General features: G+C 71.3%; 48 protein-coding genes. 21 read left to right on the forward strand and 27 right to left on the reverse strand.

Features of this window, described 5'->3' with window-relative positions; translation table 11 throughout:
- Positions 1–254 precede the first annotated feature (254 nt).
- Together ACFVH5_RS01740 and ACFVH5_RS01745 are read right to left on the reverse strand one after the other, a co-directional pair.
- Positions 255–2,708 carry an FtsX-like permease family protein gene (locus tag ACFVH5_RS01740; RefSeq protein WP_385831206.1) on the reverse strand — a complete coding sequence of 818 codons (2,454 nt, stop codon included), beginning with the start codon at positions 2,706–2,708 and terminating at the stop codon, positions 255–257.
- Positions 2,705–3,559 carry an ABC transporter ATP-binding protein gene (locus ACFVH5_RS01745; RefSeq protein WP_385831208.1) on the reverse strand — a complete coding sequence of 285 codons (855 nt, stop codon included), beginning with the start codon at positions 3,557–3,559 and terminating at the stop codon, positions 2,705–2,707. Before ACFVH5_RS01745 ends, ACFVH5_RS01740 begins: the two co-directional genes overlap by 4 nt.
- Positions 3,560–3,770: 211 nt before the next feature.
- Here ACFVH5_RS01745 and ACFVH5_RS01750 point away from each other — a divergent pair, with 211 nt between their 5' ends.
- The gene (locus ACFVH5_RS01750) at positions 3,771–5,183 is read left to right on the forward strand and encodes a sensor histidine kinase (RefSeq protein ID WP_385831210.1); all 1,413 of its coding nucleotides are present in this window, start codon (positions 3,771–3,773) and stop codon (positions 5,181–5,183) included.
- Entirely contained in the window at positions 5,180–5,980 is an 801-nt protein-coding gene (locus ACFVH5_RS01755; RefSeq protein ID WP_385831297.1) for a response regulator, read from the forward strand. Before ACFVH5_RS01750 ends, ACFVH5_RS01755 begins: the two co-directional genes overlap by 4 nt.
- Here the strand turns inward: ACFVH5_RS01755 and rox are convergent.
- Positions 5,944–7,383: a rifampin monooxygenase gene (gene rox / locus ACFVH5_RS01760; protein WP_385831212.1), complete on the reverse strand. Its 1,440-nt coding sequence runs from the start codon at positions 7,381–7,383 to the stop codon at positions 5,944–5,946. The genes ACFVH5_RS01755 and rox overlap by 37 nt on opposite strands.
- 216 nt (positions 7,384–7,599) lie before the next feature.
- Positions 7,600–9,675 (reverse strand): MMPL family transporter, encoded by a 2,076-nt coding sequence (locus ACFVH5_RS01765; RefSeq protein ID WP_385831214.1) that lies wholly within the window; start codon positions 9,673–9,675, stop codon positions 7,600–7,602.
- A gap of 120 nt (positions 9,676–9,795) precedes the next feature.
- Between ACFVH5_RS01765 and ACFVH5_RS01770 the strand changes: the two genes are divergently transcribed.
- A complete protein-coding gene (locus tag ACFVH5_RS01770; protein WP_384804293.1) occupies positions 9,796–10,275 on the forward strand; it encodes a MarR family winged helix-turn-helix transcriptional regulator in 480 nt (159 codons plus the stop codon).
- 16 nt (positions 10,276–10,291) lie between these two features.
- Here ACFVH5_RS01770 and ACFVH5_RS01775 read toward each other — a convergent pair whose 3' ends face one another.
- Together ACFVH5_RS01775 and ACFVH5_RS01780 are read right to left on the reverse strand one after the other, a co-directional pair.
- Positions 10,292–12,316, reverse strand: coding sequence for a hypothetical protein (locus ACFVH5_RS01775; protein WP_385831217.1), 2,025 nt, complete (start codon positions 12,314–12,316; stop codon positions 10,292–10,294).
- Between the two features lie 135 nt (positions 12,317–12,451).
- Positions 12,452–13,696 (reverse strand): DUF418 domain-containing protein, encoded by a 1,245-nt coding sequence (locus ACFVH5_RS01780; RefSeq protein WP_385831218.1) that lies wholly within the window; start codon positions 13,694–13,696, stop codon positions 12,452–12,454.
- Between the two features lie 176 nt (positions 13,697–13,872).
- On the opposite strand from ACFVH5_RS01780, the gene ACFVH5_RS01785 reads away from it, so the two are divergent.
- The gene (locus tag ACFVH5_RS01785) at positions 13,873–14,538 is read left to right on the forward strand and encodes a response regulator (RefSeq protein WP_385831220.1); all 666 of its coding nucleotides are present in this window, start codon (positions 13,873–13,875) and stop codon (positions 14,536–14,538) included.
- Positions 14,539–14,651: 113 nt separating this feature from the next.
- The gene (locus ACFVH5_RS01790) at positions 14,652–15,737 is read left to right on the forward strand and encodes a sensor histidine kinase (protein ID WP_385831299.1); all 1,086 of its coding nucleotides are present in this window, start codon (positions 14,652–14,654) and stop codon (positions 15,735–15,737) included.
- 18 nt (positions 15,738–15,755) lie between these two features.
- Here ACFVH5_RS01790 and ACFVH5_RS01795 read toward each other — a convergent pair whose 3' ends face one another.
- Entirely contained in the window at positions 15,756–16,421 is a 666-nt protein-coding gene (locus ACFVH5_RS01795) for a lytic polysaccharide monooxygenase (protein WP_385831222.1), read from the reverse strand.
- A 145-nt stretch (positions 16,422–16,566) separates the two neighbouring features.
- Entirely contained in the window at positions 16,567–17,157 is a 591-nt protein-coding gene (locus tag ACFVH5_RS01800; RefSeq protein WP_385831223.1) for a TetR family transcriptional regulator, read from the reverse strand.
- A gap of 138 nt (positions 17,158–17,295) precedes the next feature.
- On the opposite strand from ACFVH5_RS01800, the gene ACFVH5_RS01805 reads away from it, so the two are divergent.
- Positions 17,296–18,051: a dienelactone hydrolase family protein gene (locus ACFVH5_RS01805; protein ID WP_385831225.1), complete on the forward strand. Its 756-nt coding sequence runs from the start codon at positions 17,296–17,298 to the stop codon at positions 18,049–18,051.
- 53 nt (positions 18,052–18,104) lie between these two features.
- On the opposite strand, the gene ACFVH5_RS01810 is transcribed toward ACFVH5_RS01805, so the two are convergent.
- Both ACFVH5_RS01810 and otnK read right to left on the reverse strand, forming a co-directional pair.
- Positions 18,105–18,776, reverse strand: coding sequence for a class II aldolase/adducin family protein (locus ACFVH5_RS01810; protein WP_385831227.1), 672 nt, complete (start codon positions 18,774–18,776; stop codon positions 18,105–18,107).
- Complete coding sequence (otnK, locus tag ACFVH5_RS01815) at positions 18,773–20,092, reverse strand: 3-oxo-tetronate kinase (RefSeq protein ID WP_385831229.1); 1,320 nt, start codon at positions 20,090–20,092, stop codon at positions 18,773–18,775. Before otnK ends, ACFVH5_RS01810 begins: the two co-directional genes overlap by 4 nt.
- A 157-nt stretch (positions 20,093–20,249) precedes the next feature.
- On the opposite strand from otnK, the gene ACFVH5_RS01820 reads away from it, so the two are divergent.
- From ACFVH5_RS01820 to ACFVH5_RS01830, 3 genes are read left to right on the forward strand one after another with little or no spacing between them, the layout of a single operon-like run.
- Complete coding sequence (locus tag ACFVH5_RS01820) at positions 20,250–21,686, forward strand: homoserine dehydrogenase (RefSeq protein WP_385831231.1); 1,437 nt, start codon at positions 20,250–20,252, stop codon at positions 21,684–21,686.
- Positions 21,686–23,044 (forward strand): gluconate:H+ symporter, encoded by a 1,359-nt coding sequence (locus tag ACFVH5_RS01825; RefSeq protein ID WP_107017198.1) that lies wholly within the window; start codon positions 21,686–21,688, stop codon positions 23,042–23,044. Before ACFVH5_RS01820 ends, ACFVH5_RS01825 begins: the two co-directional genes overlap by 1 nt.
- 52 nt (positions 23,045–23,096) lie before the next feature.
- The gene (locus tag ACFVH5_RS01830) at positions 23,097–23,891 is read left to right on the forward strand and encodes a DeoR/GlpR family DNA-binding transcription regulator (RefSeq protein ID WP_385831233.1); all 795 of its coding nucleotides are present in this window, start codon (positions 23,097–23,099) and stop codon (positions 23,889–23,891) included.
- 60 nt (positions 23,892–23,951) lie between these two features.
- Here ACFVH5_RS01830 and ACFVH5_RS01835 read toward each other — a convergent pair whose 3' ends face one another.
- Complete coding sequence (locus ACFVH5_RS01835; protein ID WP_385831235.1) at positions 23,952–24,695, reverse strand: class I SAM-dependent DNA methyltransferase; 744 nt, start codon at positions 24,693–24,695, stop codon at positions 23,952–23,954.
- Between the two features lie 126 nt (positions 24,696–24,821).
- Between ACFVH5_RS01835 and ACFVH5_RS01840 the strand changes: the two genes are divergently transcribed.
- Positions 24,822–26,009, forward strand: coding sequence for an FAD-dependent monooxygenase (locus ACFVH5_RS01840; RefSeq protein ID WP_385831237.1), 1,188 nt, complete (start codon positions 24,822–24,824; stop codon positions 26,007–26,009).
- Here the strand turns inward: ACFVH5_RS01840 and ACFVH5_RS01845 are convergent.
- The 5 genes from ACFVH5_RS01845 to ACFVH5_RS01865 all read right to left on the reverse strand — a co-directional run bounded on the left by ACFVH5_RS01845 (position 25,998) and on the right by ACFVH5_RS01865 (position 29,040).
- Positions 25,998–26,900: an alpha/beta hydrolase fold domain-containing protein gene (locus ACFVH5_RS01845; protein ID WP_385831239.1), complete on the reverse strand. Its 903-nt coding sequence runs from the start codon at positions 26,898–26,900 to the stop codon at positions 25,998–26,000. The two genes, ACFVH5_RS01840 and ACFVH5_RS01845, sit on opposite strands and share 12 nt — an antisense overlap.
- Positions 26,901–26,995: 95 nt before the next feature.
- Positions 26,996–27,988, reverse strand: coding sequence for an amidohydrolase family protein (locus ACFVH5_RS01850; protein WP_385831241.1), 993 nt, complete (start codon positions 27,986–27,988; stop codon positions 26,996–26,998).
- Positions 27,975–28,331: a XapX domain-containing protein gene (locus tag ACFVH5_RS01855; RefSeq protein WP_385831243.1), complete on the reverse strand. Its 357-nt coding sequence runs from the start codon at positions 28,329–28,331 to the stop codon at positions 27,975–27,977. Before ACFVH5_RS01855 ends, ACFVH5_RS01850 begins: the two co-directional genes overlap by 14 nt.
- The gene (locus tag ACFVH5_RS01860; RefSeq protein WP_385831245.1) at positions 28,328–28,483 is read right to left on the reverse strand and encodes a DUF1427 family protein; all 156 of its coding nucleotides are present in this window, start codon (positions 28,481–28,483) and stop codon (positions 28,328–28,330) included. The genes ACFVH5_RS01855 and ACFVH5_RS01860 overlap by 4 nt, the downstream gene beginning before the upstream one ends.
- Entirely contained in the window at positions 28,480–29,040 is a 561-nt protein-coding gene (locus tag ACFVH5_RS01865; protein ID WP_384804257.1) for a quercetin 2,3-dioxygenase, read from the reverse strand. Before ACFVH5_RS01865 ends, ACFVH5_RS01860 begins: the two co-directional genes overlap by 4 nt.
- Before the next feature lie 130 nt (positions 29,041–29,170).
- Between ACFVH5_RS01865 and ACFVH5_RS01870 the strand changes: the two genes are divergently transcribed.
- Positions 29,171–29,650, forward strand: coding sequence for a MarR family winged helix-turn-helix transcriptional regulator (locus tag ACFVH5_RS01870; RefSeq protein ID WP_385831247.1), 480 nt, complete (start codon positions 29,171–29,173; stop codon positions 29,648–29,650).
- A 60-nt stretch (positions 29,651–29,710) separates the two neighbouring features.
- On the opposite strand, the gene ACFVH5_RS01875 is transcribed toward ACFVH5_RS01870, so the two are convergent.
- From ACFVH5_RS01875 to ACFVH5_RS01885, 3 genes are all read right to left on the reverse strand, one after another.
- Positions 29,711–30,469 (reverse strand): hypothetical protein, encoded by a 759-nt coding sequence (locus ACFVH5_RS01875; RefSeq protein WP_385831301.1) that lies wholly within the window; start codon positions 30,467–30,469, stop codon positions 29,711–29,713.
- A gap of 555 nt (positions 30,470–31,024) precedes the next feature.
- Complete coding sequence (locus tag ACFVH5_RS01880; RefSeq protein ID WP_385831249.1) at positions 31,025–31,645, reverse strand: hypothetical protein; 621 nt, start codon at positions 31,643–31,645, stop codon at positions 31,025–31,027.
- Positions 31,646–31,796: 151 nt separating this feature from the next.
- Positions 31,797–34,226, reverse strand: coding sequence for a beta-L-arabinofuranosidase domain-containing protein (locus tag ACFVH5_RS01885; RefSeq protein WP_385831251.1), 2,430 nt, complete (start codon positions 34,224–34,226; stop codon positions 31,797–31,799).
- Between the two features lie 298 nt (positions 34,227–34,524).
- On the opposite strand from ACFVH5_RS01885, the gene ACFVH5_RS01890 reads away from it, so the two are divergent.
- Positions 34,525–34,971, forward strand: a complete 447-nt coding sequence (locus ACFVH5_RS01890; RefSeq protein ID WP_385831253.1) for an SRPBCC family protein — start codon at positions 34,525–34,527, stop codon at positions 34,969–34,971.
- A gap of 73 nt (positions 34,972–35,044) precedes the next feature.
- Positions 35,045–35,404 (forward strand): DUF6204 family protein, encoded by a 360-nt coding sequence (locus ACFVH5_RS01895; protein ID WP_385831255.1) that lies wholly within the window; start codon positions 35,045–35,047, stop codon positions 35,402–35,404.
- A 20-nt stretch (positions 35,405–35,424) separates the two neighbouring features.
- Here the strand turns inward: ACFVH5_RS01895 and ACFVH5_RS01900 are convergent, their stop codons facing one another.
- Positions 35,425–35,979, reverse strand: coding sequence for a hypothetical protein (locus ACFVH5_RS01900; protein WP_385831257.1), 555 nt, complete (start codon positions 35,977–35,979; stop codon positions 35,425–35,427).
- A gap of 444 nt (positions 35,980–36,423) precedes the next feature.
- On the opposite strand from ACFVH5_RS01900, the gene ACFVH5_RS01905 reads away from it, so the two are divergent.
- Positions 36,424–36,651, forward strand: coding sequence for a DUF397 domain-containing protein (locus tag ACFVH5_RS01905; protein ID WP_107017185.1), 228 nt, complete (start codon positions 36,424–36,426; stop codon positions 36,649–36,651).
- 108 nt (positions 36,652–36,759) lie between these two features.
- The gene (locus ACFVH5_RS01910) at positions 36,760–37,680 is read left to right on the forward strand and encodes a helix-turn-helix domain-containing protein (protein ID WP_385831258.1); all 921 of its coding nucleotides are present in this window, start codon (positions 36,760–36,762) and stop codon (positions 37,678–37,680) included.
- Positions 37,681–37,922: 242 nt separating this feature from the next.
- Here ACFVH5_RS01910 and ACFVH5_RS01915 read toward each other — a convergent pair whose 3' ends face one another.
- Positions 37,923–38,741, reverse strand: coding sequence for an SAM-dependent methyltransferase (locus ACFVH5_RS01915; RefSeq protein WP_385831259.1), 819 nt, complete (start codon positions 38,739–38,741; stop codon positions 37,923–37,925).
- A gap of 259 nt (positions 38,742–39,000) precedes the next feature.
- On the opposite strand from ACFVH5_RS01915, the gene ACFVH5_RS01920 reads away from it, so the two are divergent.
- Positions 39,001–39,276 carry a hypothetical protein gene (locus tag ACFVH5_RS01920; protein ID WP_385831261.1) on the forward strand — a complete coding sequence of 92 codons (276 nt, stop codon included), beginning with the start codon at positions 39,001–39,003 and terminating at the stop codon, positions 39,274–39,276.
- A complete protein-coding gene (locus ACFVH5_RS01925; protein ID WP_385831262.1) occupies positions 39,270–39,773 on the forward strand; it encodes a helix-turn-helix domain-containing protein in 504 nt (167 codons plus the stop codon). Before ACFVH5_RS01920 ends, ACFVH5_RS01925 begins: the two co-directional genes overlap by 7 nt.
- Here the strand turns inward: ACFVH5_RS01925 and ACFVH5_RS01930 are convergent.
- Positions 39,674–40,618 (reverse strand): MerR family transcriptional regulator, encoded by a 945-nt coding sequence (locus tag ACFVH5_RS01930; RefSeq protein ID WP_385831264.1) that lies wholly within the window; start codon positions 40,616–40,618, stop codon positions 39,674–39,676. The two genes, ACFVH5_RS01925 and ACFVH5_RS01930, sit on opposite strands and share 100 nt — an antisense overlap.
- A gap of 95 nt (positions 40,619–40,713) precedes the next feature.
- Here ACFVH5_RS01930 and ACFVH5_RS01935 point away from each other — a divergent pair, with 95 nt between their 5' ends.
- Complete coding sequence (locus ACFVH5_RS01935; protein WP_385831266.1) at positions 40,714–42,237, forward strand: alpha/beta hydrolase; 1,524 nt, start codon at positions 40,714–40,716, stop codon at positions 42,235–42,237.
- Between the two features lie 13 nt (positions 42,238–42,250).
- Here the strand turns inward: ACFVH5_RS01935 and ACFVH5_RS01940 are convergent, their stop codons facing one another.
- Positions 42,251–43,021, reverse strand: a complete 771-nt coding sequence (locus ACFVH5_RS01940; protein WP_385831267.1) for a response regulator — start codon at positions 43,019–43,021, stop codon at positions 42,251–42,253.
- 108 nt (positions 43,022–43,129) lie between these two features.
- On the opposite strand from ACFVH5_RS01940, the gene ACFVH5_RS01945 reads away from it, so the two are divergent.
- The 3 genes from ACFVH5_RS01945 to ACFVH5_RS01955 all read left to right on the forward strand — a co-directional run bounded on the left by ACFVH5_RS01945 (position 43,130) and on the right by ACFVH5_RS01955 (position 46,825).
- A complete protein-coding gene (locus ACFVH5_RS01945) occupies positions 43,130–44,737 on the forward strand; it encodes an ATP-binding protein (RefSeq protein WP_385831269.1) in 1,608 nt (535 codons plus the stop codon).
- Complete coding sequence (locus ACFVH5_RS01950) at positions 44,734–45,939, forward strand: PP2C family protein-serine/threonine phosphatase (RefSeq protein ID WP_385831271.1); 1,206 nt, start codon at positions 44,734–44,736, stop codon at positions 45,937–45,939. The genes ACFVH5_RS01945 and ACFVH5_RS01950 overlap by 4 nt, the downstream gene beginning before the upstream one ends.
- A 187-nt stretch (positions 45,940–46,126) precedes the next feature.
- The gene (locus ACFVH5_RS01955; RefSeq protein ID WP_385831273.1) at positions 46,127–46,825 is read left to right on the forward strand and encodes a beta-glucanase; all 699 of its coding nucleotides are present in this window, start codon (positions 46,127–46,129) and stop codon (positions 46,823–46,825) included.
- Between the two features lie 61 nt (positions 46,826–46,886).
- On the opposite strand, the gene ACFVH5_RS01960 is transcribed toward ACFVH5_RS01955, so the two are convergent.
- The 4 genes from ACFVH5_RS01960 to glpK form a co-directional block, all read right to left on the reverse strand.
- A complete protein-coding gene (locus tag ACFVH5_RS01960; protein WP_385831274.1) occupies positions 46,887–49,253 on the reverse strand; it encodes an AbfB domain-containing protein in 2,367 nt (788 codons plus the stop codon).
- Between the two features lie 260 nt (positions 49,254–49,513).
- A complete protein-coding gene (locus ACFVH5_RS01965; RefSeq protein ID WP_385831276.1) occupies positions 49,514–50,455 on the reverse strand; it encodes a TauD/TfdA dioxygenase family protein in 942 nt (313 codons plus the stop codon).
- Positions 50,456–50,747: 292 nt separating this feature from the next.
- Positions 50,748–53,861 (reverse strand): tetratricopeptide repeat protein, encoded by a 3,114-nt coding sequence (locus ACFVH5_RS01970; protein WP_385831277.1) that lies wholly within the window; start codon positions 53,859–53,861, stop codon positions 50,748–50,750.
- A gap of 366 nt (positions 53,862–54,227) precedes the next feature.
- The gene (glpK, locus tag ACFVH5_RS01975) at positions 54,228–55,745 is read right to left on the reverse strand and encodes a glycerol kinase GlpK (RefSeq protein WP_385831279.1); all 1,518 of its coding nucleotides are present in this window, start codon (positions 55,743–55,745) and stop codon (positions 54,228–54,230) included.
- Positions 55,746–55,759 lie beyond the last annotated feature (14 nt).

A 55,759-nucleotide genomic window follows, 5' to 3' on the forward strand; every position in this document is an offset into this window, starting at 1 on the left:
CCCCACAGGATGCCCCGGCTGACCGAGCTGCGCCGCGCGCTGCCGGGAGCCCGTGCCCTGCCGGAAGTGCCGAGGCGATCCCGCTGCCCGCCGTATCCGTCGATGCCGTGCCGACGGGCAACGCCATGCACTGGTTCGACATGGCTGTCGCGGGACCCGAGATCGCCCGGGTCGGCGATTCACGCTCCCCATGCTGGCCGGCGTACTGCGCGTCCGGCGGTTGTGAGGGCCTCTCCTCGCAACGCGCCTCACGCCTATTCGGTGCGCAGGGCCGTGGCCGTTCGCGCCCTGGCGGCCCAGCCGGCCGGCAGCAGCGCGCCCAGGGCTGCGATGAGCAGGCCGCCCAGTACGAGGGGGATCAGTTCGGTCCCGTGGTAGACGGCGATGACGGAACCGGGGAGGCGGAGCCCCACGCTGTCGCCCATCGCGGGGAGGACCCAGCCGTGCAGGGCCACGCCGAGCGGCACGCCCAGGGCGCCCGCGACCAGTCCGGTCAGGACGACCGACGTGAGGACCATCGCGACGGTCTGCCGGGGCGTCATACCGAGCGCCTTGTGGACCCCGATCTCCCGGACGCGCTCGCGGGTGTCGAGCAGGACGCCGTTGAGCACGCCGAGCGCGGCGACGGCGACCAGCATCAGCGTGAGGATCGCGGACAGCGCGTTGAGCGTGACGACCATGTCGCCGCCGGCGCCGAGCCCGCCCGCCCGAGCGGTGACGCCGAGTGGCGCCAGGTCCTTGTTCAGCGCATCGACGTAGCCGGTCACCTCCGTACCCGACGCGACCGCGATGTGATGGCTCGTCTCCGTCAGGTCGGGATGGGCGCCCGCGAGTGTCGACACGTCGGTGAAGACCTGCATGCCGTCGTTGCGGGGGTCGAGAACCTCACCGACGATCCGGACCGTGACCGGCTCGGCCAGCCCGTCCAGGGTGACGGTGTCGCCGATACGGGTGCCGGTGGCGGCCAGTAAGGGGGTCGGTACCACGGCCTCACCGGGCTTGCCGGTACCGCGCCCGTCGCTACCGCGGCCGTCGGTTTCGGACCTGTTGAACCAACGGCCCGAGACCATCGTGTAGCCGCCCCAGGAAGCGTCTCCGGTGAAGGCGATCACGTCGACGGTGCCGGTCAGCCCGGAAACGGCCGCCCGTACCGTCGCCGCGCTGTAGTACTTCCCGGTTCCGGCGGCGGCCTCGACGGCGGTGGCGACCGCGGCGGGATCGGCCTTGGCCTCGGGCTGCTTCCCGGCGCCGGAGTCCCGAGGGTCTCGGGAGCCTTGCGGATCCTGCGCACCTGGCGGGCCCTGGGGTCCCTGAGGGCCGATGTCCGGCATGGGCGCGGGCACGACCACATCGGCGACGTCGTGCGCCTTCGCCTTCATCACCTGGCCGAGCGAGGCGCCCATCCCCACGGTGAACGTGACGGCGACGGTGCCGAACAGGATCGCCGTGCCCATGGCCAGCGCGCGGACGGGTCGTGCGAAGGGCCGGGCCAGGCCCAGGGCGACCGGCCGCGGCAACGGCAGCCGTCCGGCGACGCGGACCGCCCACCGGCCGCGTCCCGCCGAAGTCGTACGGCCCGTCGCGAGCGCGTCGACCGTACGCAGCCGGCCGGCACGCCACGCACTCGCCCACGCGGTCGCCGCCACCAGGCCGAGCACCCCGGCGATCACCGTGACGTCGACCCAGGGGGCGACGGCCAGGGACGAGGTGCCGTACACCTCCCCGGTCTCGGCCATGACGGGGACGGCGAGCAGATGGCCGACGACGACACCGAGGCCCGTACCGCCGACGGCCGGGATCAGCGCCTGACCCACGTACGCCCGCACGACCTGGGCCGGAGTGAAACCCACGGCCTTGAGGATGCCGATGCGGCGCGTTGCCGTGCCGACGGCCGACGCGACGATGTTGCCGACGATCAGCACCGACATGACCAGCCCCAGGGCTCCGAACGCCATGAGGAACGGCACGTAGACGGCGGTCTCGCGCTCGGCGGACTCCTTGACGGCGAGCCAGGACTGCTTGCCGAGGCTCGCTCCGGACGGCAGGGATCGGGTCACGGCCCTGCCGCCCGCGGTGATCTGCGCGGCGGTGTCCGCGTCGGTGAAGCGGTAGAGCATCTGGTAACCGCCGCTGCCGGGTGCCGTGAGCGCCGGCAGCTGGGACGGGACCACCCAGGCGTCGGCGCTCCGTGTGACCGAGCGGGCGACGCCGACCACCGTCAGTTCCGTACCGCCGGGCAGGTCGGGGAAGGTGATCTTCATGCCCAGGGTCGGGAAGAGCGGGGAGTCGGCGGACAGCGCGATCTCCCCGGAACGGGCGGGCCACCGCCCGTCGAGCAGCGTCACCTCGTCCACGTCCCGGCCGGGATCGCCCCGGCCTGCCACGGTCAACGGCCCGCCGGGGCCGGCTCCGTCCGACCGCGGGGTGACCGTTGTCGTACGGAACGGGCCTGCCGCGCTGCTCACTGCTTCGGCGCCCTTGGACTTCGACAACTGCCCGGCACTCACCCTGCCCGCGTCGAACCGCACGGACAGATGTGCGCCGTGCTGCTTGGCGAAGGCGTCGTCGAAGGGTGCGCCGGACACCACGAGCAGCGATCCGCCGAGGACGGAGACGGCGACCGCCATCATTGTGGCGAGCCCGATCACCAGCGTCTGCACACGGCGGCGCCGCACGCCCGAGCGCACCACCTTGCCGAGGGCACTCATCGACCGACCTCCGAAGCGACGGCCTGCGAAGCGGCGCTCTCCGAAGCGTCGGCCCGCGAGATGGCACCCCGCGAGATGGCACCCTGCGAGGTGGCGCTCTGCGAGGCGGCGGCATCCGATGCGACGGCAGTCGACGCGACAGCATCCGGCGCGACGGCATCCGACCGGACGTCCTCCCGGACGGCTTCGACGATCCGGCCGTCGGCGATCCGCACCGTGCGGTTCGTGCAGGACCGGGCCAGGGCGAGGTCATGCGTGACCACGACGAGGGTCTGGCCCTCGGCATTGACCTCGCGGAGCAGCCTGCTGACGTCCTGTCCGGCTGCCGTGTCCAGCGCGCCGGTCGGCTCGTCGGCCAGGAGCAGCGCCGGCCGGTTCATCAACGCCCGCGCCACCGCGACGCGTTGACGTTCGCCGCCGGACAACCGCCCCGGATGGGCGCGGGCGTGCCGGTCGATGCCCAGTAGTTCCAGGAGTTCCGCCGCCCGGCGGTCCGCCTCGCCGTGTGCCCTGCCCGCGAGGCGCGCGGGCAGGGCGACATTGTCGGCGACGGTCAGATCGTCGAGCAGGTTGAAGAACTGGAAGACCATGCCGACCTTCGACCGCCGGTAGAGCGCCGATCCGGCCTCGCCCAGCCGATCCACTCGCACCCCGTCCACGGTGACGGTCCCCGTGTCGGGCCGGTCCAGGCCCGCGATCAGATTGAGCAGCGTGGACTTCCCACTGCCGGAAGGGCCGAGGATCGCGACGGCCTCGCCGGGTCGCACGGTCAGTGACACCTCGTGCAGAGCGGGCGGGCCGTCGTCGTAGCGGCGGCTCACCTCCCGCAGTTCGATCACCGGCATGGTCACGAAATGCTCCTTGCGCTGGGGGAGTCGACTTCGTGAACGCTAGGAGCGCGACCGGCCCGTACACATCGCCCGCCCGAACCCATTGCGGTACCGCGCCGGGACGACTCCCCGGAACGTCATCCCTGCGATGTAGGCGGGCGATGTATCCCGCGCGGTGAGAACGACCATCAGGACGGACTCCGCCGGCCCGCGCGACGGCGACAATGAACCGGTGACGGACGCAGAACCGGTGACGGACATACGTACGACGCCGACGCGGCTGTGGGAAGCCGCCCGCCGGGCGGTCCGCGACGCCGGGCTGCCGAGCGGTCCACGGCTGCGGCCCACCCGTGGCGCCTGGCAGTTCGATGTGCTGACGGCCCTCGTGCTCGGCATCACCACCGTCTACTACGGCATCGACAACGCCGACAACGTCGTGATCCGTGAGATCGCGCCCGGCGTGGAACGTGTTGTTCCGCGTCCGTCCGGCCCCGCGGGCATGGCCTTCATGGTGACCCTCGCGGCCGTCGCCTCGGGTGCCCTGGCGCTGCGCCGCCGCTATCCGCTCGCCGTGCTGTACGTCGTGACGGCCGCGACCCTGGCGACACCGCAGAGCGTTCTGCGGCTGACCTTCTACGCGTACGTCATCGCCGTCTACAGCGCCGCCGTGTACAGCCCGTACCGGGTGGCGACCCTGGTGGCACTGCCGGTGTCGGTCGTCCTGGTCGGCACCTCGGGCAACTCGGTGACACCGATCGTCCCCAACGAGTACATCGCGCTGCTGATCCTGGTCCCCATGGCCGTGGCGGCGGTCGGGCTGCGGACCTGGAAACTCCGGACCGACGAAGGCCGCACGAGACTCTCCGCCCTGGAACGCGAACAGACCCGGGCACTGCGCCGGGCCGTCGAGCACGAGCGGGCCAGGATCGCCCGCGAGCTCCACGACGTCGTCACGCACAACGTCAGCGTGATGATCATCCAGGCGGGCGCCGCCCGCAAGATCATGAAGACCTCGCCCGAACAGGCGGGTGAGGCGCTGCTCGCCGTCGAGGCGGGCGGACGGGCCGCCATGACCGAACTCCGCCATGTCATGGGACTGCTCACCATGGCCGCCGAAGGCGCAGGCGAGGACGAGGACGCGGGCGGGGGCCGGACCAAGGTGACGGGCGACGGTACGCACCCGGCCGGTACAGCGGACCCGGCCGGTACAGCGGTGATGGAGCTGGCCCCGCAACCCGGCCTGGACCAGCTGGACCAGCTCGTCGGACGGGTCCGGGACACCGGACTGCCCGTCGCCCTGACCGTGACGGGACCGCCCCGCCCCCTCCCGCCCGGCCTCGAACTCGCCGCCTACCGCGTGGTCCAGGAAGCCCTGACCAACACCGTGAAGCACGCGTCCGGCGCCACCGCCGCAGTGACCGTCGAATACGGGCCGGAGCGGCTCCGGGTGGAAGTCACCGACACCGGTGGACGGCCGGGCACGGGCGCGGCAGCCGGAAGCGGCCGGGGGCTGATCGGTCTGCGTGAGCGCCTCGCCGTCCACGACGGAACCCTGAAAACCGGTCGGCGCCTGACCGGCGGCTACCGTGTGGAGGCCCATATACCCCTGGAGACAGTCCCCTTGGAGACACCGTGGACACCGTGACCGAGCCGCTGCGGGTGGTCCTCGCCGACGACCAGACCCTGGTCCGTACGGGATTCCGGCTGATCCTCGGTGCCGACGGCATCGACGTCGTCGCCGAGGCGGTCAACGGGACCGAGGCGGTCGAAGCGGTCCGTCGTACGCGTCCCGACGTGGTGCTGATGGACGTCCGGATGCCCGAGATGGACGGCTTGGAGGCCACCCGCCGTATCCTCACCGGCGCTCCCGGCGCTCCCGGCGCTCCCGGCGCTCCCGGCGCGCCGCGCGTCATCATCCTGACCACCTTCGACCTCGACCAGTACGTCTACGCGGCGCTGTCCGCGGGGGCCAGCGGCTTTCTCCTCAAGGACGTCACCCCCGAGCAGCTGACCGCGGCCATCCGCACGGTCCGTACCGGCGACGCCCTCCTGGCGCCCGCCATCACCCGCCGCCTGGTGCGGAGGTTCACCCGACGCGGCAGCGACGCCGCCGCCCTCCACCGCGACCTCGCCCCGCTCACCCCACGCGAACTGGAGGTCCTGGGCCTGCTGGCCCAAGGCCTCAGCAACGCCGAACTCGCCGCCCGCCTCCATCTGGCCGAGACGACCGTCAAGACGCACGTCGCCCGCATCCTCGCCAAACTCCGGCTCCGCGACCGGGTCCAGGCCGTCATCGTCGCCTACGAGACGGGACTCGTCAGCGCCGGCGCACACGAGGCAGCCGAGCAGCCCACCGGCCTCACCGGGCCCACACCCCCGGCCTCTGCGGGACTCGGCGCGGACGCTCAACCGGCCGCGTTCCCGAACCACTTCGGCAGGTGAGCGAGCAGGTCCCGCTGGTCGTCGCCTGCCCACGCCACATGGCCGTCCGGGCGCAACAGGACCGCGGATACGTCCAGTTGCCCGCCGACATCGGCGCCGGGGTCGATCACGTGGTCGATCCGGTCCGTCCAGCCCGAAACCGAGAGGCCCCCGGTCCGGTCGAGCAGCAGACCACGTCCTTCGTGCATCAGCGAGTAGAGGCGGCCGTGCTTCAGCTCGATGTCCCGCATACGGCGGCCGAGCAGGTCGTGGCCCTCGCCGAAGTCGTAGCGCACCCCGACCGCGGTGATCATCTCGGTCACGTACCGGTTCACCTCCTCGAAGTCCATCAGCTTCGAGAACAGCTCCCGCAGCGCGACCGCACCCGCGTCCGTCCCCAACAGCGTGATCTGCGCACGGGTGTTGTCGAGCACGCGGGCGCCCACCGGGTGCCGTTCGTCGTGGTAGCTGTCCAGGAGCCCGTCCGGTGCCCAGCCGTCGACCGCGGCGGCCAGCTTCCAGCCGAGGTTGAAGGCGTCCTGCACACCGAGGTTGAGCCCCTGCCCGCCGGTCGGCGGGTGGATGTGCGCCGCGTCGCCCGCCAGCAGCACCCGCCCGACGCGGTAGCGCTCGGCCTGCCGGGTGGCGTCACCGAACCGGGACAGCCAGCGCGGCGAGTGCACACCGAAGTCGGTGCCCGCGACGTCCCGCAGCCGCTGCTTGAACTCGTCGAGGGTCGGCGCGGTCGCCCGCTCCTCGGCCACCCCGTCGGCGGGCACGATGACGCGATGCGTTCCGTCGCCGTTGGGGATGGTGCCGAACCGAAGCTGGGTCTTGCGGACCTCCGCGACGACGGCGTCGACCGTCGCCGCGTCCGCGGTCAGTTCCATGTCGCCCAGCAGCGTCTCGACCGTGGCGGGCTCGCCGGGGAAGCCGACGCCGAGCAGCTTGCGCACCACACTGCGCCCGCCGTCGCACCCCACGAGATAGCGCGAACGAAGGCGTGTACCGTCCGTCAGCCCGACGGTCACCCCGTCCTCGTCCTGGCTCAGCCCGGCCACTTCACGGCCGCGCCGGATCTCGGCGCCGAGTTCCAGGGCCCGCTCTTCGAGCAGCCGCTCGGTGACCGGCTGCAGAGTGGACAGGCCGTACGGGTGGGCCGTGTCCAGCCGGTCCGGCCACGGCTTCATGATGCCGCCGAAGAAGCCGCCCACCTGGAACTTCTCGCTGACCGCGAGGAAGCGGTCCAGCAGCCCGCGCTGATCCATCATCTCGACGCTGCGCGTGTGCAGGCCGCGGCCCCGGGTCTCCGCGGTCGGCTCGGTCAGCTTCTCCAGCACCACCACGTGCACACCGTGCAGCCGCAACTCGCCGGCCAGCATCAGGCCGGTCGGTCCCGCGCCCACAACGATCACGTCAGTCATCAGAACCCCAACTCAACGACGTAGAAACTCCGAAGCCGGTCCCGTGGTTTTCGGCTTCGGCCGGTGATTCTGCGTCACGACCGGGGTCTTGCGGCAAGCCCCCCGGTGCGCTATAGCTTGAAGAAGGCAAGGAGCACACGACTCCTTGCCTTCTTCATTGCTCCGGACTGCCGAGCCGCGGACGGCCGCGCCCCCGGCAGCCGCCGTCTCCGCCGGTTACGGTCGGCGTGCGAGGCGGCCGGGCCACCAGACGGCCGGGCCGATGTCCCGTACCAGGGCCGGGACCAGCAGCGAGCGCACCACGATCGTGTCGAGCAGCACGCCGAAGGCGACGATGAAGGCGATCTGCGCGAGGAACGCGAGCGGGATGACGATCAGGGCGGCGAAGGTCGCGGCCAGCACCACCCCCGCGGAGGTGATCACACCGCCGGTGGCGATCAGTCCGCGCAACATGCCCTGCCGCGTGCCCAGTTGCAGTGTCTCCTCCCGCACGCGCGACATGAGGAAGATGTTGTAGTCGACGCCGAGCGCGACGAGGAACACGAACCCGTACAGCGGTACCGAGGCGTCCGTACCGGAGAAGCCGAAGCCGTGCCGGAACACCAGGCCCGCGATCCCGAGCGTGGCGAGGTAGTTCAACGCCACGGTGGCCACCAGGATCACCGGCAGCAGGAGGCAGCGCAGCAGGACGACGAGGATCAACAGGATGATCGCCAGGACGACAGGGATGATCAGCGTCCGGTCGTGCTCCGCGGTGCGCTGGGTGTCGTACTGCTGCGCGGTGTAGCCGCCGACCAGGGCGTCGGCGTCGGCCGTGTGCAGCCGGTCGCGCAGCTTCTGCACCGTGTTCTTCGCCGCGTCGCTGTCGGGCGCGGCGTCCAGGACGGCGTCGATGCGTACCCGGCCGTCCACGACCAGCGGCTTCCCGCCCGGCCGACCCGACGAGGTCACCGCCTGTGCCTGGGCGACCCCCTTCGTGGAGGCGGCGGCGCGCGTGACCTCCGTACGCCGGTCCTCGTTCGCGATGATCACGACCGGCTGGCCGGAGCCGCCGGGGAAGTGCCTGCCCAGGGTCTCCTGCGCCGCGACGGACGGTGCGTCGTTGACGAACAGCTCGTCCAGGGGCACTCCCTTCGACTGCAGCGCGGGGAAGAACGCGGCACCCGCCACGAGCAGCGCGGCGGAGGCCATCCACAGCCGCCGGGGTCGCGTGTCGACCCAGTGGGCGACGCGCCGCCAGATCCCGTGTCCGCCCGTCTCCGCGTCGGCCGAGCGGGGCTTGGCGGGCCAGAAGGCCACCTTGCCCATGAGGGCGAGCACCGCGGGCAGGAACGTCAGGGTCGTCAGTACGGCGCACACGATGCCGATCGCCCCGACGGGACCCAGCGCACGGTTGTTGGTCAGATCGCTGAGCAGCAGGGCGAGCAGCCCCAGGGCGACGGTCGCGGCGCTGGCGGTGATCGCGCCGAAGGAGTCGCGCAGCGCCTTCCACGCGGCGTGGAACCGGTCGTCGCTGCGCGCGAGTTCCTCTCGGAAACGCGCCGTCAGCAGGAGGGCGTAGTCGGTCGCGGCGCCGATCACGAGGATCGAGAGGATGCCCTGCACCTGGCCGTCCACGCGCACGATGTCGTGGTCGGCCAGCACATAGACGATGGCGCAGGCGATGCCGAGGGCGAAGACGGCGCTGATGATGATCATGAAGGGCAGCAGAACGCTGCGGTAGACCAGCAGCAGGATGAGCAGAACGGCTGCCAGGGCCACCCCCAGCAGGATTCCGTCGATGCCCGCGAAGGCCTCGCCGAGGTCCCCCTGGGTGGCCGCGGGCCCGGCGATCTGGACGCGTGTCCCGGAGACGTCACCCGCGGCCCGCTCCAGCTCGTCCAGCACCTCGCCGAGCCGTTCCCCGAGATCCGGGCGCAGCGGGACCACGCCCTGCAGGGCCGCCCCGTCCTGCGAGCGCAGGGCCGGTGAGGGCCTGCTCTCGACGCCCTCCACATCGGTGAGCGATTCCAGGACGCGGGTCGCGGAGTCCTGTTGGGCCGTGGAGACCTCGCCGCCGCCGTCGGCGGTCCAGACGAGGACGGCGGGCAGGGTCTCCCGCTCGGCGAAGGCCTTCTGCCGCTCGATGACCTTGGTGGACTCGGCGTTCTGTGGCAGGAAGGCGGCCTGGTCGTTCGTGGACACGTCCCCGAGCTTGCCCGCGTAGGAGCCGAACGCTCCGCCGAGGCCGAGCCAGACGACGACGAGAACAAGGGGGACCAGCCATCGGGCGGGTCGGCGCACGGTGTTCATTGACTTTCTCAACAGTTTTCCCAACAGGCGTGGCGCAGGACAAGGGCCGGGATACGGCCGAGGGCAAAGATATCTCAAAGAGGAAGTATCTCAACCATTGAGAGATATTATCCTTGTCCCATGCAGCCCAACAGTTCGGACAGCCATGAAGGCCCCGCCAGCGATCTCCAGGCCTACGCCGTCCTGCTGCGCGCGCTGAACAGCGAGTTCAACCGGATCGCCCACTCGTTTGCCCAGGCCAACGAACTGCATGCCACGGACGTCCACGCGCTGGCCGCCATCCTGGACGCCTCGGCGACCGACGGTGAGCCGATGACGCCCTCGCGTCTGCGGGAGCGCCTCGACCTCACCTCAGGAGCCGTCACGGCCTGCCTGGACCGGCTCGAACGCGCGGGCCACATCAGCCGCACGCGCGAGAGCACCGACCGAAGGGTGGTCCACCTCACCTACAACGCGGGCGCCCGTGCGCTCGCCCGTGAGTACTTCAGCCCGCTGGCGCGCAGCACGGAGGCCGCGCGCCAGAAGTTCACCCCCGAACAGCTGGAGACGATCGCCGACTTCCTCCACGCCCTCAACAGCGAACTGAGCAACGAGCGCTGACCGGGCGTCCGTTCGGTCAGGGAGCCCGGACCGCGTCGCTCTCGGGAAGTCGTCCGACGACCTTCGCGTCGCTGTTGCGGGGAGCACGGACGGCGAGGAAGCGTCCGTCGGCCTTGGCGCGCAGCGGCCCCGACGCCTCGATGCGGCCGACGGACCTGCTCCCGGCGGCCAGCAGGTACGAGGATCCGGAAGGGGCCCGCCAGCCGACGTCGGCCAGCACGTTCTGGCCGAACCGGCTGCACTCGGCGGTGTTCGCGCGGACACCTGCGGAGCGGGCGGGTCCGGTCCCCGGGCCGAGGAACAGGTACTCCACGCGACCGGGGCCGCGCCAGGTGTCGGCGCGGGCACAGACCCAGGTGGCCCGTCCGGCGCTCTCGGGCAGATCCTGCTGGGCGAAGACCCAGTGGTTCACCGCGCGCACCCCCTGGCCGCGCAGTCCGTCCAGCCGGCAGGCGGTGCGTGCCCAGCCCCGCAGCGCGTCCGGGCCGGTGGCCTCCCGGGGCGGGCGCGGACGCTCCCCCGGCTCCGGCGGCGGCATGTAGGTCAGATGGACGGGCGAGACACCGCCGAGGTCGGTGAGCAGGAACGCGTGCTTCTCGACGATGCGGGTCGAGGACCGCAGCTGCACGACGGGCCAGGTACGGCAACCGCCGTCGGCCGACGGCACCGGCAGGGGCTCGGTGAGGCCGGTACGGGACCGGGACACGTCCCGGGCCGGCGTGTCGGGTGCCAGCAGATCGCGGGTCCCCGCCTCGGCGATCCACGGCGCCAGCAGCATCCGTACGGACGTGGGAGTACGGGAGACGACGACCGCGGCGGCGGTCGTCACGCCGGCGCCGTCGGTGAGGGCGGACACCAGCTCGGGCGGGCCGTCGCCGTCCAGCGGTTCGCTGTAGCGCACGGTGGTCAGGTCGTCGTGCAGGACGACGACCGCGCGTCCGTCGACGTCGTCGGCGAACAGCAGATGCGGCGCCCGGCCCGTACCGGTGGACGCCGCTCCCGCCTCCTGCGACCGCAGTCCCCGCCAGGACGGGTCCGACCAGGCCCGCAGGGCGCGCTCCAGCAGCGCCCGGTCGCCGGTCCGTGCGCCGCGGGCGGGCCAGGCCGTGAAGTCGACCCGGGAGGTGTCCGCCCAGACGTCGGCGGGCGTGTGGCGCAGCAGCGCGACGTCCGTCGCCTTCGACGCCGTGCGCTGACGTCCGCTCTCGGTGGGGACACCGCTGTCGCCCGCGAGGGAGAGGGAGACGGCTCCGACGCACGCGGCCAGCAGAGCGCCGGTCACCGCCGTGCGCACCCGGTGTCTGCGGCGGAGCAGATCGGTCGGCCGTGCGTGCAGCAGACAGGGGTCGAACTCCGGGGCGAGCAGCGCGGACACGGGTGTCCCGGAGCCGCCGGCCGCGGACATCGGCCGAGGCTCGGTGGACGCGTCCGCCGCACCCGTGCCGCCGTCGGTTCCCGAGGGGTGCGGGCCGCTCTCGTCGATCAGCCGCCGGGCGGCCAGGAGGGCTTCCGCGGGCTCGGCCACGCCGGTGTCCCGCAGGACGGCAGCCGCCTCGTCGGCGGAGAGCTTCTCCAGGACGAGCAGTGCGACGGCCGCCCGCACCGGCCAGCGGGCCTGCGCGAGGGCGCGGTCCAGCAGCAGTTCCTCGGCGCCGCCCGCCTGGGGGAAGACCCGCAGCCCCCACACCGCCGGAAGCGCGGGGCGCCCCGCCCACCGCCGGGGGAGCGGACCGGGCCGGGCGTCCTGGGCCAGGGCCGCCCGCAGTACGGACGTCCGCAGCGTCCCGTACTCGTCCGGAGCCGTGTCCCGGGCGTCGCCCGCGCGCCGCCGGCCCGGTATGGCGGGCCCGCGGTGGGGCAGCGCCCGCTGTACGAGGCCGTGGGCGGCGAGGACCCGCCGGTGGCGGCCCGGCGAGCGGGGGAGGGTTACGTAGACCAGTCGGACCAACCGCGGGTAGTGCTCCATGAGCGCGGCTTCCGCGCGCCGCACATCGAGCACACGCAGGTCGCCGTCCGAGGGGGTGTGCCAGCGCACAAACATGATCGCTTAGCTCTTTCGGGGGATGAGAAAGATCTGTCAGTACGGTCAAACGAGTGATCTTCGATGCCGTCACCTTGGCCGCCGTAAACCGGTCAGGCCCCCGGCCCGTCCGAACCCGGCCGACTGTGAAGGCTGTTACCTGATGTGACGCGTGATGCGGGTGGTGCGGTACAGCACGTACTCCAGCGGACCGCGCCGGAAATACCGCGTCCAGACGGTCGCCAGCAGCATGGCCGCCGTGACGAAGGCGGACAGCGCGACCAGGGCGGGGCCCGGCTTCTCCTCCATGCCGACCACGTGGATGGCGAGGATGTGCGCCACGTACGCGGTCAACGCGATCATGCCGACGGCGGCGACCGGCCGGGCCAGCCGGGTCAGACGCGGCATCCGGGCGGCGACGGTGACACAGGCCGCCACCACGAGCAGGGCGACACCGGTGTTGCCCAGGACGGAGAACGTGGTCTGGCTGTGGGGCGCGCCCACCAGCAGCCACACGGCCGGGGTCTCGTCGCTGGGATAGCCGACGATGTCCGACCACCAGGCCGACGACGCCCCGCCGCCGTCCGTGGCCGCGGCGATCGTGGAGAAGGCTCCCGGCACGAGGTGCAGGGCCAGCCAGGAACCGCCGTAGCCGAGCACGGCCAGCCCGCCGCCGGTCAGGGCGATCCGGGTACGGGTCCGGGCCTGGGTGAGATCGAGGCGGGCGACCGCCATGCCCGCGATCATGAACGGCATCCAGGTGAGCGCCGGATACGAGCCGGTGAACAGAAGTTCGAGCAAGCCGTCGGTGCCGCTGACGCGCGCCAGCGGATCCGCCGCGATGATCGTGTCGGCCCAGTCGCCGCCTTGGATCGCCTGCTGGATCACGTACAGCAGTCCGGGCAGGATCAGGGCGCCCGCCGCGGCGAGCAGCGCCAGGGTACGGGCGCGCAGCCGGTGCAGCGGCAGGACGAGCAGGAAGATCAGCCCGTAGAACGCGAGGATGACCTCGACGTCGGTGTCCAGGGCGGTGAGCGCGTAGCCCGCGGCGATCAGGATCAGCGCGCGCAGCACGATCCGGCCCACCGCCTGCCGTCCGGCCCGGCCGGTGTGCGGGTGCGGGCGGCCGGTGATGAGGACGAGGGAGAACCCGGCGAGCAGCGCGAACAGGGCGGACGACCGGCCGCGGGCCAGCTCGGCGAGGAAACCCACCGGCCCGCCCACGGCCGGCTCGGGGCCCACATGGGCGGCGTACATGCCGAAGACCGCCAGGCCGCGGGCGATGTCCAGACCGATGAGCCGGCCGGCTGAAGGCGTGAGGGGGACGCCGGCCGGCCGGCTCGGCCGCGGGACCGGCGAGGGAAGGGCCGGTGCGGGGGCTGAGGACGGGGTGTGTGTCATGGGTTTCAGGCTGACGCGGCGCACCCGTCCGGGCCCATCCGGCAAGTGGCCGCCATCGTCCAGCCGACCGGCTGGACGCCCGCCGTCGCCCAGCCGGAAACGTCGCCGAGGGAACCCCCGGGCGGTCTCCCGCGTGGTACGAAACCCTCAAGCGGTCCACGTCGATAGGGGCGCACGTGATACGCGTACTGGTGGTCGACGACGAAGCGTTGATCCGCACGGGCTTCGAGCACATCCTTTCCGCGGTCGACGACATCGAGGTGGTCGGCGCCGTCGTCGGCGGCCAAGCGGTCGCGGCGGCAGGCCGGTTGACGCCCGACGTGGTGCTGCTGGACATCCGGATGCCGGACGTGGACGGGCTGAGCGTGCTGGCCCAGCTGCGGCTTCTGCCGGCGCCGCCGGTGGTGGCGATGCTCACCACGTTCGACATGGACGAGTACGTGGCCGCCGCACTGCGCTCGGGGGCGTCCGGGTTCCTCCTCAAGGACACCGACCCCGTGCAACTGCCCGTGCTGGTACGCACGCTGGCGCAGGGCGGAGTCGTGCTGTCCTCCTCCATCACCCGCACCGTCGTGAACGGCTATCTCGCCAGTGGCCCCCAGCAGGCCGCCCTGCGCCGCGTCACCCGGCTCACCGGCCGCGAGAAGGCCGTGCTGATCCTCATCGCGGAAGGGCTGCCCAACGCCGCCATCGCCTCACAACTGCACCTGAGCACCGGCACGGTCAAGGACCACGTGAGTGCCCTGCTGTCCAAACTGCGGGTGGGCAGCCGGGTCCAGGCCGCCCTGCTGGCCGAACGCGCGGGGCTGCTCAAACCGCCGGGCGCCCAGGGGGAAGGGTGAGGTCCCGCGCGCACGACGGCGGTCGGGCGCACTCCGCCGCGCACCCGGAGGACCGGGCGAAGTGTGCCGCGCGCCCACGGCAGTGGGTCGCGGCCCGGCGCGTTCCGGCCCCCATGATGGACGTCCTGCTCATCGGCATCTCCCTGCTGGACATCTGGGTGCACGTCGAGGCCGACGACCCGCAGCGCAGAGCCGTCGCGGTACTGGCCGCCGCCGCGCTCTCCCTGCGCCGCCACCTTCCGCTGGTGGCCTTCCTGTGCGCCCTTCCCGCGACCCTGGTCAGCGACGCGGTGTTCGCCACCCTGGCCGCGCTGTACGCCCTCGCCTCGCTGAGCCGGAGCCGGGTGCTCCTGGTGGTCTGCGCACTGCTGTTCGCCGCCTGCGACATCACCTGGTGGACGTGGCCCTCGCCGACGTTCGCCGACTTCACCGACCCGTCCGACCTGATCACCGTCACCTACAGCCTGGCCACCGCGGCGGCGCCGGTCTTCCTCGGCCAACTCGTACAGGCCCGCCGCGAACTGTCACTGAGGCTGGCCGAGATCTCCCGGGCGCGCGAGCACGGACGTGAACTGCTGGCCCAGAGCGTGCTGGCCAAGGAACGCGCGCAACTGGCCCGGGAGATGCACGACGTGGTCTCCCACCAGGTCAGCCTCATCGCGGTCCGCGCGGGAGCACTGCAGGTGGGCAGCCAGGAGCCGATGGCGCAGGAGGCCGCGGCCACCATCAGACGGCTGAGCGTGCAGACCCTGGAGGAACTGCGGCACATGGTGAGCGTGCTGCGCGCCGCGGGCAGCCGCCCCACGGAACTGACCCCGCAGCCGTCCCTGGCCGATCTGCAGCGGCTGGTCGACACCAGCGGTATCGAGACCGAGCTGCACGCCGACCTGCCGGACGCCCTGCCCGCGACCATTCAGCGCGCCGTCTACCGCACCGTGCAGGAGGCCCTCACCAATGTCCGCAAGCACGCCCCCGGCGCCAGGGCCACGATCCGTATACGGCTCGTCGAGGGGACGGTACGGGCCGCCGTCACCAACACCGCGCCCACCCGGCCCGCCCTGCTGCTGCCCGGCGCCCACCACGGTCTGGCCGGCCTGCGGCAGAGAGCCGAGCTGCTGGGCGGGACCGTCATCGCGGGCCCCGCCGCCGACGGCGGGTACGAACTCCATCTGTGCCTGCCGCTCCAGCAGACGCGGTGAGGGTGCGACGGTCTCCTCTCAGCGGAAGTTCACATCGCTGCACATGAAGAACGTCTGGTCCATGTGCGACGCCTGCCAGATCGTGTAGACGACGTGGCGGCCACTGAGGCCCGAAGTGCTCACGTCGACGGCGTAGTTCTGGCCGGGGGCGTACTTGCCCGTCCGGACGGCCAGTTGCATATCGTCCCAGGTCAGGGGTTGGGTGGCGGGGTCGAAGCCCTGGCGGGTGACATAGACGAGTATGTAGTCGGCGCCGTGGTTGGCCTGGTCGTACAGCTTCACGGTGAAGTTGGCGCCGAGGTCCGTCGTCTTCCAGGCGCCCACGGCGTCGAGGGAGTTGTAGCGACCGCTCTCGGTGTGGCCGGCGCTGCACAACTGCCCGTCGGGGACGACCGCCTCGAAGTCACCGGCGGAGCCGTTGCGGTAGAGGCCGTTCCAGTTCCACATGGCGTTCGGGTTGTCCTGCCAGGCCTGCCAGCACATGGGGTCCTCCTGTGCCATGGCGGGGTTCTGGAAGTCGCTTCCCCAGCGGAGCCAGCAGCCGTAGTTGCGGGACGCCGGGTCGACCACCGAGCCGTGGGCGTGTGCCGGTGCGCTCCAGGGGATCAGGCAGAGCAGCACGGCGGCGAGCAGGCTCAGGGTGAGGGTCGCGCGAGACGGAAGGACGCGCTCATGACAAGTCAAGGTGTGCTCCTTTCGGGTGGGTGCTCTTCGTGCTCTTCGGGTGTGCACTGGATGCGTGGGAGCGCTCCCGCGCCACCCAGGCTCGGTGCGGCGAAACGGAATGGCAACACTCGATTGCGCCAGATTCACACCCGGGGCCGACGAGCTACGTCGCCAACGCGGCGAAAGCCTCGTCGAGGAGTTCGACGAGGTTCAGGTGTCCGTCCGAGCCGATCCAGTGGTCCTGGGCGACGTTGAGGCAGTCCAGTGCGGCCGCGGCCCGGACCGACTGGGCGAGCGCCGGAGGGCCGGAGGTGCCGGCGCGGTCTGCCAGGGCCCGGGCGAGCGCGGGTCGCCAGCGGTGCTGCTTCTCCAACTGGCGGGCGCGCAGACCGGGATGGTCGGCGACCAGCCGGGCCGTGGCCAGCGCGCCGACCGGATCACGGCGGTGGCGCTCCAGGAGGACGTCCAGGGCGTGCCGCAGTGCCGACCAGTCGTCCTCGTCGGCGGGCCGCTCCCGTAGGGCCGCGGCGACCTTCAGGTCCAGGCCGTCGTAGGCCGCGAGAACCGCGTCCTCCTTGGTGCCGAAATAGCGCAGCAAGGTGCTGCGCGAGACGTCGGCCGCTCGCGCGAGGTCGTCCAGGGTGACCTGGTCGAAGCCCTCGCGCCGGAACAACTCGAAGGCCACCTGGGCCAGTTCGGCTCGTACGGCCGCCCGTGCGATGTCCCTGGTCCTGCCGCGTCCGCCCGTGTCCACGTCGGGATCCTATCCGCGAGAACGGCTTGCCCAGAAGGAGACTCGGTAACTAATCTGACACTCAGTTCCACATACGGCGCCTCGGTGCACTGGGTGCGCCGAGGTCGTACCCCCACCAGGAAATGAGCCCCGTCACCCATGACCGCGACACTGGGATCCGCCGTCCACGTCCCGACTCCGGACGGAACGGCCGACGCCTATCTGGCCCACCCCGACGACGGCGCACCGCACCCACCCGTCCTGCTGTACATGGACGCCTTCGGTCTGCGGCCGCATCTCGAAACCATGGCGGACCGGCTGGCCGGGGCCGGATACACCGTGCTGGTCCCCAACGTCTTCTACCGCTTCGGCCCGGCGCCGGTCGTGCCGCTGCCCGAGTTCATCAACCCCGCCGACCGGCCGGAGATCTTCCGCAGCATCGGTACGGCCGCCCGGACGCTCACCCCCGAGGGAGCCATGCGCGACGCGGCCGCCTACCTGGACTGGCTCGCCGCGTCGCCCCTCACCACGGACGGCCCCGCGGGCCTCACCGGCTACTGCATGGGGGCGGGCCTGGCGCTGCGTACGGCGGGCACGTACCCGGACCGGGTCGCCGCCGCGGCCGGTTTCCATGGTGCCCACCTCGCCACCGAAGCGCCGGACAGTCCGCACCGCGTGGCCGACCGCATCACGGCCGAGGTGTACTTCGGCCACGCCGACCAGGACTCCACCAACCCGGCCGAGCAGATCGAGCGCCTGGAGAAGACGCTCACCGAGGCCGGGGTGCGCAACCGCACCGAGGTGTACGCCGGCGCCCAGCACGGATTCACCCAGGCCGATACGGCCATGTACAGCGCCGAGGCGTCCGACCGGCACTGGACGGCACTCCTCGACCTCCTGTCCCGCCGCCTCTGACGTCGGCCGGGATGTCCGCTCAGGGTGTGAGCGCGGTGCGACGGGCGGCGAGGTCAGTCGGCCACGGTCCACGGCGAGCCGTACTTCTGCGTCAGCGGTGCGATCTCCTCGGCCGAGAGAAGCCGCGGGGCGCGTTCGCCGAGTGCGAGGAGGAGCGCGGAGACCTCTTCCAGCTCCACCGCCGACTCCACCGCCAAGGACATCGAGGGGCCCGCGACGACCGGGCCGTGGTTCTGCAGCAGAGCCGCCCGGAAAGGGAACGGCAGGGACTCCATCAGATCGGCCTGTCCGCTGTCGCCGGGCGCGGCATAGGGGAGCAGGGGGGTCTGGCCGACGCGCATGACGAAGTACGGCGTCAGCGGGGGTATGGCGCTGCGCTCGTGCCAGGCGGGCAGGCACGACACGGCCGCCGCGTGGCGCGAGTGCAGATGGACGACGGCCCGGGCGGACGCGTCGCGGCGGTAGAACGCGGTGTGCAGCGGGAACTCCTTGGACGGCTTCGGCCCGTTGAGGTGTGCTCCCGACAGATCGAGGACGCTGAGTGCCTCGGGATCGACGCGGGACAGATCCGTACCGGTGGGAGTCAGATAGATCCGGGAGTCCTCGCGGACGCTCAGGTTGCCCGAGGAGCCGGGGCTGAGGCCGAGCGCGGCGAGGTGGGCGCCCGCGGCCGCGAGTTCGGTCCGCGGGTCGTTCCGTCGCGGGACGTTCAGCGGGGCGTTCATACGAGCGTGCTCCAAGCCTCGGTGAAGATGTCCGGGGCACCGAAGTTGCCCGACTTGAGGGCCACGTCGACGACGTGGCCGTCCTCGGTGTGTCCAGCGGTGTGGTGCCTGGTGGCGCCGGGTCCGTCGTCGCCGTTCCGGGCGGTGACCTGGGCGCGGGCCCAGGTGACGCCCGGGGCGATAGGGGACCCGATGGTGAGCGTGCGCACGCCGAGCGCGGTGATCACCGAGCCGGACGTCTCCCCGCCCGCGACGAGCAGCCGTCGTGCGCCGGCCGCGACCAGGCGCGTGGCGCAGGCGGCCAGCGCCCTCTCCACCAGCTCCGACGCGGCGGGGGAGTCGTCCAGGTCGCTCAGGTCGCCGACGGCGTAGAGGAGGGGTGGCCGCCGCGGGTCGTGCTCCCAGCACGCGCGGGCGAACGCGACCAGGCCGTCGACCGTGGCCTCGAAGTCGGCCCGCAGCGCGGCGAGGTCGAGCTTGCGGTGCGGCAGGTGCGCGCGGCCGTGCGCCACCTGGGCGCGGGTGGCCGAGGACGCGCTGCCGGAGAGCACGACGGCCGGATCGCCGGGACGCGACGCGGCTGCCACGCGTGCGGCCCCCGGCCGCGGACCGGTCAGGCCCAGCGCGAGTCCCGCGGCGCCGGTGACGAGCGGGTGGTGCGCGGTGGCCGCCGAGATGGTCCGCAGATCCTCGTCCTCGGTGGCGTCCACCACGACGAGCGCGTCGGCGAGAGCGGGATCGTCCAGCGCCGACGCGAGAGCCGCGGCCCCGGCCCGTACGGTGTCGAGGCCCACGAGCCGTACCGGATGCGTGGTCTGCGGTGTCAGCAGCCGCCCCACGTGAGAGTCGCGCATCGGGGTGAGCGGATGGTGGCGCATCGGGCTCTCGTCGAGCAGCTCGTCGTGGACGAAGAGCCTGCCGCGGTAGACGGTGCGGCCGGTGGCCGGGAACGACGGTACGACGACGGCGCGCCGTTCCCCGATCGCGTCCAGCAGCGCGTCGGCCACAGGGCCGATGTTGCCCTCCGCCGTCGAGTCGAAGGTCGAGCAGTACTTGAGGTAGAAGCGCCGGCAGCCGGCCGCCCGCAGGGCGCGCAGCGCGGCGAGCGAGGAGCCCACGGCCTCGGTGACCGGCGCTGTACGCGATTTGAGCGCAATGACGACCGCGTCCGCGTCGTCCACCGCGGTGCGCCCGGGTTCGTCGGCGATGCTGTCGGAGCCGACGGCCACCACGGTGCGGTAGCCGCGGGCGACCAGCATCGTGGCGAGATCCGTCGCTCCGGTGAAGTCGTCGGCGATGGCCCCGAGGGTCGGCATCGGGCCTCCTTGCGAGGGGTGGGCGGATTCCTCTGGACATGACCGGGGGCCGTGACCAGGGACGTGTGAAAAAATGTTAACAGACTTTACGTGGATGGGATCTGCTGATACATCTTGTTAACGAGCAGCGCATCGCGCTCGTCATCCAGGAGGGTCCATGAACTTGCACCATCTGTTCGCCGACACCGGGAACCGGACCGTGCGCTACGCACTGTCCGGAGCCGGCGGCGGCTTCGCCCGGACCCTGCTGGCGCAGACGCCCCGCATCCCCGGGCTGGCCCCCGCCGTCCTGTGCGACCGCGACGTACCCCGGCTGCACGCGATGCTCCTGGAGCTCGGATACAGCGCCTCGGATCTCGACGTCTGCACCACGGCGGACGAGGTGGCCGCCGCCGCGCAGGCCGGACACATCGCCCTCGTCCAGGGCGGCTCACTGCTGTCCGCCGCGCCCTGGGACATCCTCGTCGAAGCCACCGGCAGCCCCGCCGACGGCTACGCGATGGCACGCGAGGCGCTCACCGACGGCCGGCACGTCGCCATGGTCAGCAAGGAGGTCGACTCCGTCGCGGGCCTCCACCTCGCCGACCTCGCGAAGGACAACGGCGTCGTCTACACGACCGCGGACGGCGACCAGCCCGCCAACCTCATCGGCCTCGTGACCTGGGCCGAGCTGCTCGGCCTCGACATCGTGGCCATCGGCAAGTCCAGCGAGTACGACCTCGTCCTCGACCCCGACCGGGGCACGGTCACCCAGCTCGACACCACCGTCCCCGCACCGGAACTCGCAGCACTCCTCGCCCTCGGCGACGACGTACGAGCCACCCTCGCCGCCCGCGCGGCGGCCGTGTCCGCGCTGCCGGTCGGCGCCACCGCCGACTACTGCGAAATGGCCGTCGTCGCCACGAACACCGGCTTCCGCCCCGACGTCGAGCGCCTGCACTACCCGGTCGCCCGCATCGCGGAACTCGCCGACGTCTACGCCCTGCGCGAGGACGGCGGACTGCTCCACCGCGCCGGAGCCGTCGACGTGTTCAGCGCGCTGCGGCTGCCGGACGAGGCGTCCTTCGCCGGCGGCGTGTTCGTCGTGGTCCGCACCGGCGACCCGGCCACCTGGGAGACCCTGCGGGGCAAGGGACACGTCGTCAGCCGCGACGGCCGCTACGCCGCGATCTATCTGCCGTACCACCTCATGGGCGTCGAGACCCCGGTCTCCCTGCTCTCCGCGGTCCTGCACCACCGCCCCTCCGGAGGCACCGACCCGCGCGCCCACGCCGCGCTCGCCGGCCGCGCCCAGCAGGACCTGCCCGCCGGGACCGTCCTGCACATGGGCGGCCACCACCACGACGTGACCGACGTCCAGGCCGTGCTGCTGCGCGACGAGGACACCCCCGCCGACGTCGCCCCGCTCTACCTCGCCGCCCACAGCACGCTCGCCCGCCCGGTCGCCGCCGGTGAACTCATCCGGCTCGCCGACCTCGCCGACGCCGACGAGAACCTGCTGGAGGCCTGGACCCTGGGCCGCGCCTCCCGCGCCAGCGCCCGCGTCACCGGCACCGCCGACCACACCGACTCCGCGGCGGGGAGGGTCGGCTGATGGACACGGACATCCAGCATCTGCTCCTCGGCGTGGCGGCCGTCGCCGTCCTGATCGTGCTGATCACCAAGGCCAAACTGCACCCCTTCCTGGCGCTCAGCATCTCCGCGCTGGGCCTGGGGCTCGCCGCCGGGATCGGACCGGGCAAGACCGTCGAGTTCTTCCAGACCGGCTTCGGCGACGCGCTCAAGAGCACCGGCCCCACCATCGGCCTCGGCACCATCCTCGGCGGCATCCTGCTGGGCTCCGGCGGCGCCGACCGCATCGCGACCGTGTTCATCGGAGCGCGGCCGGTCAAGTGGATCCCCACCGCGATCACCGCGGCGGCCCTCCTCATCGGCATGCCGCACCTGTTCGACGTCAGCTTCGTGATGCTCGTACCCCTCGTGTACGCGGTCGCCAAGCGCACCGGCACCCATCTGCTGTACGTCGGACTGCCGATGGCCGCCGGCCTCTACATCTCGCACGGTCTGCTGCCCCCGCACCCCTCACCGACCCTCGCCGTCTCCGCCTACGGCGCCAACACCGGCCTGACCATCATGTACGGCCTGATCATCGGCATCCCGATCGCCGTCATCAGCGGGCCGTTGCTCACCAAGGTCGCCAGCCGCTGGTTCGGACCTGCCCCCGACCTCGACAAGGGCCCCGTACCCGAGCCCGAGCCGCTGCCCGAGAACCAGCGCCGGCCCGCGTCCTTCACCCTGGCGCTGATCACGGTCCTCCTGCCCCCGGTCCTCATGCTGATCGGCACGGTCGGTACGTCCCACACGGCCGAGGGCACCCTGCCGTACGCGTTCTTCGAGGCCTGCGACTCCTCCGTGCTGTCCCTGCTGGCAGCCGTCGTGTTCGCCTTCTTCGCCCTGGGCGTCCGCTCCGGCTTCGGCCTGGGGCAGCTCCAGAAGATGGCGGGCAAGGGCCTCGGCCCGGTCGGCGGCATCGTCCTGATCCTCGGCGCGGGCGGCGGCCTCAAGGCCATGCTGACCGCCACCGGCATCGACAAGCTCATCTCGGACTATGCCGTGGACTGGTCGATACCCCCGCTGCTGCTCGCCTGGCTCGTCGCCGCGCTGCTGCGGATCTGCCTGGGCTCGGCGACGGTCGCGACCGCCGCGGCCACCGGTATCGTCGCGCCGCTGCTCGGCGCGTACCCGGGGCTCTCTCCCGAACTGATGGTGCTGGCCAGCGCTTCCGGCGCCGTGATGCTGTCCCATGTGAACGACTCGGGCTTCTGGCTCTTCAAGGAGTACTTCCAGCTCTCGGTGTCCCAGACCTTCCGGACCTGGACACTGATGCTCTCCCTGCAGTCACTGCTCAGCCTGGGTGGAGTATTGCTCCTGAGCACGTTCGTCGGCAGCTGACGCGCGAGCCGGTGAGACCAGTCTTGGTGGACAACAGGAAGGACCATCGACGATGGCCGAGGACCGCTCCCTCCCGCTGATTCCCGACCAGCGGCGTGAGCAGTTGCTGAAGCACCTGCGCCGCGACGGAGTGCTCAGCGTCCAGCAGATCACCCAGCTCCTCGGTGTCTCGCACATGACCGTCCGCCGTGACATCGCCGAACTGGAGCGCCAGGGACAGGTCTTCTCCGTTCCGGGCGGCGCCCGGATCGCCAGCCATCTGCAGAGCGAACCCAGCCATCAGGCCAAGACGCTCATCGAGCAGCCCGAGAAGCAGGCCATGGCCGCCAGGGCCGCGCACCTGGTCGAGGACGGCATGACCGTCTACCTCGACGCGGGTACGACCCTGTCGGCCATGGTCCCCTTCCTCGTGGACCACACCGCCCTGACCGTCGTCACCAACGACTTCACCACCGTGGACCAGCTGATGGCCGCCGCTCCCCACCTCGACCTCATCCACGTGGGCGGGAAGGTGGAGTCCGCCAACCGCTCCAGCGTCGGCCGTCTGGCCGCCACCGTCCTGCGGCAACTCGCCCTCGACATGGCCTTCATCAGCACCAGTTCATGGGATCTCCTGCGCGGGGTGACCACTCCGTCCGACCTCAAGGTGGAGGTCAAACAGACGGCCATGGAGTGCACGGGCACCTCCGTGCTCGTCGCGGGCTCCTCGAAGTTCGGCACCTTCGGCAAATACCGGGTGGCCGCCCTCAACGCGTTCGACACGATCATCACCGACAGCGCGCTGGCCGACGCCGCGGCCGAGGGCGTACGAGCCTCCGGAACCGAACTGCATCTGGTCAAGCCGTAGCGGTGACCGGCCCGGCGGGGACGACACGCTCGCGCGGGCCGGGCCGACGGGCGTGGACGGCTACCGGGACGGCGTGACCCGGTAGACGGAGACGTGGGAGCGCGAGTCGGCGGTGAACTCCGTGCCGTCCCAGTCCGCGTGCCTGGACTCCAGTTCAAGACCGGCCAGTTGGGCCATGAGGTCGAGTTCGGCCGGCCAGATGTACCGGTGCGGACTGCGGAACAGCTGCGCCTGCTCGCTCTCGTCGAACCGGAAGTGGTGCGAGACGACGTGCTGACGCAGGACGTCGTACGTGTCCAGGCCGATGTAGTGGGAGTCCGACTGCCAGACCGTGGCCGCCTGCCCCGGCGGGAGCTTGCGCAGTTCGGGCACCCACAGCTCGATCACGAACCGCCCACCCGGTGTGAGATGGCGGGCGGCATTGCGGAAGCACTCGACCTGCTCCGCCTGGGTGAGGAGGTTCGAGATCGTGTTGAACACGAGATAGACCAGGCTGTACTCACCCGGCACCACAGTCGTCGCCATGTCCCCGATGACCACGGGGATCGTCGCCTCGTCGGCCTTGGCGCGCAGTTGCTCCACCATCGGCGGTGACAGTTCGATGCCGGTGACGGGGACACCTCGCCCGGCGAGCGGGACGGCCACCCTGCCCGTGCCGATGGCGAACTCAAGAGCGGCCCCGTCCCCCGCGAGGTGGGCGAGACGGTCCACGGTGGGCCCCAGCGTCTCCGGCGCGAACATGCCGGTGCCGGGCGTGTCGTAGCGCCGCGCGGTGGCGGCGTCCCAGATCTTTGCCTGCTGCATTCCGTCAACGGTCGCTGTCGGCCGATGCGTTGTCCAACGGATTTCCCCTATGACGGACCGTCAACTGACGCTTCAATGGGGTCACTTCGAACATCGTGTACGAGTGGGCCGAGGCGGGGGTCTGGCGTGAAGGCGATCGTCGTGGGAGCGGGTATCGGCGGACTGGCGGCGACGCTGAGCCTGCGCCGGGCCGGCCATGCGGTGACGCTGGTCGAGCAGGCACCGCGGTTCACCGAGATCGGCGCCGGAATCCAGCTCGCGCCCAACGCCACACGCGTACTGCGGCGGCTGGGCCTGCTGGACGAGGTCGCCGCGCGGGCGTACCGCCCCTCCGAGGTGTGCTTCCGCACCTGGTCCGACGGGACCGACGTCTGCCGCTACCGACTGGGACGCGAGGTCGAGGACGAGTTCGGGGCGCCCTACCTCCTCCTGCACCGCGCCGATCTCCACGAGGCACTGGCCGCCGGGGTGCCGTCCGCGTCGGTCCGCCTGGACACCGCGGTCGTCGGGATCGACCAGGACGACAGGGCCGCCCATGTCACCACGGCGAGCGGCGAACGCCTGAGCGCCGACCTGGTCGTGGCGGCCGACGGGATACGGTCCGCGGCCCGCCAGTGGCTCTTCGGCGCGGACAAGGCACTCTTCTCGAGGACCGCCGCCTACCGGGCACTGCTCCCGGCCGCCGAGGTGGCCGATCTGGACCTGCCGGAGCTCGCTGTCTGGATGGGACCGAGTCGCCACTTCGTCCACTACTGGGTACGTCGTGGGGAACTGCTCAACGTGGTGGCCGTGTACACGGCGGACGAGGCGGACCGGACGCAGGAGTCGTGGACCGCGCGGGCCGAACCCGGCGAGCAGCTGGGCGAGTTCGGGGGATGGGACTCCCGGGTGCTCGGCGTCCTCGAACGCGCCGGGCAGATGCTCCGCCACGGAATCTACACAAGAGCCCCGCTGGAGCGGTGGAACGTCGGACGCGTGACCCTGCTGGGCGACAGCGCCCATGCGATGGTGCCGTTCCTGGCCCAGGGCGCGGCCCAGGCCGTCGTGGACGCGGACGTGCTCGGCGACGTACTCAAGGACGCGACGCCCCCCGAGGTGCCCGACGCCCTCGACCGGTACGTACGCCGACGGCTGGCCACCGCCACGAGCGTGCAGGCCGGGGCCGCGCGGGCGGGCGACGAGTTCCATCTGCCGGACGGCCCCGAGGCCCGGGCCCGCAACGCCCGGATGGCGGCCCACGCGGCCGGGAACAGGTTCATGCCGCAGTCGGCCGGGTGGACGGACACCGCCCGCCCCTCCCGGTCAGAGGGGTGACGGAGTGGTGTGCTCCCGGCTGAAGGCCAGCGACAGGGCGAGACACCGCTCGACCTCGGCTTCGGGCAGGCCGTACCAGAGGTGATCGGCCCCGTCGATCAGCCGCAGGTCGGCGGGCACCCCGGCCTCCCGCAACGCGGCGGCCAGCCGTACGCCCTGGTCGCTGGGGACGATGTGGTCCTCGGTCCCGTGCAGGACGAGGAAGGGCGGTGCGTCGGCGGTGACGTGGTGGACGGGACTGGCGTCGCGGGTGCGGTCGGGCAGGTCGGCCGGGGCACCTCCGACGAGCATCGCCTCGAAGGTGTGCCCGTCCGCCGGGTCCTCGGCGAGGGCGAGGAGATCGGTGGGGGCGTACCAGGTGACACAGCCGGTCACGGGCGGGACGGAGGGGGTGCGGTGCCGGGAGGTGAGCGCGAGCAGGGCGGCGAGGTGTCCGCCCGCCGACTCGCCCCAGAGGACGGTTCGGGCGGTGTCGAGACCGAGTTCACCGGACCGTCCGTGCAGCCAGGCCAGCGCGGCGGACAGGTCGTCGACCTGGGCCGGATGCACGGCCTCGCCGCTGAGCCGGTAGCCGGGGCAGGCGACGGCGAATCCGGCCCGGGCGAGGCGGGCGAAGGGACCGGGCCGCCAGGACCGGAACGCCGGGCCCGGATCGCCGCGCAGCCCGGTGCGCCAGGCGCCGCCGTGGACGAAGACGATGACGGGGAGTGGCCCCGCCGGCTTCTCGGGGAGCCACAGGTCCAGTTCCAGGGGACGCCGGCCGTCGGGCACCAGGTAGGGGATGCCGCGCAGCAGCCGTACGCCGGGAGTGGGCAGGGCCGCGGGCGGCAGGGGCAGCAGGGCCGGGTCCGGCGGGGCGAGAAGCGCGGCGAGGCCGGGTGGCAGAGACATGGGTTCCTTCGGGATCCGGAGCGGGGAGCGGCGGTTCGGTGAGCGAGGCTTCGATGAACGGGGCTTCGATGCAAGGGGCTTCGGTGAGAAGGGCTTCAGCGGGCGAGGCGGGGCAGCAGACGCTGTGCGTTGGCCGTGGTGAGGGACCGCCAGGTGACGCCTTCGCCCGAAGCCGAAGCCGAAACCGAGGCCGGGACCGGAGCCGCGTCGACCGACGCGGCATGGGCCTCGGCGGCGGCAGGCGGGGTCCAGCAGTAGTCGCTTCCGTACAGCAGCCGGTCGGGGCCGACCAGGCTCAGGAGCGCGGGGACCTGGCGGGGGAACGGGGTCCCGGCGAGGTCGTAGTGCAGGCGGCGCAGCTGCGCGAGGGCGTCGGGGGCGCCCTGGTCGTCGGGCATGAACAGCTTCATGAAGCCGTTGACGCGGTCGGCGAGCACGGGCAGGGCGCCGCCGCAGTGGGGGACGACGACCTTCAGGTCGGGGTGGCGTTCGAGAGTGCCCGCGAACAGCAGGTCCGTGACGGCCCGCGCGGTGTCGAAGATGAACTCCACCATCGGGCGTGGCCGTCCGAGCGCGGACTGTTCCCAGCACACGGGGGAGGTGGGGTGGAGGAAGACCACGGCGTCGCGCCGGGCCAGCTCCGCGAAGACCGGCTCCAGTCCCGCGTCACCGAGGTAGACACCGTGGGTGTTGGTCTCCAGGACCACCCCGTCGGCTCCGAGGGTGTCGAAGGCGTACGCGATCTCGGCGAGGGCGCCGTCGACGTCGGGCAGGGGCAGCGAGGCGAACAGGCCGAAGCGGCCCGGGTGTTCGCGTACCACCTGGGCGCTCTCCTCGTTCACTTCGCGAGCCAGGCGCCCGGCCGCGGCGTCGTCACCGAAGTGCACGCCGGGGGAGGAGAGCGACAGCATCGCCGTGCCGATTCCGCAGCGGTCCATCAGGTCCAGGTGCGCGGCGGGCGACCAGGCGGGCCAGCCGGGCATGCCGTCGGGCCGTTCGTGCCCGGCGGCCCTGGCCTGCCGGATGTAGGACTTGGTGACGAAGTGGGCGTGCACGTCGATGAGTCGCGGAGCGTCAGGGGCTGTCATGAGGGGGCTCCTGGGAGGTGGGGGGCGAGGCGACGGGGCTCTCGGCGGCGGCGGAGGGCACCGGACGGCGGCGGCAGGGCCGGTCGCGGACCGCGGTGACGATCCGCTCACCCGCGACGATGCCCGCGAGCCCGGTCAGACCGAGCAGCGGAGGCGCGGGGGAGGGCACGGACAGTGCCCAGTAGACGCCGCCCATCAGCGTTCCCGCTAGGAAGGCGAGGGCGGCGTGTCGGGTGAAGCGCCCGGCGCGGACGATTCTCGGACCAGTCCCCGGACCAGCCCTCGGAGCGGTCTCCGGGGTGGAATCCGGTGGGGTCCCCGGGACGGCCTTCGGGGTGTTCACAGCGCCGCCGGGAGGGCCTGGCCGAGCAGCATGCCCAGCAGACCGAACAGCGCGACCGGCGGTGGCGCGGGGGACCTGACCCGCAGCGTCGCGTAGAGAGCGCCGACGAGCAGTCCGGCCGCGAGCGCCTTGAGATAGGGCAGGCCGCTCATCCCTGCGTACGCCACTGGTGATCGGGCAGGAAGCGCACGTCGTACTGCTGGGGGACCGAGCCGAACTTGTGCGGTTCGGGCACGAACGGCCGCTGCGGCAGGCCGAGTTCGTCCGTGGGAGTGCCCAGGTTCTCGAAGAACCGCTCGAAGGTGCCACCGGGACCGGCCGCCACTCCCACGATGCGGCTGTGGTGCCGCTCGATGCGGTAGGCGTGCGGACAGTTCTTGGGTACGAAGCCGAAGTCGCCGGAGGTCAGCAGCTTCTCGTACTGCTCGCCCGCGGTGTCCTCGACGAACAGGCGCACCGCGCCGTCGGCGATGTAGAAGACCTCGTAGGTGTCCGGGTGCGAGTGGGCCGGGATGAGGTCGCCCTCGGGGCCCTCGGCGGTGAAGAAGTTGAACGTGTTCTCGGTCTGTTCACCGCCCGCGTAGACGGTGAACAGGTCGCCGAACAGATGGGCGCGGTCCCCCATGCCCTTCTCGATGAAGTACGGCTTGCCCGGATCCGAGGGGATGTGTGAGACGGAACGGTGGCGGGTGGCGAATTCAGCGGTCATGTTCTCTCCCGGGGTGGCTCGCGGAGGACACGGTGACATCCCTATGTCAGGTAGCCTGACATGGAGATTGGCCGCGTGACAATGCCCCGACCTAAGCTCGGACCCCCTGTGCGTCTTTCTTGAGGAACCCATGAAGTCCGACGGCACCCCCCTCCCGCAGTTGCTCCTCGACGCCCGCCGCTGGTTCGACGAGGCGCTGGTGGCGACGTTGGAGCAGGCGGGGATGGCGCCCATCTCTCCGACACAGGCGCACCTGTTCGCCGCGCTGGACGAGAAGGGCACCACGGTCTCCGAGCTGGCCAGGCGCATGGGTGTCACCCGCCAGACCGCGCATCAGGCCGTGCACAGCCTCATCGGCATGGGGCTGCTCGAACAGATCCCTGATCCGTCGTCCGCCCGCCGGCGGCTGATCCGCCGCACGGCCGAGGGCGCGGCGGCGCACCTCGAAGCCGTCTCCGTCCTGGCGGCGCTCGAAGGAGAACTCGCGCTGCGCATCGGCCGCGGCTCCGTCGACTCCCTGCGCGCCGCGCTGGAGGCGCCTCGGGGGGACCCGCCCACGCTTCGGATCCCGTCCGCGGGCGTGGCGGATCCGGGAGGCGCGGCTCAGTAGTCGGTCACCGGGGGTCCCGCGGGCCGTGGTTCAGCGCGTGGACGGCCGCACGCCGTGCCGTCAGCCGGACCGCAGGTTCTCCAGGGTCGACCGGGTGTCGGACTTCACCCACCGCGAGACCTCGCCTATCTCGGGCGGTGTGGTCGTCTCGTAGGAGGTCGTGTAGACGTTCCAGCTCATCTGGTAGGTCATCCAGCCGTCGCGCACCGCGAGAATCACCGCCCGGCTGCCGCCGACCCCCGAGTTGGTCGTGGTGTCCTCGGTCACGAGATAGGCCTCGTCACCGAAGCCGGACACCTTCGCCACCTCGTAGTCGTCGTACCGCTGCCCGTACTCGGACCACAGAGCGGTGAACTCGGCGGAGGGATCGGTCTCCTTGTGGAGATCCATCTGTACGGAGAGGTAGGCGTCCGAGTACGAGGAGGTCGAGGATTTCTTCAGGGAGATGCTGCAGTAGCTCTGGTCGATGGCCTTGTGCTTCAGCGCGTTGTGCGTGGGCGCGTTGTCCTCCTCGGTGTACTCGGTTCTGAGCGAGTCGTAGTCGACCGAGGAACAGAGGTTGGCCCTGGCCCGGTATCCCGCCAGATCCGGGTCGCCGTCGAGCGGGCCGAGAAGGAAGAGCCCACCGGCCCACAGGGCCGAGGCGACGACCGCACCCACCGCCGCCCACAGCACCGCGCGCCCCGCGGTGCCCTTGCCGCCGGGCGGCGGGGGAGACCCGGGCGGTGGCCCGTACGGGAACTGCTGGGCCGGGGGAAAGGAGGGAGGCGGCCCGTAGCCGTAGCTGTTCGCCGGCTGGGTGCTCTGGTACGGCACCATCACGGGCTCGGGTCTGGGTGGCGACGGTGGAGACGGTGGCGAGAACGGCGGGTGTTGCGCCTGCGTCTGAGCTGCCTGTGCCTGCGCCTGCTCCGGTGTCTGGGCCGGCGGTTGTGTCTGCGTCTCCGTCTGTGCCTGGGCCGCGGGTGCTGGTGCTGGTGCGAGCTGATCCGCCGGCGTAGCAGGGGAGCCGGATGGAGCGGCGGAGCCGGGCGGGGTGGTGGAGCCGGGCACCGTACTGGAGTCGGTCGCAGCCGTGGAGCCGGGTGGAGGCGACGCCTGCGGTTCGGGTTGCGCCGGGATGTCTTCGGGCCGGTTGTGCATCCTGTGCTCCTTCTCCGAAGGGCAGTTGTCCAGAAGCGACCTTCCCGCATCGGCCATCGCGTAGTCGTGGACCGGCCCGCACGGAATCCGCCGCACGGCTCGACGGCACGCCCGCGGTCGCAGGGCCGTCCATCTGCCGGACAGGCGCGCCACACACCTGCCGCGTACCCGCCTCACGCCTGCCACGAAAGGCACGGGCATGAGGCGGGCACACGGCAGGCCCGGCGGGTCCTAGCCGATGTCGAGGTCGAGATTCGTCACGTACCAGGAGTCTTCGATCCTGCTGGACTGGACCTTGATGTTCAGCTGGTCCGCCGTCACTCCGGTGGAGTGGGACAGGACGATCTTTTCGAGGGTCTGTCCGTCGACGGTGATCTTGTCGGCGGGGTACTCGACGGTGTCGCCGGTGGCCTCGGCCTTGGCGACCTCCACCTTCGGGTCCGCGGGGGGCGGCTCGGGTGTGAACGACTCACCGAGCTGCTCGACGGTCGCGTCGATCTGCTTCCGGTCGGGTGCGTCGTCGCCGCAGGTCTCCTCGCTGCCGACCTTGGCGGGCGTCGAGCCCTTGGCCGGTTCCGCCATCACCAGGCAGGCCTCCTTGGGTTGCTGCTTGATGACCGCGGTGACCCACGCGGCGACAGCTCCCTCGGGGGTGGACTGGTCGGCGGCCGAGGCCGGTGACGATGCCGAGGCGTCCGAGTCCGGCTTCTTCTCGTCGGCCGCGGGCGAGGCGCTCGCGGTCGACTTCTTCTTCGAGCCGGAGTCCGAGTCGCTCGAACATCCGCCGAGAGCCACGACCGCCGCCAGCGTCGCTCCCGCGATGGAGCCGATCCGTCTCGTCCTCTGATCCACTAACACCACTTCAACAGCCTTTCCTGTGAACGCACATGTGCCTCAGCGGCCCCACGAGTCATCTCTCGTCGCAGGACCGCCTCGACCATCAAGACGGCGCGCGGAGCCGAGCGGTTCTCTCTTGAACCGCCCGGTATCGGCGGGGCGCCGCTCAGGCGAACTGCCACAGGTGGTCGTCGGTGCCGTTGTCCTCGAATTGGACGACATGGGCGCTGTTCTGGGTGGACATGCCGTCCACGCCCAGTACCTTCCCGCTGTGCTTGTTGCGGATCAGGAACCAGCCGCTGCCCGCGTCGACGAACTGCCACAGGTGGTCGTCGGTGCCGTTGTCCTCGAACTGGACGACGTGCGCGCTGTTCTGCGTCGACATGAGGTCGACGCCCAGGACCTTTCCGCTGTGGCCGTTGCGGATCAGGGACCACCCGTCGCCCCGGCCCACGACCTGCCAGGCATGGTCCCCGGTGCCCGAGTTGTCGAACTGCACCACGTGGGCACTGTTCCCGGTGGACATGCCGTCCACGGCGAGCACCTTCCCGCTGTGCTTGTTGCGGATCCGCCGGTACGGGGGCTCGGGCTGCCAGGGTGTGCCGTCGGGAGAGGCGGTCGGGAAGGACGCGATACGGAGCCGGGCCGCGCCCATGGGGATCAGCGTGACCTGTTCCACCGCACCCGCGGACCGGGCCGGGCTCTGCTGCAGCGGAGCCACCACATGCTCGTCGTCGGCGATCCACTCGGGGACACGGCGTGCGTCGGCGGTGATCGAGACGGGAGTGGCCGACTGGGTGAACGGGTTGGCGGCGACCGGCCCCGAAGCGCGCTTCACCACCAGGCCCCCGCCGGGCACCAGCCCGTAGTTCCAGGGGGTCGTGGCATGGACCTCGTACTCGGGGAAGGTCGTGTCGCCGCCGTAGCGGACGTACCGCTCGCCGATGCGCAGGGCGTAGGTGAGCGGACCGTGGCTCACGCTCACCGAGTCCCGGTTTCCGGGCCAGGTGTGCACGGTCGTGCTCTGCGGCAGCCGCAGGGAGACCCGGTCGCCGTCGGCCCAGGTGCGGTCCACCCGTACGAAGGCCGGTCCGCTCTGCGCCGGCACGCTCTGCCCGTTGACCTGGAGCCGGGGGGCCGCGCACCATCCGGGTATCCGCAGCAGCAGCGGGAAGCGGGCGGAACGCGGTGTGGAGACGACGAAGTCGACCGTCTCGCCGAACGGGTAGTCGGTGGTCTCGGTGACGGTGACCGAGGTGCCCCCGGCCACCTCCGTCGTGACCTGGCAGGCCGCGTACATGGCCGCGGCGAGGCCGCCGTCCGGTGTGCCGAGCCAGAGTTCCTCGGCGAAGTAGGGCCATCCCATGCCGTAGTTGTGCGGGCAGCAGCGGTACTGGTCGATCCCGGGCTGGAAGGACTGCATGGCGAAGCCGTTCTGGAACTGCCCCTGCGTCTTGCGGGCGTTGTCCAGGTCGACGCTGTTGGCGCTGGTCACGTAGTGCACGCCCTTGCCGTCCGGGTCCAGGGACGCGGGCAGCATGTTGAAGGCCAGTTCCTCGCACCGGTCGGCCCAGAGGGGATCGCCGGTGACGCGCGTGAGCAGTTCGTGGCTGGCCATGAACTCGACGACACCGCAGGTCTCGAAGCCCTGCCGCGGATCACCGAAACCGGGCCGGATGTTCTCGTCACCCGCGAAGCCTCCACCGGCGAACTGCCCGTGCGCCGCCAGGAGTTCCGTGTACGTGCGATAGCTGGCGCGGGTGTGCTCCGCCGAGCCGGAGCGCTGTGCGTACTGGGCCGGTTCGCGGAAGCCCTGCGCGATGTTGACGTTGTGGGCGTTCGGCAGCGCACCGGTCCAGTCGGCACCCCACGTGTGCATCTTGTCGACCAGGTCGAGGAGGAAGGGCTCGGGCGTCCGCCGGTACAGCCACAGGGCGATGTCCATGCAGTCGCCCCACCGCTGCGACACCCAGCTGGTGTCGAAGGCGCCCTTGCCCTGCGTGTTCATGTACCGCAGGAACCGGGTGAGGAAGGGGACGACACGGGTGTCGCCGGTGAACTCCTCGAAGCTGCGCAGCGCTTGCAGGAGCGGGAGGAAGGGCCAGAAGTCGGGGCCGCCGTTGAGCGCGGTCCGCAGGGCGCGCGGCCCGAAGAAGCCGTCGCTCTGCTGGGTGGTGAGAATGGCGTCGATCCAGCGCCGCGCCCGGTCCAGTGCGGCGGTGTCGCGGGTGGCGACGGCCAGCGGTACGTAACCGCGCAACCAGTACGGCAGTTCCTCCCAGGCGCTGTTCTCGGGGTGGACCCAGCCGCTCGTGGCGAAGTCCAGGAAGTGCGACTTCTCGGTGAGACGGCCGCAGAGTCCGTCCAGCTGGAGCCGCAGCTGGCCGGCCAGCCAGCCGCGCGGGACGATGCTGCCGGGCTTGAGCCGGCGGAAGGTGTCGGCGGCCACCTCGGCAGCCGCCTCGGCGGAGGCGGCTGCCGAGGCCGCGGTCGTCCGGGGTGCGGCGGCTGCGACGGGTCCGGTGTTCATCAGGGGTGTGGCCGCACCGAGCGCGAGGGTGCCGGTGCGCAGCAGATGGCGTCTGTTGATCGGCATGTCACTGCTTCCTGTTGGGGGAGAGGAAGTGGCCGCCGACGGCTGCCGTGGAGGACGTTCGGGCGTCGGCCGTGAGCGGCGGAACAGAGGCTGTACAACGTTGGAAAGTAGGCTTGCGGCATCACAGCACGGCGTACGGCGGCTGTCCAGAGAAATGACAAGGACATGCCTGTCCTGTTGTGCCTGCGGGGCCGGGCGCGGCGGCGTATGGTTGATTCGCCTGTTCTGACGTGTGGACCCGCGGCCTCGGCAGCGCCCCATCATCTGCCGCCGGCCACCGCCATCCCCGGGAGAGCCCATGGGTACCCAGTTCGAGGCCACTGTCGACATCGACCGCCCGATCGACGAGGTCTTCGCCTTCCTCGCCGACGGCACCAACGATCCGAAGTTCAGCCCCCGAGTGCAGAAGATCGAGAAGCAGCCGGAAGGGCCGACGGCCGTCGGCACGTTCTTCCGCAGTACCGTGAAGGACGCCGGGATGACGACGGGCCGGGAGTTCGAGATCACCGAACTCGTCTCCCCGAGCAGGATCCGCTGGAGCGAGCGGTCACGGAACCTGGTCACCGCGGCCGACGGCGGCTACGACCTGGAAGCGACGCCGAGCGGCGGAACCCGCGTCCGTATCTTCAACAAGCTGGAGGGCCACGGCATCGGCAAGCTGCTGCTGCCTCTCGCCGGTGGCGCGGCCCGCCAGGACGCCCCTGCTTTCGGACAGCGCATCAAAGCGGCCGTGGAGTCCTCCTGAGACCGCGGGCCCCGTGGGCGCGCGCTGATAAATGCGGTGGAGCGCCGCCCACCCGGCCCGTTAAGGTCGCCCGATGAGTACGCGTACCTTCCGTATCACCGTTCGAGGCGTCTTCGACGGGCTCGGTGCCGATCAGCGGGCCGCCCTGCTGGCCGACGCCGCCGAGCACGACGTGCTGCGCGCGGCCTTCACCCCGGAAGGGCATCTGAGCTACGACATCGCCGCACGGTCCGCCTTCACCTTCCGCTTCGTGGACACGGGGGAAGAGGAGGAGGACATCCTCGACGCGACCGAACGGGCCGAGACGGCGGCCGAGGGCTGGCTGACGGCGCGCGGATACGGCTTCAAGAACCTGCGGTCCACCGCCGAGGACCTCTCACAGGCCCCGCTGGGCAAGCGGCAGCGGCGCGAGGCGGCCCGGAAGTACACCTGACCGCACCGCGCGTCGCGCGTTCAGCAGGTCTGTCTGTCCAGCGTGCGCGCGAGCTCCGTCGTGGCGTGCGCGATCTCCGTGTCGTCCTCGGACTCCAGCACGTCGAGCGCGTCCTGGTGGGCATGGACGGCTTCCCTCGCCGCACGCTCCCACGCGGCGGGGTTCTCGCGGTGGTTGAGCAGCTTCGGATAGGCGTCCGCGATGCTCTCCCACTGCCGGGTGTCGGCGATGTTCTTGAGCAGTTGCAGGATCCGTGCCCGGCACGTCACCTGGGGCAGCTGCGCGAGCTCCCAGAGGAAGGGGACCGTCGCGGCGGTCGCCTGCTCCACGACGAAGCCGTACTGGCAGACGCGTTCCCGCAGTTCCTTGAGCGCCGACGCCGCGGTCTCCTCGTCGCCCCAGGCGACACTGCTGAGGAGCAGGGGGATGGCGGTCGCGCAGCCCGTGGAGTCCCGCATCTTGCTCCAGGAGACGTGGCCCATGGCGGTCAGTGGTGTGGTCGACGCCTTTCCTGTCCGGGCCAGTTCGTGCCCTCGCTGCCCGGTCATCGGCTGTTGCGGCGGAACGCTATGCATGGCGTAAGGCCTTTCCGGCGTGTCGAATCGATGGGAGGGCGAGGGCGGCGCATCCGTCCGGAGCGGGGGTCCGAAGGGACGTACCGCGCCCCGGTCGTTCACGGATGTGTGCGACTCCCGGTACGACTGCCCCGCCGGCCATCAGAGGCGGTCGCGCCGGAAGCCCGGTGAACCTGTCCAGGTCTTTCGCCGGCGCTGCGGTCGGCCGCAGCGGCGAGGACTCCGGACGCGCAGGTGACAACACGTCATCTCCCTGAAGTGACGTCAGAACGCAATGTCCTGGCTGGGGTTGTCGGCGCTGCAGTTATTATCCACACTGAACACGGTCGCGTGCAATTGCACGCGAAATTGCGTGAAGTTTGGCCGAAGACGCTTGGTCGAGGGCCACCGGGCCGACGGCTCGATTCGGCGCAGGGCGAACAACGGTGACAGCAAGGAGATGCGGTGCCACAGGTGGAGAACGGGATACGGGCCAGCTCGCTGGACGTCAGCTGGACCAAGAGCCGCCACAGCAATGCCGAGGGGAACTGCGTCGAGGTCGCCCGGATCGACGGGGGCATCGCCGTGCGCAACTCCCGTGATCCCGAGGGGCCCGCGCTCGTCTACACGTCCGCGGAGCTGGCGGCTTTCCTGGCGGGAGCCAAGGACGGCGAGTTCGACCATCTGCTGTGAGCCGCCGGACACCGTCCCAACTCCCCTTCCGATGAAGGGGGATGGGATGCCGGGCGGTCCGGTGCGATACTGTTGCCGTCCTTGTGCCGGATTGCGGGGGAGTCGAAGATGGTCGCCGAGTCGCCGCGCGTCGCACGGCTCGAATCCTATCTGGAGCGTTCCGAGCCGGCTCCGACCCTGCTGAAGATGCTGGTCGGCGTCCAGCTCTCGGGATTCCGGGAGGACGCCGGCCTCGCTCAGGACCAGGCCGCGCGCTCCCTGGGTTTCAGCGGGGCCAAGCTCTCACGCATCGAGTCGGGCAAGGGCCGCAAGCCACCGACCGAGACCGATGTACGCGCTCTGCTACGGCTGTACGGCACCGACGAGTACGAAGCCTCGGTGCTCCTCAAGCTGCTGCACCGGGCCGGTGAACCGGGCTGGTGGCAGCGGTACGACAAGCGCCTCATGCCCGAGTGGTTCGAGCGGCTGGTCGGCCTCCAGGAAGCGGCCGCCGCCATCCGGACCTTCGAGATCCAGTACGTGCCCGGCCTGCTGCAGACGCCGGCGTACACCCGGGCCGTGGTGGAACGGGGCCTGCCGAACGCACCGGCCGCCGAAGTGCACCGCAGGGTCGAACTGCGCATGCGCCGGGCCCAGTTGCTGCACCGCGAGGACGCCCCGCAGCTGTGGGCCATCATCGACGAGTCCGTGCTGCTGCGTGTCCTGGGCAGCCGGGAGGCCATGCGTGAGCAGCTCTCCCATCTCATCGACATGTCCCAACGGCCCCATGTGGTCCTGCAGATCGTGCCCCTGGACGTCACGAACGCCTCGGCGCCCGCCATACCGATCACCTATCTGCGGTTCGGCGGACTCGACCTGCCGGACGTCGTCTACCTGGAACACATCAGAAGCGCGCACTTCCTTGAGGACCGCGACGAGACCGAGGAATACCGGCTCACGCTCGACCGGCTGGCCGACGAGGCCCTGACGCCACGCGCCTCCCTGGAGATGCTGCGGACCACGACGGAGCAGCGCTACGGGCCGGAGTGACCCGCGCGCGGCGGACGGGAAGGGGCGAAGGCCGGACAGGCCCTAGGGCCTGTCTGACCATTCCCGTCTGCCGGGCGACGCCATGCACGCACTCTCGCCGCACCGGGCACAGAGCCAAGTACGTCCAGTACGAGGCTCTGTGCCCGGCACTCCCCCAGCCTCCGGCCGGGGGGACCCCCAGAGCACGCGCCTGACGCCGCCCGGCCGCCCTCCGGGCGACGACGGGAATGGTCGGACAGGCCCTAGGGAAGCCGGCCCAGACCGCCGAACTCGATCCATTCCTGGGAGAGTTGCCGGGTCTGCACCTCGCTGTCGGGGCGCCAGGTGGAGACCTCCACCAGCCCCGGATCCAGGATCTCCATGCCGTCGAACAGCGCCGCCACGTCCTTCTCCTGGCGTACGCGCCCCCAGTGGCCCTGCGTCGCCTGGTCCATGAAGCCGGTGACGAAGTTCCGGACCTCGGCATCCTCGCTGACCAGCTGGCAGATCACCATGAAACTGCCAGGCGCGAGCTGCTCGGTGACGCGCCCCACCACGGCCTGCGGGCCGTCGGTGTCACTGTCGGGGATGCAGTGGAACACCGAGTTGAACAGCGCGGCGACCGGCTGGGAGAAGTCGATCAGACGCCGGGTGTCGGGATGGGCGAATATCTCGTCGGTGTTCCGCATGTCCGCGTGGATGACCGCGGTGCGGTCGTTCTGCTCCAGCAGCGCCCGGCCGTGGACGAGCACCATGGGGTCGTTGTCGACATAGACCACGCGTGAGTCGGGGTCGATGCTCTGGGCGACCTGGTGCACGTTGTCCTGGGTGGGGAGGCCGGATCCGTGGTCCAGGAACTGCCGGATTCCGTAGTCCGTCGCCAGTGTCCTGACCACCCGCTGCAGGAAACGCCGGTTGTTGAGGGCCAGTCGACGGGTGCTGGGCACGACCTTGTCGAGTTCCTCGCAGGCCGAGCGGTCCGCGGAGTAGTTGTCCTTGCCGCCCAGATAGTGGTCGTACATGCGAGCAGCCGTCGGAACAGTGGCGTCGATCTTCTTGGACAGCGGCCTGTCGGTGTTCATGGTTCCCCCGGCTCGATCGGCACCAGCTGTATCCGTAACAGGAACTACATCTTAGGGAGTTGACGTTTGCCGCGGCCAGCCTGTCGCCGGATCAGGCCTTCGGATGAACGAGTCGGTCATGTGTCCGACGGCCACGGGTCCGGACCTCCACGAGCCCTCGCCGCATGACAGATGTCATCGGTTCGAGGGCCGTTCCCACTGTCGCCGATGGGCATTCGGCACTGCTGCCCACCCCCTCGTCCGCTCCAGGGTGGAGCCCATGGACACGGTCGGCACGGCCAGGACCGCCGAGTCGTCGGCGCGGGGGCGGCCCGCCTTCCGGCGCGGCGCCGGTTCGCCGATCCGGACGCCCCACGGGCTCCTCGACGACACCGCGCGACCGTACTCGCCGGCTGCCGCGGCCACTCAGTTCCTGCTCCTGCTGGCCCGGCATCTGCACGGACTCGGCCCGGTCGACACCGCCCGGCTGGCCGGCCGCACACTGGAGGTGCTGACGGCGGCGCCCGGCTGGCCGGCCGCACACTGGAGGTGCTGACGGCGGCGCTGGCCGACGCGCTGGACGTCCGGCTCACCGTGCCGCCCACCGGCGGACCGCGGGCGCTGTCGGCCCGTATCCACGCCTTCGTCCAGGAGAACCTGAGCGATCCGGGACTGACCCCTGACGCGATCGCCGCGGCGCACCACATCTCGCTGCGCTACCTGCACAAGCTGTTCCACGCCGAGGGGCACACCGTCGCCGCCTGGATCCGCGAACGCCGCCTGGAGCAGTGCCGGCGCGATCTGGCCGACCCCGCCCTGTCCGATCGCCCGATCCGCGCGATCGCGGCCCGATGGGGATTCACCAGCCCGGCACATTTCAGCCAGGCCTTCCGCAGCGCACACGGCCTCTCGCCACGCCAGTTCCGCCACCGGAGCACCACGGCGTGCGGGGATCAGGCCGCCGCCACGCTCGTGGTCAACGCCTCACGCAGCCAGGAGTCCGCCCCGCCGAGGGTCGGATCGGGCGTCAACTCCGCCGCCAGCCGCCAGTAGCGGGCCATCACCGGGTGATCCGCCGCGGCGAGGCGGACCGTGAGGGCGCGACGGAAGGCAGGGCTGTCCCGGGTTCCGGCGTCGCGGGCGTGGGCGGCGACGTAACAGTCCAGTGCCTCACCCGGGCCCGGGGCGCGGTCGGCCCGCAGGGCGGCGGCCACCAGCAGGTACGCCTCGTGCAGACCGTCGTAGAGCAGGTCCGGGTGGGCGGCGGTGGCGGGCCGGTGGGCCACGAGACAGTGGTCGGTGGCGGCCGTCGCCAGGGCGTGGAGGCGGGCGAAGGCGAGGACCTCGTCCGGAGTCGGGTCGGCCGAGGGCTGGGGGACGGCCGCCTCGGTGACGGCGCCGCGCAGCCGGGCGGACAGGCGGACGGGCAGTACCCGGCGCCAGTAGTGCGCGAGGGCGGAGGTGCTGGGCGGGACACTGACCGCCCCGATCAGCTCCAGGCGCTCCGCGAGCTGCTCCGGGTCGCCGTCGTGCACCGCACGCAGCGCTGCCTCGCGCCAGCGCAGGGCGGCGAGTTCGCTGCCGAGGTCGGCCAACCGGCGCGCGACCACGGCCTCCAGGGTGTCGCCGCGGTCGAGGACCCGCCCGATCTCCGGGACGGGCACGCCGAGCGAGCGCAGCGCGCGGATCATGCGCAGCCGCTCCGGCGCCCCGGGACCGTAACGCCGGTGGCCGCCGCCGCTGCGGGAGGCTTCGGGCAGCAGGCCCCGGTCGGAGTAGAAGCGGACGGTCTTGACGGTGGTCCGCGCCTGCGCGGCGAGCTCGCCGATGCTCAGGGTGGCGTCGCTGCCGCTCATGCCGTCCATGGCGCTCATGTCGCTCGTGACGTCGGGTGGCAAGGGTTGAACCTCCCTCAGGGGGAGTTCCTAGGTTAGCCAGGGCGGTGGCCGGCCAGGACGGTCGGCCGTCACGAACCCACCCCCTGGAGGTATCGATGTCCGTGTTCATCCTGGTCTCGGGGCCGTTCACCGACGGACGGATCTGGAGCGAAGTCGTCGGACGGCTGCGGGAGTCGGGCGCACAGGCGCACCCGGTGACGCTGAGCAGGCAGCCCGAGGCCGATCTGGAGACCCATGTCGAGGACGTGGTCCGGCTGATCGATTCCCTCGATCTGCCCGATCCTCCCAGCGAGACGGAGGAGGTGGTGCTGGTCGGCCACGACTACGCCATCCACCCCGTCCTGGGCGCGGCCGACCGCCGCGCGGAGCGCGTCGCGCGGGTCGTGCACCTGGACGCCGGGATGCCGCAGGACGGCGACACGGCACTGGCCCTGGTGCCCGATCCGTCGGTGCACGAACTGCTGCGCGCGAAGGGCGGCCCCGGGCCCGTACCGCCTCCGGAGCCGACGCAATGGCAGTGCTGGGGCAGCACGGAGGGCCTGTCGGCGCGGCACCTGGAGCTGCTGAGCCGGCTGGCCGCCCCGCAGCCACCGCGCACGCTGACCCAGCCGCTGAGACTGACCGGCGCCGCCGCGGTCCTGCCCACCACCGGCATCCTGTGCACGGCAGGCGGTACGACCGTGGAACTGGTCGAGGCGCTGGTACGCACCGGCCCGCCGTATCTTCGGAAGCTCGCCGATCCGCGGGTGGGCTTCTTCGAACTGGCCACCGGGCACTGGCCGATGCTCTCCTGCCCGGACGAACTGGCGGGAGTGCTGCTCCGCGCGGCGGCCGACGAAGGGCGCCGGCTGACCGTACCCGAGGAAGAGTCCTCGTACGCCCGGCCCTTTCTGCTCGACGCTCCGCAGTGCCCGCGGGTGCGCAAGGGGCGGGTGGATCTGCACCTGCCGGAGACGGACGTGGAAACGGGAGAAGCGCGAGGTCCCTGGCCGGCGGTGCTGTTCGTGCACGGCGGGCCCGTGCCCGCGGACCTCGTCCCGGCGCCGCGCGACGCGCCGTTCTACCTCGGCTACGCCCGATACACGGCGAGCCTCGGCGCGGTGGGTGCCGTCGTGGAGCACCGGCTGCACGGCATCACCGACTATGCGCGCGCGGCGGACGACGTGGCGGAGGCCGTCGACCTGCTGCGGGCCGACCCCCGGGTGGACGGTCGGCGCATCGCCCTGTGGATCTTCTCCGGTGCCGGACTGCTCGCCGCGGACTGGATCACCGCACCGCCGCCGTGGCTGCGCTGCCTCGCCCTCACCTACCCGATCCTGGCCCCGCTGCCGGGCTGGGGCGCGGTCGGCCCGCGCTTCGACCCGGTCGGCGCGCTCCGCACCGCCGACGGGACGCCGCCGCCCGTCGTCCTCACCCGGGCGGGCCTGGAGACGCCGCGAATCGCCGCCACGGTGCGGGAGTTCATGACAGCGGCGACGGAGACGAAGACCCCGGTCGAGATCATCGACGTCCCGCACAGCCGCCACGGCTTCGAGACCGACGAACCGACGGACGAGTCACGCGAGGCCGTGGCCGCGGCGGTGCGCACGGTGCTCGCGCGGCTGGCCCGGACGTCGTGACGCGTCCCGCGATTCAGGGACGGGGCCGGGTGGCGGTGTCGAGGTAGAAGGCGTCGATGCTCTGGACGGCCCGCTCGAACTCGTCGAGGTTGACGGGCTTCGTCACATAGGCGTTGGCGTGACTGCTGTACGCGCCCGTGACGTCGTCCGGAGCGGTGGACGTCGTCAGGACGACCACGGGGATCGTCTGCAGGTCGTCATCGGTCTTGAGGACCTTCAGCAGGTCCCGGCCGTTCATCCGCGGCATGTTCAGGTCGAGCACGATGAGGTCGGGGCGCGGGGTGCCCGGCGTCCGCAGGTGCTCCAGCGCGGCGACCCCGTCGGTGACCTGGACCAGATTGCGGGCCCCGCGCTCGGAGAGGGCTTCTTCGATGAGCATGGCGTCGGCCATGTCGTCCTCGACGAGCAGGACGTCGAAGGGACGGGCGGGGGTGGTCATTTTCGGATGCTCCGTGGGTTTCTCGTGGGAGTGGTGGAAGAGCCCCGGCCAGCGGCGCCGGGCGCCTTGGCGGGTCATGCCGCAGGCCGCGCCGATCTGCGGGTATCCGGCACCCGCGCGTGCGGCGGCCACCGCCGCCTCCTGCTGGAGCCGTTCGGCGGCCTGCTTGAGGTGGTCCAGCACGTGGAGCAGGGTCAGAGCCTGTGCCGGATCGTCCGATGCCGTATGCGGCGGGGCTTCCACCAGCCGACGGGCGAGGCGCTGCGCGAGCTCGCCGACCGTCGCGTCCGCGATGGTGGCGGTCTCCTGCGGAGTGATCCGCAGTGCGAAGTCCTTGCCTGGCATACCCGGCACTCTAGGTCCATGAGGAGCCCCGCGACAACAAGGGTTGTCGCCCTCTAAAGTGTGCTGGCCAAACAAGCAAGGCGACAGTCACAGCGAGGAGCCCACAGAATGACCGGCGATGAGAGGCAATCGCGTACGCGAGGGCTTTCCGCGTGGACGACCAGGCGGTGGCTTCGTGTAGGGGTGGCCGCGTCCCTGGTGGTTCTGGCCGTGCTCGGGGCGGCGGGCGCCTACGTCCTGGGGCGGACCGAGACCCTCAGCCGTGACCTCGTGGACGTGCGCTCTCCCGCGCTGACCGTCGCGATACGCCTGGAAGCGGCCGTGCTCAATCAGGAGACCGGAATCCGCGGCTACGGACTCACCGGCACGAAAGCCTTCATCACCCCCTACGAGCAGGGACTGACCGATCAGGCAGCGAGGGACAAGCAGCTCACCGAGCTGCTTGAGGGCAGCTCCGCACGTCTGAAGGACCTGAGGACCGTGCAGGACGCCGTGACGAAGTGGCAGGAGGACGTGGCCCGTCCCATCGCCGCCGAGCCGCCCGGCTCGCCCTCGCCGCTGGCCACCCAACGGGCCGCTCAGGGCAAGGTTCTGTTCGACGACGTGCGTAACGCCCTCACCGACCAGCAGGAACGGCTGCGCGCGGACCGGGTGAAGGCCAGGGACGATCTGATGTCCACGATGACCCTGCGGAACTGGGTGTTCAGCGCCATCGCGGTGCTCATCGTCGTCCTCACGACATTGATCTTCGAGGGGCTGCGGCGCGGAATCACCAGGCCCCTGGAACAGCTCGGCGCGGACGCCCGTGCCATCTCCGGCGGTGATTTCGACCACCCCATCACTCCCACCGGCCCCGCGGATCTGCGGCGCCTGAGCAGTGAGATCGACTTCATGCGCCGGCGGCTCGTCCGGGAACTGGCCGTCAGCGAGGAGACGCGCCTGCGGCTGGACGCGCAGACCGCCGACCTCCAGCGCTCCAACGCCGAGCTGGAACAGTTCGCGTACGTGGCGTCCCACGATCTGCAGGAACCGCTGCGCAAGGTCTCCAGCTTCACCCAGCTCCTCCAGCGGCGCTACGGAGGGCAGCTCGACAGCCGGGCCGATCAGTACATCGACTTCGCGGTCGACGGGGCGAACCGTATGCAGATCCTCATCAACGACCTGCTCGACTTCTCCCGGGTCGGGCGGCTGCACAACGCCCACCAGGGCGTCGACCTGGACGAGGTGCTGGAACGGACCCTGTCCACGATGAGCGTCGGCATCGAGGAGGCCGGAGCGGTGATCACCCACGACCCGCTGCCGACCCTGGTCGCGGACCCCACCCAGCTGGGGATGCTCTGGCAGAACCTGATCGGCAACGCCGTCAAGTTCCGGCGCCCGGGCGAGACGCCGAAGATCCACATCACGGCGGAGCGGGAAGGCGAGCTGTGGCGGTTCACGGTCACCGACAACGGCATCGGCATCGCACCGGAGTACGCCGACAAGATCTTCGTGATCTTCCAGCGGCTGCACACCAAGGACACCTACGCGGGCAGCGGGATCGGCCTCGCGATGTGCAAGAAGATCGTCGAGTTCCACGGCGGCACCATCTCCGTCGACCCGGCCTACCACGACGGCGCCCGCATCACCTTCACCCTCGCGCCCCGGCCGCCGGAGAGCCCCGGCGCGAGTACCACGCCCGAGGCCGTCCGCGCGGAGGCGGAGCAGGCACGATGACCGGACCCACGACGGCTGCCCCGGGCGCGGCCTCCGACAAGCCGATGTACCGCATTCTCCTGATCGAGGACGACCCGGGCGACGCGCTGCTCGTCGAGGAACTCCTGTACGACACCGGGCTGGGGTTCGAGCTGACCATCCGGACCACGCTGGCCGAGGCCCGAGCCGAGCTGGCCGGCCACCCGATCGACTGCATCTTCCTCGATCTGCACCTGCCCGACGTGTCGGGCATCGACGCGGTGACAGCCGTCCGCGGGTTCGCCCCGCACACCGCGGTGATCGTCCTGACCGGCCTTTCCGAGGACCGGGCGGGCACCGACGCCATGGCGGCCGGAGCGCAGGACTACCTCGTCAAGGGAAAGGTCGAGGCCGACCTCCTGCAGAGGACGCTGCGCTACGCCGTCTACCGGAGCCAGACCGAACGGGCGAGCGCCGCGGCCCAGGCCGCCCAGCTGCGGGCCGAGGAGAACGCCCGTCTGGAACGCGGTCTGCTGCCGCAGCCGATCCTCGACACCTCCACGGTCAGGGTGACGTCCCGCTACCTGCCCGGCGCCACGATGGCCCTGCTCGGCGGGGACTTCCTCGATGTGGTCGAGGGGGACGACGGGCTGCTGCACGCCGTGGTCGGAGACGTCAGCGGGCACGGCCCCGACGCCGCCGCCCTCGGTGTCTGTCTGCGGATCGCCTGGCGTTCCCTCGTGCTCGGCGGGCACCGCGGGGACGACCTGCTGCATCTGATGGAACGCATACTCATGGCCGAACGCGGCAGCCAGCAGCTGTTCGCGACCTGCACCCTGCTCACCCTGGACCAGGAGGCCGCCACCGCGACCCTCCACCTCGCGGGCCATCACGAACCCCTTCTCACCGCGCCCGAGGGGACCTGGGAGGTGACCGCCGCGCACGGCATCGCGCTCGGTATCGTCCCCGGGGTCAACAGCTGGCCCTCCACGGTCGTGCCGCTTCCGGCCTCCGGCGCGCTGACCCTCTACACCGACGGCCTCACCGAAGGGCACAACGGGACGAAGGAGGAGCGGCTCGGCGTCGAAGGGCTGCTCGCCCTGATAGGGAAACTGCCGTCGGCGGACCCGGCCGCCCATGTCGACCTCCTCATCAAGGAGACCCATGCGCTGAACGCCGGCCGGCACTCCGACGACCTGGCCGTGCTCCGCCTCGACTGGGGCGGCCGGCCCACTGGTCCCTGAGGCCCACTCGTCCCTGAGATCCGACGACGGCTCTTTTCCGCCCCGGGCACCCTGGTCCGGTGCGCGATTCACCCGGGCGGGTTGTTTGCACGGCGGGTGGGACCGGCCGGCGCATGAGCGCCGGCCGGCTGGGGAGAAACGGACTGCGCGCATTTGTCCCTGTTCCTCCATTACAAGGAGCCGGACTGTGTCCGACGTCGTCTTCACCGCCGATTTCAGTTCGCGAAGGCAGTGGGTGGCCGGCCGCTCCTGGGCCTATCCCGAGGGCGGTCCCGTCAATCCGACCGACAACAAGCTGGACTACCTGGTCTCCGACCCGGCCTACTCCCGTACCGGCACGTTCCGCGCCACACGCCGCAAGGACGGCCTGTGGAGTGCGGGCCTGCTCACCACCGAGGGCAGCGAGGACGACTTCGAGGTGCGCGCCGGGGACGTGCTGGAGGCACGGGTGCGCCTGCCCGTCGAGGTGGGGGCCTGGCCGGCCATCTGGACCTGGCGGGACGGGGGCCAGGAGATCGACGTGTTCGAGTACCACCCCGACAACCCCGACCTGCTGGAGCTCTCCAACCACGTGCGCGGCGGCCAGCTCTACCACCACGACGAGGCCGTGCGCCCCGGCGGCCATGTCGACCTGCGGGTGGAGTTCGGCGCCCGCTCGGTGATCTGGTGGCTCAACGGCACACAGATCTTCGCCGACCGGCGCGGCGTGGGCAGGAACTGGCACGCCTACCTCATCGTCAACCTCTCGGTGTGCGCCGGGCGTTACCACCCGCGTCCCGCGGCCGGGACCAAGGAGATGTCGTACGCCGTGGAGCGTCTGATCGTGCGCCGTCCGACCGTGGTGCCGCCCCGGGCGGCCGAGGCGGAGGAACGGGCGGAGATGTGAGCGCAAGAGAGGGCGAGGGACGGCGGCCCGGCGGCAGCCGTCCCTCGCGCGCGGTCAGCGGTCAGGGGGCCCAGGGTGCTTCGACGGCCCAGGTGGTGTCCTCGGTGAAGGAGCCGGGGTTGTCCCAGGTGTGGGAGCCGCCCGGGGTGGCCAGCCACAACTCGGCGTTGTAGTGCCGCAGATACTGCTCGGGGAAGTTGGACGCGGACAGCCGCACGCCGCCGTTCGCGCCGCGCACGGCACAGAAGGTCGCGTCGGCGTTGAACAGGTCTCCGCTGCCCGACTCCTTGTAGACGCGGTACTCACGGTGACGCAGGTACTGGCCGGGGTAGTTGCGCGACTCGAAGGAGTAGCAGGCGCTGTTGGCGAGGCCCGGCACGACCTTCCAGGTGGCGTCGCTCTTGAGCAGGGCGGCGCTGTTCGCGTCGACCACGTCGGTGTAGGCGGCCCCGTCCCGGTGCCGCAGATAGCGGTTCGTGTAGCCGGACGTGGTCACCCGCAGGGACCTGTACTGGTTCGTGGGCAGGGTCACGGGCGAGGTCGTGGCCCGGGAGGCGTCGATGAGGGCGCGGTTGGCGGCCTGCACGCGGGCCGCGTCCACCTTGACGACCTGCCGGTCGTAGGTGAGGAGGCCGTTCGCCTCGTTCTCCACGTCGGTGATCTCCGTGTAGACGGAGGCCGAGAGCCCGGCGGGCATCCGCACCTCGCGCAGCGCGTCGAGGAGTCCCACGAAGCGGTTGTTGAGATGGGCCTGGTCCGCCTGGTCCTCGTAACTGAAGCCGCCGCCCGGATACCACTCGTGACCGGCGACCTTGAACCCCAGGCCGCCGTACTCACCGAGGACGGCGGCGCGGGTGGCACTGGGCACGGTCGTGCCGGGCCCGACGTAGACGTGATGGTCCAGGACGTCGCCGTTGCCGCCGTCGACCGCGCCGCAGCAGTTGATGCCGCTCATGTTGTTCACCAGCCGCGAGGGGTCGTACGCCTTCACATGGTCGGCGATACGGGCCTGGTCGTACTGCCCCCAGCCCTCGTTCTGGTCGACCCACATCACCAGCGAAGGTGAGCTGCGGTGCTGGTCGATGATCCGGTCGTACTCGGCCTCCCACTGGGTGCGGGCGGCGCTGTCGGGGGTGCGGGTGTCCATCGCGGGCATGTCCTGCCAGACCAGCAGCCCCAGTTTGTCCGCCCAGTAGAACCAGCGTTGCGGTTCGACCTTGATGTGCTTGCGCACCATGTTGAAGCCGAGGTCCTTGTGCTTCTGCAGGTCGTACTTGAGGGCGTCGTCGGTCGGCGCGGTGTAGATGCCGTCCGGCCAGTAGCCCTGGTCGAGCGTGCCGGTCTGGAAGACGAACTTGCCGTTGAGGACCGGACGCAGGACGCCGTCGACCCGTGCGACCCCCACGGAACGCATCCCGCTGTAGCCGCCCACGGAGTCGACGACGGTCGATCCGGAGAGCAGATCGGCCTTCACGTCGTACAGGAACGGGTCCTCGGGGGTCCACAGATGCGGATTGGATATGGCCACGGTGATCGTGCCGCCGACCGCGCCGGTCGCGGTGCCCACCGTGGTCGAGCCGGAGGACACGGTCACCCGGGCGCTCTGCCCGGAGACGCCGTCGCCCCTGACGGTGACCTTGAGGGTGTTGTTCGTGAGGTCGGGCACCATGTCGAGGCGCGTGATGTGCGCCGCCGCCGTCGGCTCCAGCCACACCGTCTGCCAGATGCCGGAGGCCGCGGTGTAGAAGATGCCGCCGCCGGGGTGCGGCGCCACGTCGCTGATGCGCTGCTTGCCGACCGCCCCGATGCCCGTCTGGCTGGGGTCCCAGACGGACACGACGATCGTGTTGGTGCCGCCGTTGAGCAGACCCGTGATGTCGTACGAGAAGGAGTCGTAGCCCCCGCTGTGCGTGCCGCCGGCCTGGCTGCCGTTGACCCAGACCGTCGTACGCCAGTCGCTGGCGCCGAAGTTGAGCTGGACGCGGCGGCCGTTCCAGCCGGCCGGGACCGTGAAGGTGCGCTTGTACCAGAGCTTGTCGTTCTGGGTGATCCTGCGCTGGATCCCGGACAGCGCCGACTCGGCGACGAACGGCACCCGGATCTGCTCGGAGAACGACGCGGGCTGGCCCGCGTCCGCCGAGGTGACCGCGAAGTCCCAGATGCCGTTGAGATTGGCCCAGTCGGGACGGGTGAGCTGCGGGCGCGGGTACTCCGGCAGCGGATTGTCGACCGATACCTGGTTGGTCCACGGGGTGGTCATGGGGGAGGGCTTGGGTGTCCACGCGGCCGGTGCGGCCTGCACGGTGCCCGTGGCGGTCAGGGCGGCCGTGCAGACCAGCGCGAGGGTGGCGAGCACGGTGGTGATCCGCCTCGCCCGCTGTCTCAGCCAGACTGCCCAGGGGCGCGGGGCCGGGGTGGTGCTGCGCATCGTGACTCCTTGGGTGTCGGGGGGGCAAGGACGTACACGTACGGAGAGAAGGCTGGCGGCTCGCCGTCTCAGCCTGTACAACGTTGGAAAGGGCGGTAGTTGGCATGACAGCACGACACCGAAGGTCTGTACAGGTACATGACAAGAACAGTTGAGGAGGGACGCGGAGACGGCCCCCGGACAGTCCTCGTCCAGGGGCCGGGTGACGCGCTCGGTACGAGCGGTCTTCTGCCTCAGCCCGGTACGGGCGGCCTGCTGCCTCAGTACGGCCGGTCGCCCGCGATGGCGACGCGTTCCGCCACGCGGCGGTGCGAGCCGTAGTCGTTCACCGCGTAGTGCTGGGTGGCGCGGTTGTCCCAGAAGGCGACGTCCCCGGCCTGCCAGCGGAAGCGCACCTGGTACTCCGGAACATGCGCCTGCTGTACGAGGTGGCGCAGCAGCCGGTCGCTCTCCTCGCGGGACAGGCCGGTGACACGGGTGGTGAAGGAGGTGTTGACGAACAGCAGCTTCCGGCCCGTCTCCGGATGTGTGCGCACCACCGGGTGCTCCACGGGCGGGAAGTCGTCCTGGAACGGGGCGAGCCGCTCGGGGCCGTAGAAGCGGGCGAAACCGGGGATGAAGTCGTGCACGGCGGTGGCACCGTCGATACGGTTCTTCACCTCCGGCGAGAGGTTGTCGTACGCGGCGGCCATGTCCGCCCACATGGTGTCTCCGCCGAAGGGCGGCACCTCGCGCAGCTGCAGCACGGCACCGAGCGCGGGCCGCTCCCGGAAGGTGACGTCCGCGTGCCACACGTTCTCGAAGGTCGGCGTGGCGCCGGCCCCCTTGTCGAAGCGCACCACGTCGGCGCTTGAGCCGCGGGCGAGCAGGGGATTGGTCTCCAGCTCACCCCAGTTGCGGGCGAAGCCGCTCTGCTGCTCGGACGTGAGGTGCTGGGCGCGGAAGAAGAGCACCTTCCACTCCAGCAGCGCCCGGTTGAGCTCCTCGCGCAGGGCGGGGCCCAACGGGCGGGACAGGTCCAGGCCCCGGATCTCGGCCCCGATCGTGCTGCCCTGCGGTATCAGCTCGAACAGGTCGTAGGGGCGGTCGGGCACGCCCTCGGGCAGGCGCCGCAGGACACGGACGCCCTCGTAGATACCGCCCGTCGGCACGTGGGCTTCGCGCAGGGCCGGCGTGTCCGTCTGCGGAATGGTCACCGTCATGAAGATGCTCCTCGTTGCATGGCTCGATGGCCGTCGGCCGACAGCACGGGACGCGAGGAGGCGACCAGCACGACCTGACTGTGGCGCGGCGAGAGTGGTACGGCTCGGTTCGGCGGTGAAGCAGATAACCGGTTATCGACCGGAGCGTTCGCACCCGGTCCGATTCGGGGCGCGCAGAGGCCCCGTCATCGCGTCGCAACAGTGCCAGGTCATGCTGATCATTGTGGGAGGAGCCCTCCACGCTGTCAACGGACACCTGTACGGTCCGTGGGCCACGGGCCCACGGACCGGGTCAGGCGCAGTCGGGGCTGTGCGTGTCCTGCTGCTGTCGTGTCTCCAGTGCGGCCAGTGACTCGCTCACGCCCGCGGCGCGCGGTGAACCGATGGCGCTGTACAGGGCGAGCGCGTCCTGCCAGTGCCCGCGGGCCGTCGGCAGGTCGTCGCGGTCCTGGTGGATACGGGCCAGGCCGATGTGGGCGCGGGCCTGCTCCTCCTTCTCCTCGATCTCCATGGCCAGCGCGAGGGCGGCGCGGTGCGCGGTCGCGGCCTCGTCCGGTTGGCCCGATCCGTGCAGGGCCTCGCCGAGACCGTTGAGGCTGCCCGCTTCGCCGTACCGCTCCCCGGTCCGCTGGAACAGGGCGAGCGCCTCCCTCTGGTGAGTGGCCGCCTCCCGGTGCTGGCCGAGGCGGCTGTGGGTGTCACCGAGATTGCTGAGGGCGTGCGCCTCGCCCCCGCGGTGGCCGAGCCGCCGGAACAGGGCGAGGGCCTGCTCGAAGTGCTCGGCCGCCGTCGCGTGCTGGTCGAGCCGGGACAGCACGATGCCGAGATTGCCGAGCGCGCTGGCCTCACCGAAGGCATGGCCGAGGGAACGGAACAGGGCGAGTGCCTGCCGGTGCTGTTCCGCCGAGGTCTCGTAGTCGTCGAGCAGCTCGTGCACGATGCCGAGGTTGTTGAGCGTGTCGGCCTCGCCGCCGACGTCCCCGACCTTCCGGAAGAGGACGACCGCCTCGCCGTGCCGCTGGGCGGCCTCGCGGTACTGTCCGCGCAGTTCGTGCAGGACACCCAGGTTGGTGAGATTGCGGGCCTCGGCCACCGGAAGCCCGATCCGCCGGCACAGCGCCAGCGACTCCGTGTGGTGCCGGACCGCCTCGTCGTACTGCGCCAGCCGTCGGTGGGTGGTGCCGAGACAGGTGCGGACCTCGGCCTCGCCCCGCTGGTCGCCCGCCGCGCGCGCGGCACGCAGGGCGTTGCCGTGGATGACGAGCGCGTCGGTGAAGAACCCACGGCTGTCGAAGTGGCGGTGCAGGGTGGTGGACAGGCCGACGGCGTGCTCGGCCCTGCCACGCCCGGCCTCGGCCGCGGTGACCGCCGTGAGCACGGCGTGCTCGGCCTCCAGCCACTCCTTGGCGTGGGCCTCGTCGGGAAACGGCGGCAGATCGGTCCCGGGGGCCGGGATCCGGGGCCGCAGATGCTTCTCGGCCGGGAACAGCACGTCCATGGCGGCGCAGGACGCCGCGAGGTAGTGGGTCAGGAGACGGTCGAGCGCCGTCTCGCGGTCGGCCGGCCCGTCGTGCCGTTCTGCCTGCCAGGCCGCGTACACCCGCAGCAGGTCGTGCATGCCGTAACGGCCGGCGCGGGTGGGCTGGATCAGATGGCTGCGGGCCAGCAGGTCCAGTGTCTGCCGGGTGTCGTCGACGGGGCGTCCGCACAGGGCGGCAGCCGCGTACGCGTCCACATCGGGACCCGGGTGCAGGCCGAGCAGCCGGAAGGCGGCGGCGGCTTCGGCGGGCAGGCGGTCGTAGGACCAGGAGAAGACGGCACGTACGGCTGCCCGGGGGTCGTCGTCCGAGTCCAGCAGCTCCAGCCGGCTCCGCCGGTCGTCCAGTTCGGCGGTGAGGGCGCTCAGGGGCGACGCGGGACGGGACAGCGCCAGCTCGGCGGCGATGCGCAGGGCGAGGGGCAGCCGTCCGCACTGCTCGGCGAGAACGGCCGCGGCCTGTGGCTCGGCCGTGGCCCGCGGGCCGATGAGCCTGCTCAGCAGGCGTACGGCGTCCTCCACGGGGAGCACGTCGAGTACGAGCCGGTGGGCGCCGTGCAGGGACACCAGGGAGCTGAGGACGTCCCTGCTCGTCACCACGGTCCGGCACCGGGACGCGCCGGGCAGGAGCGGGCGTATCTGCTCGCTGGACGAGGCGTTGTCGAGCACGACGAGCATGCGGCGCCCGCTCAGCTCGGTGCGGTAGCGGGCGGAGCGGTCGTCGAGGCGCAGCGGGATCTCGGCGCCCGGGACTCCGAGGGCCACGAGGAATCCGGTGAGGATGTCGGCCGCGGGCACCGGTTCGTCCGTGTCGTAGCCGCGCAGGTCCGCGTAGAGCTGGCCGTCGGGGAACTGCTCGCGCACCCGGTGGGACCAGTGGACGGCGAGGGCGGTCTTGCCGACTCCGGCGGTGCCGGACACGGCGGAGACCACGACCGTGTTGATGGCGTCGGCCCCCTCCTCGGTGGAGAGCAAGTGCCCGGAGAGTTCGTCCAGTTGTTCCTTGCGGCCGGTGAAGGCCCGTACATCGAAGGGCAGTTGCGCGGGTCGGGAGGATGATGTCCGCGTGCCGCCCGACTCGGTGCCGCTGTCGGGCAGGGGGCGGTCGCGCAGGGCCTCCTTGTAGGCGGTGCGCAGTTCCACCCCGGGCACCGAACCCAGCTCGTCGGCCAGCCGGCGGCGGACCTCGGAGTAGTGGTCCAGTGCCTCGGCGGTCCGGCCGGCCTGTGCCAGGGATCTGACCAGGAGCGCGGCGAGGGGTTCCGCCAGGGGGAACTCGTCGGACAGGCCCCGTATCCGCCCGATCGCCTGCGAGGCATGGCCCGTCGCGGTCTCGGCCCGGGCCCACTGGAGCGCGGCTTCGAGCCGTTCGTTCAGCCAGGCCGTCCGGGTCCGCTCGGCCCAGGCGCCCGGCAGGTCGGCCAGCGGCGAGCCCCGCCACAGGTCGAGGGCGTCACACAGGAGCCGGCCGCACTCGGCGTCGTCCGGACGCAGCCCCCGGGCCCTGGCCACCAGCGCCCTGAAACGCAGGAGGTCGATGCTGTCGTCCGCCGCGCGCAGCAGGTAGCCCCCCGACACGCGGGCCAGTTGGAGCGGCGGATGGTCCGCCGTCCCGTCCTCGCCGCGTGCCGCCTCGTCCAGCACGCGCCGGACCCGGCTCACATGGGAGTACAGCGTCGAACGGGCCGCGTCGGGAGGGGTGTCGTCCCAGACCCGGTCCACCAGCGCGTCCACGGTCATCAACCGGCCCGCGTTGGCCGCCAGTGCCGCAAGGACCATGCGCTGTCTGGGCTGTCCCAGCTCGATATGTCGGTCACCGGCCCACAGTTCCAACGAGCCCAGTAATCGAAGATCCACGTCCCCACCCACGATCGGCCGCTCTGTATTTCACGAACTCCCCCGATCTTGCCCAGGATTCCACATATGCGGGGCCGGTGGTGCCGTCATGGTGATGGTTCCGGTACACCCTGTCATCCCGGCTCCGACCGGGCCCGGCAAGGTTTTCACAAGGTCGCTCTTGCAGTCTTCGAACAGCCGGTTGGCCGGCCCGGCGAACGGACCCCCCTTCGCGCCGGGACGGTCAACCGGATCAACCGCAGGTTCGGCACGGAACCTGTTGTGGGGCTTCGCCCGTCGCCGCTGTCAACGGGGGTCAGCGGCGGCGGAGCGGGGCACCGGACACAGCGCGGAACGCGGCACCGGACACAGCCGATGCCGCGCTCCGCGCACGCGCCGTCAGGGGACGCGTACCCAGTCGAGGGTGCGTTCCACGGCCCTCTTCCACCCTTCGTAGCCCTCCGCGCGCTGGTCGTCGGACCACTGCGGCTCCCAGCGTTTCGACTCGTTCCAGTGGGTGCGCAGTTCGTCGGTGTCCCGCCAGAACCCGGTGGCGAGTCCCGCCGCGTACGCGGCGCCCAGCGCGGTCGTCTCGGCGACGACGGGACGGCTCACGGGGACACCGAGGACGTCGGCCTGGATCTGCATGCAGAGGTCGTTGGCGGTGACCCCGCCGTCGACCTTGAGCACGTCGAGGTGGACGCCGGAGTCCTGCTCCATGGCATCCACGACGTCGCGGCTCTGGTAGCAGATGGCTTCCAGGGTCGCCCGTGCCAGGTGCGCGTTGTCGTTGTACCGGGCGAGACCGACGATCGCCCCGCGCGCGTCGGATCGCCAGTACGGCGCGAACAGCCCGGAGAAGGCCGGCACGAAGTACATCCCGCCGTTGTCCTCGACGCTGCGGGCCAGCTCCTCGCTGTCGGCGGCCGTCTTGATGATCTTCATCTGGTCGCGCAGCCACTGCACGGCGGAGCCGGTCACCGCGATGGAGCCTTCGAGCGCGTAGACCACCGGCTCGTCACCGAACCTGTACGCCACGGTGGTGAGCAGCCCGTGCTCGGAGCGGACCAGCTCGGTGCCGGTGTTGAGCACCAGGAAGTTGCCCGTGCCGTACGTGTTCTTCGCCTCGCCCGGCGCGAAGCAGACCTGCCCGACGGTCGCCGCCTGCTGGTCGCCGAGCACGCCCCCGATGGGAATGGCCGCGCGCAGCGGCCGTGAGGCGCGGGTGACGCCGTACGCCTCCGGGTGCGACGAGGGCTTGATGGCCGGCAGCATGGCCCGCGGGACGCCGAAGAAGCCCAGCAGTTCGTCGTCCCAGTCGAGGGTCTCCAGGTTCATCAGCATGGTGCGGCTGGCATTGGTCACGTCGGTGGCGTGGATACCGCCGTCGGGCCCGCCGGTGAGGTTCCACAGGACCCACGCGTCGGTGTTGCCGAACAGGGCGTGGCCCTGCTCCGCCGCCTCGCGCACGCCGTCGACGTTCTCCAGGATCCACTGGATCTTGCCCCCGGAGAAGTACGTGGCCGGCGGCAGCCCGGCCTTGCGGCGGATGACGTCGCCCTGCCCCGAGCGTTCCAGGGCCGCCGCTATCCCGTCGGTGCGGGTGTCCTGCCACACGATGGCGTTGTAGTACGGGCGGCCGTTGCGCGGATCCCAGACCACCGTGGTCTCGCGCTGGTTCGTGATACCGATCGCGGCCAGGTCGGTCGCCGTCAGCCCGCCGTGACGCAGGGCGTTCTGGATCACCGAGTTGGTGCGCTCCCAGATCTCCACCGGGTCGTGCTCCACCCAGCCCGACCGCGGCAGGATCTGCTCGTGCTCCAGCTGGTGCTTCGCCACCTCGTTGCCGCTGTGGTCGAAGATCATGAATCGGGTGCTGGTGGTTCCCTGGTCCACCGCGCCGATGAAGTCCGCCATGGGTTTCCGCCTCT

The organism is Streptomyces sp. NPDC127119 (assembly GCF_042677425.1).
GTDB lineage: Bacteria > Actinomycetota > Actinomycetes > Streptomycetales > Streptomycetaceae > Streptomyces.

What these genes read in the sequence shown, in the direction of transcription:
- ACFVH5_RS01765 (WP_385831214.1), bottom strand. Translation starts at nt 9,675, where the DNA reads ATGAACACCGTGCGCCGACCCGCCCGATGGCTGGTCCCCCTTGTTCTC.
- ACFVH5_RS01945 (WP_385831269.1), top strand. Translation starts at nt 43,130, where the DNA reads ATGACCGGCGATGAGAGGCAATCGCGTACGCGAGGGCTTTCCGCGTGG.
- ACFVH5_RS01860 (WP_385831245.1), bottom strand. Translation starts at nt 28,483, where the DNA reads ATGAGCGGCCTGCCCTATCTCAAGGCGCTCGCGGCCGGACTGCTCGTC.
- ACFVH5_RS01870 (WP_385831247.1), top strand. Translation starts at nt 29,171, where the DNA reads ATGAAGTCCGACGGCACCCCCCTCCCGCAGTTGCTCCTCGACGCCCGC.
- ACFVH5_RS01850 (WP_385831241.1), bottom strand. Translation starts at nt 27,988, where the DNA reads ATGACAGCCCCTGACGCTCCGCGACTCATCGACGTGCACGCCCACTTC.
- otnK (WP_385831229.1), bottom strand. Translation starts at nt 20,092, where the DNA reads ATGCCGACCCTCGGGGCCATCGCCGACGACTTCACCGGAGCGACGGAT.
- ACFVH5_RS01950 (WP_385831271.1), top strand. Translation starts at nt 44,734, where the DNA reads ATGACCGGACCCACGACGGCTGCCCCGGGCGCGGCCTCCGACAAGCCG.
- ACFVH5_RS01740 (WP_385831206.1), bottom strand. Translation starts at nt 2,708, where the DNA reads ATGAGTGCCCTCGGCAAGGTGGTGCGCTCGGGCGTGCGGCGCCGCCGT.
- ACFVH5_RS01775 (WP_385831217.1), bottom strand. Translation starts at nt 12,316, where the DNA reads ATGTTTGTGCGCTGGCACACCCCCTCGGACGGCGACCTGCGTGTGCTC.
- ACFVH5_RS01825 (WP_107017198.1), top strand. Translation starts at nt 21,686, where the DNA reads ATGGACACGGACATCCAGCATCTGCTCCTCGGCGTGGCGGCCGTCGCC.
- ACFVH5_RS01790 (WP_385831299.1), top strand. Translation starts at nt 14,652, where the DNA reads ATGATGGACGTCCTGCTCATCGGCATCTCCCTGCTGGACATCTGGGTG.
- ACFVH5_RS01895 (WP_385831255.1), top strand. Translation starts at nt 35,045, where the DNA reads ATGAGTACGCGTACCTTCCGTATCACCGTTCGAGGCGTCTTCGACGGG.
- ACFVH5_RS01890 (WP_385831253.1), top strand. Translation starts at nt 34,525, where the DNA reads ATGGGTACCCAGTTCGAGGCCACTGTCGACATCGACCGCCCGATCGAC.
- ACFVH5_RS01885 (WP_385831251.1), bottom strand. Translation starts at nt 34,226, where the DNA reads ATGCCGATCAACAGACGCCATCTGCTGCGCACCGGCACCCTCGCGCTC.
- ACFVH5_RS01830 (WP_385831233.1), top strand. Translation starts at nt 23,097, where the DNA reads ATGGCCGAGGACCGCTCCCTCCCGCTGATTCCCGACCAGCGGCGTGAG.
- ACFVH5_RS01845 (WP_385831239.1), bottom strand. Translation starts at nt 26,900, where the DNA reads ATGTCTCTGCCACCCGGCCTCGCCGCGCTTCTCGCCCCGCCGGACCCG.
- ACFVH5_RS01810 (WP_385831227.1), bottom strand. Translation starts at nt 18,776, where the DNA reads ATGAACGCCCCGCTGAACGTCCCGCGACGGAACGACCCGCGGACCGAA.
- ACFVH5_RS01770 (WP_384804293.1), top strand. Translation starts at nt 9,796, where the DNA reads ATGCAGCCCAACAGTTCGGACAGCCATGAAGGCCCCGCCAGCGATCTC.
- ACFVH5_RS01780 (WP_385831218.1), bottom strand. Translation starts at nt 13,696, where the DNA reads ATGACACACACCCCGTCCTCAGCCCCCGCACCGGCCCTTCCCTCGCCG.
- ACFVH5_RS01935 (WP_385831266.1), top strand. Translation starts at nt 40,714, where the DNA reads ATGTCCGTGTTCATCCTGGTCTCGGGGCCGTTCACCGACGGACGGATC.
- glpK (WP_385831279.1), bottom strand. Translation starts at nt 55,745, where the DNA reads ATGGCGGACTTCATCGGCGCGGTGGACCAGGGAACCACCAGCACCCGA.
- ACFVH5_RS01820 (WP_385831231.1), top strand. Translation starts at nt 20,250, where the DNA reads ATGAACTTGCACCATCTGTTCGCCGACACCGGGAACCGGACCGTGCGC.
- ACFVH5_RS01875 (WP_385831301.1), bottom strand. Translation starts at nt 30,469, where the DNA reads ATGGTGCCGTACCAGAGCACCCAGCCGGCGAACAGCTACGGCTACGGG.
- ACFVH5_RS01920 (WP_385831261.1), top strand. Translation starts at nt 39,001, where the DNA reads ATGGACACGGTCGGCACGGCCAGGACCGCCGAGTCGTCGGCGCGGGGG.
- ACFVH5_RS01940 (WP_385831267.1), bottom strand. Translation starts at nt 43,021, where the DNA reads ATGCCAGGCAAGGACTTCGCACTGCGGATCACTCCGCAGGAGACCGCC.
- ACFVH5_RS01910 (WP_385831258.1), top strand. Translation starts at nt 36,760, where the DNA reads ATGGTCGCCGAGTCGCCGCGCGTCGCACGGCTCGAATCCTATCTGGAG.
- ACFVH5_RS01915 (WP_385831259.1), bottom strand. Translation starts at nt 38,741, where the DNA reads ATGAACACCGACAGGCCGCTGTCCAAGAAGATCGACGCCACTGTTCCG.
- rox (WP_385831212.1), bottom strand. Translation starts at nt 7,383, where the DNA reads ATGACTGACGTGATCGTTGTGGGCGCGGGACCGACCGGCCTGATGCTG.
- ACFVH5_RS01865 (WP_384804257.1), bottom strand. Translation starts at nt 29,040, where the DNA reads ATGACCGCTGAATTCGCCACCCGCCACCGTTCCGTCTCACACATCCCC.
- ACFVH5_RS01900 (WP_385831257.1), bottom strand. Translation starts at nt 35,979, where the DNA reads ATGCATAGCGTTCCGCCGCAACAGCCGATGACCGGGCAGCGAGGGCAC.
- ACFVH5_RS01805 (WP_385831225.1), top strand. Translation starts at nt 17,296, where the DNA reads ATGACCGCGACACTGGGATCCGCCGTCCACGTCCCGACTCCGGACGGA.
- ACFVH5_RS01965 (WP_385831276.1), bottom strand. Translation starts at nt 50,455, where the DNA reads ATGACGGTGACCATTCCGCAGACGGACACGCCGGCCCTGCGCGAAGCC.
- ACFVH5_RS01835 (WP_385831235.1), bottom strand. Translation starts at nt 24,695, where the DNA reads ATGCAGCAGGCAAAGATCTGGGACGCCGCCACCGCGCGGCGCTACGAC.
- ACFVH5_RS01960 (WP_385831274.1), bottom strand. Translation starts at nt 49,253, where the DNA reads ATGCGCAGCACCACCCCGGCCCCGCGCCCCTGGGCAGTCTGGCTGAGA.